This window comes from Pseudarthrobacter sp. CC12, from assembly GCF_039907755.1.
Classification (GTDB): Bacteria; Actinomycetota; Actinomycetes; order Actinomycetales; family Micrococcaceae; genus Arthrobacter; species Arthrobacter niigatensis.
In genome coordinates this window covers 1-50,014 of the sequence record NZ_JARDJH010000037.1, presented here as the reverse complement: position 1 = coordinate 50,014, position 50,014 = coordinate 1, and the positions used below count along the sequence as shown (strand labels likewise).

Sequence of the window (50,014 nt, the reverse complement as noted above, 5' to 3'; positions counted from 1 at the left end):
CATCATCCCCGGACGTCCGACGGGTGGGTACCGTTCGGGCCGTCCTAGTGGGCTCCGATCACGTTGACACAATCACCGGCCGCACGCACATACTTCAGATGTCGCGTTCCCTCGTGATGCCATGAGGCACTTCGTCACTGATCGCGACAGTGTAAAGCGTGGGTCCGTGGCGGCTGATGAGTACGCCTTGCCATCCTTCGAGCTTTGCGTGTTTCTCGGCTCGATCGACAGCCTTGTTCAAGTCCTTTTGGATCTCGCCGCGTGTCTCTCCGGAAACGTGGAAGTACCGTCCCGGCTCTATGGTCGTGATCAATGTGGTTCCGATCCTGGGTTGAAGTGAGATTTGGCCCAGAGGTCCACACCTCCAGTCGCTCAGTCGCTCAGACGGAGGTAAAGCCGCCATCAATTAAGACATTGTCCCCGGTGATCATGCCGGCGACGTCGCTGCAGAGATAGGCGATAAGGGAAGCAACTTCCTCGGGTGTTGCGAATCTGCCTGCGGGTATGGCCGCTTTGGCTTTTTCGCCCTTCTCGCCAGACCAGATTTCTTTGCCTAACGGCGTTTCGACGACTGTAGGCGACACGGCGTTCACGGTGACGCCCCGGCCTGCCCATTCAAGGGAAAGGACTCGCGTGAGACCGAGGACTCCTGCCTTGCTGGCGCAGTAGGCGGCATGACCATCAAGTCCGACGACTGCTGCCTGGGACGCAAGGTTCACGATCCGTCCGTAGCCTGCTTCGAGCATGCTTCTGCCGGCGGCTTGGGCCATGAAGAACGTAGCGCTGAGGTTGATGTCCAGTGTGGCTTGCCAGCGCTTTGCCGGCACGTCGGCTGCAGGGTCCAGGAGACCGATTCCTGCTGAATTGACGAGGATGTGCGGGGAGCCGACCTCCGAAATGACGGCAGAAATGACGTGCTGCGCGGCTTCCGGGTCCGTGAGATCGCGCACTATGCCAAGGTGGGGACCTCCGGGGAGTTGGGCCATGCGCTCGGTCACAGCTTCACCAAGGTCGACGCCGACGACGCGGGCGCCTCTATGGGCGAAGTGCTCTGCTACGGCGTGGCCTATGCCACTCGCGGCACCGGTTATGACAGCAATCTTTCCGTCGAAGTCCTGTTCCATGCGGTCTTTCGTCCTTTCTATCGGTCCATTGCTGTTCAGCGTTTGCAATCTGCGCCTGAGGTGGTTGCCAGGAGGCCATCGTTTCCCGTGTAGAGGGGTCGGAGTTTTTCCTCCAGGCGCTGATATGTTGCCGGCGGCGCGGCCATTATGAGTTTGTAACTCTCAGGGTTACCGTCGAAGCCGCCGACCTTGGCCCCGGCTTCACGCGCGATGATCGAGCCAGCGGCGTGGTCCCAAGGGTTTACGAAGGATTCGTAGTATGCGTTGATGCGGCCGCTGGCTACCAGGCATAGATCCATGGCAGCGGATCCTGAGCGGCGAACGTCGCGCACTTCGCTGACGAGCCCCGCCAGTGCTGTTGCCTGTCGGGTCCGGTTGGCCGCTGAGTACGTGAATCCGGTTGCTATGAGACTGAGGGCAAGGCTTGACGCTTCGATGGCTTTGATCTGCTCGCCGTTGAGTGTGGCGCCACCGCCGAGCGAAGCGCTGTACGTCTCCCCGAGGGAAGGAACTTCCACCGCGCCGGCCAGCAGGTTCCAGGATCTGGGGTCAGGATCGCCCTCGAATACGGCGATGCTGACCGACCATGCGGGCAGGTCGTAGAGGTAATTTACCGTGCCGTCGATGGGGTCAACGATCCAGGTCAGTCCGCTGGACCCTGGTGTGGCGCCGCCTACCTCTCCAAGGATGGCGTCATGGGGTCGGGCTTCTGCCAGCAGCTGACGTATGAGGGCTTCGGTTTCCCGGTCCGCTTCGGTCACTACGTCTTCGGGCGAGGATTTAGAACCAAGGAGTGTCACACCGTCGCGTCGACGGTTCAGCGCGAACTTTCCAGCCTCAGCGGCGATTCGTTCCGCAAGGAAGCGAAGCTCTTCGGGCTGCGGACCGTGGGTGGCTTCCGATGTGCTGCTCATTGAAGGTGTCCTTTCGAGCGGTGGCCGGCCCGTCTGGACCGGCCACCGCGTCATGGTGGAGCTGTCAGGATCATACGGTGATGAGGACCTTGACCTGTTCGGGATCGTCAGAGACCCGGAATGCCTCAGCGGCTTGTTCGATGTCGAAGGTTGCTGTTACGACTTCCTCGTGGGGGAAGGGCTTTTCACGCAGCAGTTCGATCGCAGCCAGGACGTCCTCGCGAACGAACATCAAGTTGCCCATGATGGTCAGTTCGCGGTCCTGAACGAGGTCCAGGTCTACGAGGGTGGGACCGCTGGGGACGCCGATGGTCATCAGGGATCCGCCCTTGTCTAGGACCTCGATGGCGAGGTGGACAGTGGACTCCCGGGAGACGCAGTCGAAGACCACATGGGCTTTACCCTCCAGGGCTTTAACAGCCTCCTCGGCAGCCTTCGGGGAGCTGGAGTTGAAGCTTCCGTGTGCCCCGAGACGAATCGCACGGTCCATCTTGGACTGGAGGATGTCCGCCATGACCACCCGCGCGGCTCCGGCATGCAGGGCCGCAACGGCGGTAAATAGACCGATCGGACCTGCACCGATCACCACGACCCGCTTGCCAGTGAGGTTGCCGGCCCGGCGGACGGCGTGCACCGGTGTGGACATCGGCTCGATAAGTGCCGCCCATTTGTCTTCCAGGTCATCCGGCAAGGGGATGGCCCGGTCGGCCGCGATAACGAATTTATCCGTCATACCGCCCGGGGTCTGGCAGCCGAAGACTTCCAGTTTGGAGCAGATGTTGTAGCGGCCTTCCTTGCACTGGTCACATTCACCGCACGCCAGGTTGGGTTCGATAACGACACGCTGGCCGTTCAGATCGGCATCGACACCGGATCCGACCGCTGCTATAGTGCCGACCACTTCGTGTCCGGGCCAGAACGGCAGGGACATGAAGGGGTGGCGGCCGTGGGCGGCGTGCATGTCCGAGCCGCAGATGCCAACGATGGTGCTTCGGACCAGGACTTCGCCCGGCCCGGCCTGGGGTTCGGCGACCTTTTCGACGGCGATATCGTCGAAGGAGTTGACGACGATCCGACGCAATGTTTCTTCAGTCATCTCACACCGCCGTGTATCCGCCGTCAGCGACGAGCACTGAACCGGTAATGAAGGAGGCAGCGTCGCTGGCCAGGAAGACAACCGACGGTGCGATTTCTTCCGGGAGCGCGAAGCGCTGCTGGGGGGCGTCTTCGACCCAGTACCGCTGGAAATCGGGACGGTCCACGGGAGCCATTTCGGTCTTGACGTAGCCGGGGGCGACGGCGTTGACGCGGATGTTGTGGGGTGCCCACTCGACTGCGAGGGACTTGGTCAGATGGTGCACTGCCGCCTTTGAAGCATTATAGGCAGGCTGCCACTGCGGACGGTTGACGATGAGGCCGGACATGCTGCCGATGTTCACGATGGAACCGGCGCCCTTAACCCGCATGTGGGCGCCCACGGCGATGCTTGCCTTCCAGAGCGCACGGACGTTCAGGTCGAAGACGTTAGCCCACTGCTCGTCGGTGACGTCGAAGGAGGCGTTGTGGTAGCAGGTGCCCGCGTTGTTGACGAGGATGTCAATGGAGCCAAGGCCTGTGATGGCTTCCTCGGTCATGCGGGTAACCTGTGCATCGTCGGTGATGTCGGCGGTGATGGCGACGAACTCGTGGCCGGCTTCCTTAGCCTCGGTCGCGACCTGTGCGTTGCGTTCGGCGCTGCGGCCGACGATGGCCACCTTTGCTCCGGCTTCGGCCAGGCCGAAGGCGAATGCTTTGCCCAGTCCTTGGTTTCCACCGGTGACGAGGGCGGTTTTTCCGGTCAGTGAGAACGGTGACAACGGGTTTCCTACTTTCATTTCGAGGGGTATACGACGGACTTGAGCGATGTTGGGTCCTGGTCGCTGTCGAGTGCGGCCTCGACTTCGTCCAGGCCGAATCGTCCGGTGACCAAGGAGTCCAGCTCTACCAGGCCGCTTGAGACCAGGTGGATAGCGGCCGTCCAAGTATCGGTGTAGCGGAAGATGCCGGTCACGTTGATTTCGTAGTTTTGGATGTGTTCGACGGGAAGGGTCATTTCCGGGTTACCCAGACCCACCAGGACGACGTAACCGGCGGGTCGGACCGCCTTGATGCCCGCCGTGACTGCCCGCGGCGAACCGCTGGCATCAATGAAGGCATTTACGTCGAGGCCCGCGTTTGCGACGTCGACTTCGACCGGGTCAATAACGCGGGTTGCGCCGTATGTCAGGGCACGTTCGCGCTTTTCGGCTACCAGGTCAGTGACGATGACTTCGGCTGCACCGAATGCCTTCGCGGTCTGGGCGCAGATGATGCCGATGGGGCCAGCGCCGGCGATCAGGACGCTGCTTCCGGGTACGACGTGGGCCTTGCGCATGGTCGTGATGGCCACGGACAGCGGTTCGAGCAGGGCTGCTGCCTCGTCTGTGAGGTTGTCCGGGATAGCGTGGGCGAAGGCGTCCTGGATGACCGCGTATTCGGCGAAGGCGCCGTCGATCGGCGGGGTTGCGTAGAACTCCATCTTCGGGCAGAGGTTGTAGTGCCCGGCCCGGCATTCGCGGCATTTGCCGCAGGGACGCTGCGGTTCAATGGCGACGCGCTGGCCAACGCGGGCCGGGTCAACGTCCTCGCCGACGGCGACGATGGTGCCGGAAACTTCGTGGCCGAGGACGAGCGGGGCGTCGACGACAAAGTCGCCGATCCGGCCGTGCCGGTAGTAGTGGACGTCCGAACCGCAGACGCCGACTGCGGCGATCTTGATGAGCACTTCGTCGCTGGCGTGCTCGGGGAGTTTGCGGTTTTCAATCGTGAGGTCTTTGGTGCCCACCAGGACGCTGGCGCGCATCGATTCGGGGAGAGTGTCAGTTGACATGGCTCGCCTTTCTTTTAGTCGGATATTTCGAATAGAGCGCGGCCGGAGACGATCACGTCAGCGCCTGCATCCCGGCCTTCAGCGGCAAGGGTTGCTGTTACTCCCCCGTCGATCCCGACGCTCGTGGTCGTTGCCAGGGCAGAGACTTTCCGGAGTTGTGAGCGGTCTGCTTCGTTTCGTGTCCCGGACTCGATCAACATAACCAGTGCTCCGTCCACATGGTCGAGGTGGGTGGGTCCGGCGCCCACGGGAACTTCGGTCCAGATCGACACTTTCCTTTCCCGCAGGCTTCGCAGCAGGTCCACGAAGGTTTCCATGGCCTGGGGTGAAAGGGCGAAAGTCTCGGTCCGCACCTGTGCCAGAGCGTGGATCGACGACGCAGCTGCTTTCAGAACTGCTTCGGTGATGTTGTGTTCCGGAAGGATAAGGTGGGCGTCGAATCGGGCCTCAGGAACTTCCTTGGCGATCCTGATCAGGTCCTCCGGCGTGACCCCTATAGCGTTTCCATCGTCTGCGATGATGAAGTCCACGTGTACCCGGTGCCCCTGGTCCGTGAGGAGGCGGGCTGCCTCCACGCGGAGGGACGCGGGGACGGCATAGACGCTGCCGCTGATTGTTCCCGGGGCGAACGCGCTGGCCCAGGGGGCCATCCTGACCGCAGAGGATTCGGATACGGCGGTCATGGACGGCCATCCAGTTCCGTCACATCTGCCACCCGGCAGTAAGCGTCGAACGCTTCCTGCCTTGAACCAGCGCGAGGTTCGGCCACCGGTGCTGTTGGGGGCGCCCACTCGTCACGGACTTCTCTGACCTGACGATGCGTTGCCACGGCCGCCGCCTGGACTGCCGCCCCCCTTGCCGTGGCCTCGTCCTCACTGGGCAGCAGGACAGGCCGCTCGGTGACGTCGGAGAGGAGCTGCAGGTAGGCGCTACTGCGCGCCCCGCCGCCAACGGCGAGGATCCGCCCTGAGACGTCCACTCCGGCACGTTCAAGGTGCTTTTGCCCGCGGTAGAGTCCAAACACCACTCCTTCGAAGGCAGCACGCGCTACTTCTTCGCGGGTCGTTGCGGTGGTGAGTCCGGCCAGGACGCCCTGGGCAGCAGGCCGGTTGGGTGTCCTTTCGCCGTCCAAAAAGGCCGCCAGCGATGGGCCAACAGTGTTGGCTGCGCTGAGTGCCAAGCGGGCCAACTCGTCCCGGGTTGCGCCCAGGATCCGGGTGAAGGTGTCGGTGACTTTAGCGGCATTGAGGGTGCACACCAGCGGCATGTACTCGTTGGTCATGTCGGCCACACCGTTGACGAGCCCTTCGGGGTCGTGCACGGCTTTGGGGTGGACGGTGGAGACAACGCCGGAAGTGCCGAAAGAGTAGACGACATCCCCGTGCTGTATGCCCAGGCCCAGTGCTGCGGCGTGCTGGTCACCGCCGCCGGAGCCGACAAGGATCTGTCCCTTGAGGCCCAGTTCCACGAGCGCGTCGGGGCCGACTTCACCAGCCGTTTCGTTGGGGCCGAGAACCTCGGGGAGCATGGCTTCCCAGTCCCGGTCGGCGATGTACTTCAGGAAGTCCGGTAGGTAGCGGTTTTCTGCGGAGTCGAAGTAGCCGGTTCCTGATGCCTCTGACCTGTCGGTGACGTACCGCCCTGTGAGGCGGAACGTGAGGTAATCGTGGGGAAGGAGGATGTGGCGCAGCTTCTGGAAGTTGGCTGGTTCGGTGTCTGCGAGCCAGGCCAGCTTGGAGATGGTAAAGGCCGCGGTGGGCAGCGAACCGACGGAGCGGATAAATGCGTCGTCGCCTATAATTTCCCGGAGTTTCATCAGCTGTGGCGTGGTCGTGGTGTCGTTCCACAGCTTTGCGGGGCGAATAATTTGGGCACTTTCGTCGAGGGCGACGAGTCCGTGGCATTGCCCGGCCACGGAGATCCCTACGATCTGGTCAGTCGCCGCCCCCGCCTTAGTCATGGCGGAGCGGAAAGCGGTCGTGAAGGCGCTCCACCACTCCCCCGGGTTCTGTTCGGACAGAGGGGGGAACGTTGGGGAGTGCGGGGCGGTGCCGGTTGCCTTGAGGGCGCCGCTCTCAGCGTCGCGCAGCTGTACTTTACAGGACTGCGTTGACGAATCGACTCCGGCGACCAGCAGAGGTTTGCTCATGGGGTAGTCCTACAGTTCAACTTCGGGCGGAAGGTCGGTCTGCTGACCGACGATTCCGCCGGGGTGGATGTGGACTACTTCTTCCCAGGAATGTCCGCGCAGCGCCATGAGGACGATTGCCAGGGCGTCACCCCATGCTCCGGCCACGAGCGTGGAGCCCATGGCGATCAGTCCGCCTGGGTCGGCGTCGGACGGCTCGGTCTTAACATGGGCGACGCGCTGGGCTGCTTTGGCGAAGGGTGAGTCGGGTCGCTCAGTTAGCGCGACAACGGGAATGCCGCGTTCACCGAGGCGCTGGACAAGTTCAATGAGTTCGGTGGACTGGCCGCCCTTGGACATGGCCACGACCAGGTCACCCTCAGTGATGGCACCCATACCGCCGTGGAGTGCGTCGAGGCAGGGAAGGTAGAAGGCCGGGCTTCCCGAGACGGCGAGGAGGTGAGCGAGACGCTCGGCCATGATGCCGGACGTGCCCGTTCCGGTGGTGATGATTTTGCCGGTGAGGTCCAGGATTTGATGAACGATTTCGACGAACTCGTGGTCAATCTGGCTTGCTAGTCCTTCGACCGCCTTGGCTTCCCTGCGGATCGCGGCCCGGGCGGCGTCGACGATGATATCGGCCCTGGTGCTCGAGGTGGTCATGAGTTACCTGTTCTGGGTGGTTCGGGGTGGTTCGGGCAGCGGAAGGATCCGCTGCCCGAACCGGCAAAGAAGGGGCGTGTTACTTCGTCTGGCCCGGCAGATCTTCGTAGGCGACGTTGCCGCTCTGGAGGTTGCCGTCGGTCAGCTTAGTCAGGCCAGCCAGGAAGTCCTTGCGGTTGCTGACCACGTGCTTGATGGCGGCGTCGACGTTGTCCACGGTGATAGCGGGCATGTTGTAGACGTATTCCTTCTTGTGGTCTTCCCCGCGGGCAACCTTGGCGGCAACAGCGACACCTGCGGCGAGCTGCACCGTGCCGTTCTGCAGGGACGTGCCGATGAAGTCACCGCTCTTGACAGCGTTCAGCCCGTCCTGGATGCCGTCGATGCCGACAACAGGAATGTCCTTAAGCCCTGCTTCACGGAGGGCCTGGACAGCTCCGAGACCCATGTCATCGTTCTCCGAGATGACACCACTGATCTGGCCGCCGAAGGCGGAGACCCAGTTCTTCATCTTGTTCACGGCTTCGTCACGCTTCCAGTTCGCCGTATCTTTGGCCAGCACTTTCACGTTGGGGTTCTTGGCCAGAACCTGGTCGATGCCCTTGCCGCGGTTGATCTCGCCGGAGCCGCCCAGCGGACCCTGGAGGATGACGATGTTGCCCTTGTTGCCGATCTTCTTCATCATCATGTCCGCTTCCTGGGCACCGGCAGCAACATCGTCCGGCTGCACGCTGGCGGTGATATCAGGGTTGTTCAGGGTCGCGTTGACGTCCAGTACGGGAATGTTTGCAGCCTTTGCGGCTGTGATCTGCGGCTGCAGAGTGTTGGTTTGGACTGGGACGATGATAATGGCGTCGACCTTGGCGCTGACGTACTGGTCTACCTGGCTGGCCTGGGTGCTGACGTCATTGTTGGCTGCGTTCCAAAGGATCTCAATGTTGTTGTCCTTGGCGTACTGGTCGATGCCTTCCTTGCCCTCGGTTATGAAGGAAGACATGTCGTAGACGGTCACGCCGATCTTGACGGGCTTCTTGCCGCCCGTGCTGGCCGCGCTCTGCGCGCTCGGGTCACCGGCGCCGCAGGCGGCCATGGTCAAGACCAGAGTTCCGGCTGCTGCCACTGCGGTTCCGCGGCGAATGAGCTTAGTAATCTTCATTGATTGGTTCTCCTTGATGGATAGCTTGGGTTTCAGTTGATTTTCAGTGGGTTAGGTTGGTTAGGTCCGGCGCTTGGTGGCCCAAACGTCGACGGCAACCGCTGCAACGATGAGTACGCCCTTGATGACGTTCTGCCAGTACGCGGGGACGGTGAGGATGTCCAGGCCGTTGTTCAGGGTCTGGATTAGCAGGAGGCCCAGGACAGTGCCCCACACGGTGCCGCGTCCGCCCATAAGGCTCGCCCCTCCGATGACCACTGCGGCAATGGCGTCCAGTTCGTAGCCACGGCCGAGGGTCGGGGAACCGCTGATGACGCGGGAGGCGAGCATGATGCCGGAGAGACCTGCCAGGGCGCCGCTGATGGCGTAGACGCTGAAGAGCACGCGCCCGGTCTTGACGCCGGCGATTTCAGAGGCGAGCCTGTTGCCGCCCACGGCGTAGATCCTCAGCCCGTATGTGGTGCGCCGCATCATCAGCCCGATGCCGACGATGCCCAAAATCATCAGGACCACCGGAACGGTCAGACCCAGGATCTGGGTGTTGGCGACCTGGCCGAAGGCTTGCGGAAGTCCGTTGATGGGGGCGCCGTTTCCGACGACGAAGGCGAGACCAGAGGCCAGAGTGAGCATACCCAGCGTCGCGATGAAGGGTGGGACGTTGATCAGTGAGATGACGGCACCGTTGATGCTGCCGGCGACCAGTCCCACCAGTACTGCGACCAGGACTGAAAGCCATACCTGGTCCGGGAAGGACTTGGCGAACAGGGCTCCGGACATAGCACTGAGGGCGATGACGCTGCCCACGGACAGGTCGATGCCTCCGGTGAGGATAACGAGCGTTTGTCCCAGCGCGATCAAAGCGAACGGGGCGGCCGCGACGAGGATCGTTGTGACGTTATCAAGCGTGCCGAACCGCGCGCTGCGGTAGAGGAAGAAGGCGATCACAAGGAGCATGACGAGGACCATCGCGTATCGGATTGCAATGCCTTGGAACCACTGGCGCGAGAAGCGCCGCGTGGTTGGGGTTGGGGTTGGGGCTGGAGTTGAAGTAGTGGTCGACATCGTTGTTTCCTCTTGGGATTTGCTAGGACAGTCCGCTGGCGAGCCGGAAAATCTTTTCCTGCACGTCGGATCGGTCAAGGTCTTCACGGCTAAGTTCGCCCGCTACTTCCCCGCCCCGCATGACAAGGGCGCGGTGGGACAGACTAAGCACTTCGGGCATATCGCTTGAGGCCATCAGCACGGCCATGCCCTGGGACGCGAGTTCCACGATGATGCGGTAGATCTCGCTACGGGCTCCGACGTCTACTCCTCGAGTTGGTTCGTCCAGGAGCAGGACGTCAACAGGGCCGGTCAGCCATCGGGCCAGCACGACTTTTTGCTGGTTTCCGCCGGAGAGGGTTTCCATGGGCTGGCCGAGTCCTCTACTACGCAGCTGCACCGAATCGGTCGCCTCTTGTACTGCCGCGCGGCGGGCTCCCTGCTTCAGGAAGCCAGCGGTGGCGAAGTGGGAAAGCCGCGGGAGGCTGCCGTTGTCCAGCACGTCCATGGACAGGATGGCCCCGGAGCCCTTTCGGTCTTCGGGAACGATGGCGATTTTCGCGTCGATTGCCGCCGAGGGTGAATGCTTCTTTACGGTTCGGCCCAGGACCCTGACCTCACCTTCCATTGTGCGGCGCATGCCGAAGATTGTTTCCAGCAGTTCGGTCCGCCCGGCTCCTACCAGCCCGGCCAAGCCGACGATTTCGCCGCGCCGGACTGAAACCGAGACGGGGCCGCCGGCTCCATCAACCAGCAGGTCATCAACTTCCAGAACAGTTTCCGCACCCGCTGCATTGCGGTCGGGAAACAGGTCTTCGAGCTCACGGCCGATCATGGCGGTGACAATGTCGTCATCGGTGAGATCGACCAGAGACTTGTCCAGGACGAGGCCCCCGTCGCGGAGAATAACGACGCGGTCCGCCACGGCGCGGATCTCCTCCATCTTGTGAGTAGTGAAGAGCAGCGCGACCCCGCGGTCGCGGAGGCTCCGCATCACGGTGAGGAGTCGTTCCACTTCGCGTTCTGCGATTGCGCTGGAGGGCTCGTCGAGCAGGATCGCGCGGGCGCCGGTGTTGGTGGCCTTGATGATCTCGATGATCTGTCGAATGCCGACCGGGTGGCTGCCCATTCGCGTGGCGGGGTCGATGTCCAGGCCGAACACTTCGAGGTTCTTCCGGGCCTCTTCAATCATCTTCTTGCGGTTGAGGCCAAATGGTCCGCCGATCTCGCGACCAATGAAGATGTTTTCGTAGACGCTGAGATCCATCACGGACGCCAGTTCCTGGGGGACGATGCTCACGCCCAGCTTGTGAGCGATCTGGGCGTTCCCGGACGGGAGGTCTTCGCCGCGGACAAGCACCTGCCCTGCGTCAGGACGGTACTGCCCGGAGGCGATTTTCATCAGTGTCGACTTGCCTGCGCCATTTTCCCCGGCAAGGGCAGTGATTGTTCCCGGCTGCAATGCCAGAGATACGCCCTTGAGTACTGGCACGCCGCCGAAAGCCTTTTCAATGTCCCGGCACTCCACGGTGGCTGGAGCATTAGGACCCTCGTTCGGGAACACTGTTGCACTCGTTCCCGTAGATGCGCTGGTCATATCCGTTCTTTCCGCGTTGGACGCCGTCGCCCTCCGCTAACTGACTGGTCTGACTGTAATGGAGATCTCAACATAAGTGCAATAGGACTGCTCACATGTGCAATGTAATAATAAAATTCGCCGACCGTTCGTAGCCGCCCCGTACAGCGAACGTGTCCAAGCTGCCGCGATTCGAGGCGGGGCGAATGGAGTTATCGCGACCAACGACAACAGAAATTGCTGCTCGAATGTGCGCAATCAATGCTCAAAAGTGCCTATTCTTGGTATAGTCAGCGCATGAAACAAGTCGAGGCACGCCGAGCGGGTCCGAATGAGCTAGTGACGATGGCGTACGTAGCGCGGAGGTACTACCGGGAGGATGCTACGCAGGCGGAGATCGCCACGGAAGTAGGGGTTTCTCGTTTCAAGGTTGGCCGAATACTTGAGCGGGCCAAGCAGCTGGGCATTATCAAGTTCGAAATCACCACCGACGACCAGATCGATTTCGAGCTGTCGCTGGACCTGCAGTCGCGTTTCAAGCTCCACCGCGCCCTCGTCGTGAGAGCGCCGGGAGAAACTGACGAGATCGTGCGGGATTACGTGGGCAGAGCCGCGGCTCAGCTCCTTACGGAAATTGTGGAAGAGGGCGAAACCCTTGGATTTACCTCAGGACGCACCATCCAGGCAACAGTGGAAAATTTGCAGTCTCTGGCGCGATGCGACGTCGTGGCTTTGGGCGGCGTTGCTGGGCAGAGCACCGAGCATGGCGTGGAAATTGTACGGCAGGCGCAACGCGTTGCCGGCGGGCGTGTATGGCCGATCTTTGCGCCACTCGTGGTGAGGGACTCAGTAACTGCACGTGCCCTGTTCCAAGACCCGGTCATCCGCGAAGCAGTCTTTCAGTTCTCCCGGGTCAGTAAGGGCATCGTAGCCATTGGCAACTGGGACCCCCCAAGCTCCCAGCTCTACGACGCCGCCCGAGAACTGGGCCTTGCCGAAGACCTTCTTAAATTGGGTGTCCTCGGGGATGTGGCCGCGACTCTCATCGCCGAGGACGGCAGCATTATCGACAAGATAGACGACCGGACTATAGCCATTCGAGCGGATCAACTGCGACGGATACCCGAAGTGATCGGAGTAGGCGGCGGGGTGCCCAAGGCGCGGGCGACTCAGGCGGCAATAGCCTCGGGCCTTATCAACTCGCTCGTCACTGACACCTCGATGGCTCGCCAAATGCTCAGCTAAAGCTCCGCGCCCAAGTTCCGATGTCAGAATCAGCAAGGCGTGCTCGTAGAGTGATGAGACCAGCTGGATGCACAGGTTCGCGGCGTCCTGCTCGAAGGGGATGGAGCCCACTTGGTCGACGATGATCAGTCCGTAGCGGCGCAACCTTACCAGTTCTTGGGGCAGCCTGCCGTGTTGTTGGGCCGCCTAGAGTCGGGCGGTCCGAGCAGCACTTGTTGGCATTACCGCCAACGCATTCAGAAGTGAGGGTCAGGCTTGCTCCCCAGATCCGCACTTTTCTGTTGCCCAGTTGAAGCACACCCCAACCTGACGTTGGAGCCGTCCGACATGGGAAGACTCGCCCCGTGCCCGGTGGATGGGTCTGACGCCCTGTGCCGGCAGAGCCGCAACAGGTGGCATCGCGCCGTTCGTCCCGAGTGGGTGTCATCATTTCCTGATGCTTTGGCCTGTTTCGACCGTTCTCGAGCCGATGGACGTGCTTGCGTTGGTTGCGGACTGTCAGCTTGAGATCTGAGATGATCCGCAGCACCTGTCAGTACATCGATTCTGGACATTATTCCAACGCAATGCACCGCTTGAGGCGTCAGATATGCCCTTATTTTCAGCTCGTCAGGGCGGCTGCCCAGGCAATGGCGTTCCGTTGCCGGTAGTCCAGCACATCGATGTCCTGATCGCTCTGGACAAGGGCCAAGTCGATCGATGCCAGCCGCTGCTGCAGAACTACTGGGTCAATCAGCCGGGCGTCCACCAGTGCTCGAACGAACTCGAAGTCCTTTTCGCGGTGTGCCATGAGCTTCGCAACGCAAAGGTCATGGGGGTCCAGGCAGAGCCCTGTGGCGTTGTTCGTGGCTTCGCTGCGCACTCCGACCACACGGTATTCCCAGTCGGGAGGCAGGATCGCGGTTCTTTTGCCGACCCCTTCGATGTAGAAGCCGTAGGTCGCATGGAACTCCGACCACTCCCCCACGTCGAAGCTGAGCTGATCACTCAGGGCATCGGCGTCCGCATCACGCATCGGCGCGATGTCAATCTCCGGGGACATCGTGGCCTCGGCGGGCAGCTGATCCTCAGTGTAGGAACCGAGGATCGACTGGCTGCCGATGATGATGACCTGGTCATCTTTGATGATCTGCGTCGCGGCACGGATTGCGTGCTCGAGTTCATCCCTTCGCAAGTAACTGCGCCTTCTTCATCGCAACCAGCCTGTCCTCCGGGTTTAGTGCCCCGGCAAAGGGGCTGATCTGGCGCAGGTCCCTTCCCTCCTCGTCATCGGCCAGCATCGCCTTCTCCAGCTCGTCATCAGGCAAGCGAAGAAGTTCTTCCCACCGGTCCAGCCACCGCTCAGCGACAGCCGCCCGCGGAGTGCGACGCAGACGTTCAAGATTCTCCCGCGCGAGGCCCCGCAGTCGCGACGGATTCTCCCGCAATCTCATCCCCAGCATGACATGCAGTTCAAACGGGAACCGCTCCTCACGCCGCGCTTGCGGATGCCGTCCCTTGGCTGTGCGGATCGCGTCCTGGATCACCGAAGCACTGCTTCCCAACCGCTCGGCGATTCCCCGCACCGACAGGCCCGAGGCGTGAAGACCCAGAATGCACTCCTGCCGGCCACGGGCCAGGACCAGCATCCGCTGCCGGGCCACCTCCGACTCCTCAGCCAAAGCCCTGGCCTCTGCCGATAGCCGCGTGATCACATCATCCATACATGTATGGTACCCCCATACAGTCGCTTCCAGCTTTACGGAATCTTCATTATCGGCGTTCGAAAACATGCGGGGGAGTGGCCGAAATGGGGCTGCTTCTGACGTCAGGACCAGGTCGTTTCCCCGCCCCAAATGCCGGTGTTAGAACCGGCCAGCCGCGGCCGGGTCGTTGAGAGCGAAGAGCTGAAAATCCTGGCGACATCACCTATCGCAGAATTGCAGCGTTGAGCTCAATCCGCCCCGAACTTCTTTCGCATTGTTCGGAGTCTGTCCTCGAAGGTCACCAAATTCAGGTCCAGGATCATCACGACTCCACTGACCTGTGTCCCTTCATGACCGGGCTCTTCAGACCGGTCTCCCACGGCCACCGCCACCCACCGTGTCACTAGAGTGAAGCTCGCCTCCCGATCAAACGCAGCCGAATACCCGACGGCAGCGTCCAAGCGCACATTCTTCATGCCACAATGGCCCGGTTTCGGTTCCAACAAGGCTGCGACGGGCCGCATCACCGATCACCCCCATCAGGCTTCCTTGATCACGCGGTTGGTCAGCTGGCCGAGCCCTTCGATGGTGGTGACCAGGACCTGGCCTTCCTGCAGGTAGCGCTTGGGGTCCTGGGCGTGGCCCACGCCGCCGGGGGTGCCGGTGGCGATCACGTCGCCGGGCTTCAGGGTGATGATCGTGGAGATGTAGGAGACCAGGAATTCGGGGGTGAATACCAGGTCCGAGGTTGGGGTGCTCTGCTGGACTTCGCCGTCCACGGCGGAGGTCATGAGCGGGCCGGGGGTGAATTCGTCCTTGGTGACCAGGGCCGGGCCGAACGGGGTGGACTTTTCCCAGGTCTTGCCCTGCAGCCACTGGATGGTGCGGAACTGGTAGTCGCGCATGGAGACGTCGTTGAGCACTGAGTAACCGGCGATGTGCGCAGCGGCTTCGGCTTCGGGGATGCGGCGGCCGGCCTTGCCAATGACGACGGCGAGTTCGGCTTCCCAGTCCACGGTGTCCGATTCCTGCGGCAGGGCCAGGTCGTCGTTGGGACCGATCAGGGATTCTGCGTACTTGGCGAACAGGGTGGGGTATTCGGGGACTTCCCGACCCATTTCCTTGATGTGGTTGCGGTAGTTGTGGCCCACGCAGATGATCTTGCCGGGGGACGGCACGACGGCGGCAAGGTCCGCGCCGTCCAGCGCGTGCGTCGCGCCGGACGCGGCCTGCGCGATGGTCTCCCATGCGGCGTCTTTCAGAAGCGCCCCGACGTCGGAGAACCCCTCGATTACGGTGAGGTTGTCACCGTCCTGGCGAACAGCCCTCGTTACGGTTCTGCCTCCTTGGGACAGACGGAGGGTGAGGAGTTTCATGCGTTCTTGCTTCCTTCGGTGTAGATGCGGTTAAAGTTCAGCCGTTCAAAGATGGGGGCGTCACTGAAGCGGAACAGAGCAAACTCTGCCTCTGCCTCTGCCTCTGCCTCTGCCTGCAGGGATCATGCTTCCACTAGGAGCTCGCTGGCGCCGGTGGCCTATTTACTTGGAAGTACGCGGGCCCGAGCGCGGCCAATTCCTCACAGGGACCGCTCATGCACACCCGCCGTTCGGGAGTGGCAATGCCTTGGGCGCCCAGAAGTTCCTTGGAGCGGTTCTCATTTGGCGGGCGGTGGGCGTCGGTCCGGGCAATCGTCCTAGCCGGAGCTTCGGCCCGCTGGAACTGGCCCCGGAGTTGTCGACCCACGGCCGCGATTCCATGCGCGAGCGATGTTGGGCCCTCGAAAGCAGTGGAGGATCGTGTCGCTGGCCGACTTGCGCGAGCTCCAAGTGAATAGCGGGTCACGCACAGCAATACCCGTCCAAGCCCTGGCTATATCAAGTGCACTCAGAGTCGCAAAGATTGGCCAGCAGTTCAAGAGTCCGGTACCTAAGCCACAGCACAGCAAGTAAGTATAAGGGGAGGCCGCCGAGCGGCGGTCTCCCCTTCGTTCTGTGACACGGGGCGCGACACGCCAAGTGTCGAGGACGGTTCTGCGAACCCGCTTCCACTCATCAGGGTTTCTACGCTGGCTGGGTACAAACTGCGTCAGGGAATCAGCGTCCCCGGCCTCTTCACGGTCCTAAAGCCGTCACGCCCTGTAGTTGATTTTAAGGTCAGCTACATCCTCATCGGCGAGATTGACAACGATATTGTCGGGAGTTCGAGTCGTGAGCCAGACCAGTTCCTCGGACCGGCTTGCGTTGCCTTCGATGTGAGGCACAAACGGAGGGACGTACACGAAGTCACCCGCCTCCATGTAGATAATCTCCTCGTAGCGGTGCCCGAACCGGATGAAGCCGTACCCATTGAGAACATATCCTCCAGTTTCTGCCTCACCGTGGTGGTGGGGGTCTGAAACCTCTCCTACACCGGTAAAGACCTTGCCGTACCAGAGGCCGGACACTTCAGTGTTCTCGACGCTGACCCCGGACACCCGCCGCGCGCTCTTGGTCTGCCCGGGGGCTACAGGCAGCTCATTCTTGCGCTGAACACTAATAGTTTTGAGATTCGTTGCGTTTTCCATGTTGACCTATCGTGTGTGGTTGGAAGGCGGCCAGGCGAACAGTTTCGATTACTCTTCGTTCCCTGACCTGGCCAGCCCGGTGAAAAAGAGCGTGATCAGAACGCCGGTGATGGCTCCTGTCCCGGACCAAAGTTTCGTGATGCATCAAGCGCTGCAGCAGCGGAGCGTGTCCGTGTGTATCGCATCTACCGCAAACTTGTAAGACACAGGGTATGCACGAGTGGAACTCGAAGCAAGAGATTCCTTTATGTGGAATACTGAGGCACGATGGCAGCAGTGTAATGCCGTATATTCCTTTATATGGAAAGTAGGCCCTGGCAATGAGCCAAACGCTGCAATCGGTCGCGCACGCACTCCTCGCACTGCAGGTCTTGCAAGGCAAGTCCGACATGGGCGTTACCGACATCGCAGGGGCGGTAGGAGTGGGTACCTCGACCGCTCATCGCCTGTTGACGACGCTGCAACAGTACGGGTTCGTTGAGCAATCTGAAGGGCGCCGTTACAAGCTTGGCCCAGCCATGCTCCTGAGCCCGCAGGAAGCCTCCATCGCGCACTGTATTGACATCAGCCGACTCATCATGCGATCGCTGCGAGACTTATCGCGCGAGACGGTGCACATTGCGACCCTTGTTGGACCTAATACAAAGTTCATCGCAGCAATCGAGTCGCAGTACATGATGCGGGTCACGGCACGACTGGATCGCGAAATTCCCGCGCATACCTCGGCAGCGGGAAAGGTACTTCTGGCGCAGCTTGAAAGAGAGCAGCTTCAAGAGCTCTATCCAAACGAGAATTTGCCTCAGGTGACGGCGAACACAATCGCTACAGGGAGCGAGCTGTTAGAAGCACTGGAGGAAGTCAAAGCAGCGGGCTACGGGCGCAATTACGAGGAGTCGGAGGTGGGGCTGGTTGCGATTGCCGTGCCGATCGCCCGACCAACCGGCCACGCCATTTGTTCACTCACCTTGACTGGCCCCACCGCAAGATTCAACCCCGAAGGCGCCGCAGGCATATCAGTACGGGAGCGAGAGCTTCGCAACCTCTTGGTCGAACATTGCCAACGCATCGAGCGAGAGCTTCGTTACTGACGAACCCGCCCGCTCCCGACCAAGGGCTAGGCTCGGCGGGTTCCGTTAGTGTCTGGACCGCGCCGGGGGAAGATAACTACCCCCGTTCTTTCGCAGGCCGGTTCAAGGCGATTACCTGCTGATCGACCATTGCTCCCTTAAGTTTCTCTATACGGAATTTGTCTTTAGAAATTCCGAAATGGAAACTGGAGGGGCTAGCATGCTCCGATGAACACTCTAGACAACGAGTCCACCACCGCAGCATCGAGCAGCAAAGGGTTCGTAATCATCATGCATGACCTGGAGCCGGGCTGGACCGAGGAATACCTGCGCTGGCACTCGCGCCAGCACATGCCGGAGCGTGTCTCAACGTTTGGCTTCGAGTACGGCCGCAGACTACGCGCGCTCGACGCTTCTCCTGCGCATCCTTTCCTGATCATTTATGAAGGGGAGTCCGAGCGCACCTTCGCAGCCAAGCCGTACATCGATCGTCTCAACCGGCCGACGGAATGGAGTCAACGCATGCTGCCGCGCTTCACCAACTTCATCCGTGCCGGCGGTCGCATCGCGTGGAGTGCAGGCGAGGAACGGGGACTTTTCATATGCGTCTTTACGCTGCCGGAGAAGCTCGGTTCACATGCTCTGAGGTCGCTCGAGCGGCAGCTGGGGGCTCTGGTTACCGATAACTGCCTCTCGCGGCTGTGGATCGGGTCAGCAGGCCGGGCCGTTGCAGGGCAACGCACGTCAGAAACCGAGTTGCGAGAAAGTCGGAATGGTCAGTCAGATTTTGGCACTGCCATCGTTGCCGAAGCGCATGATGTGGCATCGGCATCTTCGGCGCTCAGCGTGTTGCACGAGCTGTTGGCCAGAATTCCCGGCGCGGACATCGCGCAAGGCGGGATGTACAAATTGGACTTAGCCATTGACCACGACGAGGCGGTCGTCATCTTCGACGCCGGTTCCACAAGCCTGCGCGAGTATTCGTGAGCAGAAGGAACTACAACGGAATATTCAGCGTGAAGGCAAAAAGCGAACCGTCTTTGAAATCCGAGCCTCGCCAGGGAACGTTGCTTCGGGGAGGCAATACGAGCTCCAGCCAAGGTGTAACCCGTGTTTTCAGCTCCGCTTCGACTCGTGGAAGCGGAGCCTGAAGTCGGTTTCCCACTGATGCGCATGAAGAAAATAAGGAACTAAAACTTTCCCGCATGGAGGAATTTTTTGCCCTCGATCCCTGTGAGCGTATATTGTGAACTTCGTCACCGGAGTAGAGCGCAAAAAAGCAAGCCGGGCCTCATCGACGTAAGACTGAGCTCCCGGGGCGTGCTCCGATTTATTTGAAGGGTCCGCTGCGCGGCAGCGTACCCAGAGCACGCTGCGTTGGTGGCAGTGCGGCTGAAAGGCGAGGAAGTAGAGAATGGTTCAACGAGACGACTTCGATGGGCGGCTGTTCGTCGTTACTGGAGGATCGAAAGGCCAGGGTCGAGCCGAGGTCGAAAAACTCGCCCGGCGAGGCGCCCGGGTAATTGCAGCCGACGTGAGCGAGCCTGCCCGGTTTGATGCTGTGGACGTCGAGTCCAGGGTCGTACCCTTCAAACTCGATGTCACGTCAGATGTGCACTGGGCGCGCCTCGTCGAGTACATCCTGACGGACGAAGGCGGCACCGTTCACGGGCTCGTTAATAACGCTGGAATCAGTTGGCGACATCGGTTGCTCGACGTCGCCGTCGATGACTGGTCCCGAGTGAACGACGTTAATGTTCTCGGCGTGTTGCGGGGTATTCAAGCGCTCTCTCCTCTGATGACCGAAGGCGGGTCAATCGTGAATATCGGCTCTACCGCAGCATGGTCGGGTCACTTCCCCGCTGCCTACACAGTGAGCAAATGGGCTGTGAGGGGGCTTACTGCAGTTGCCGCCATGGAACTGGCGCCGCTCGGCATCCGGGTGAATGTGGTTCACCCAGGGCTCATTGAGACTGAACTTACGGCAAATATACCGGCGGGGTTCAGGGAGGCCACCCTGGACCAAATTCCGCTCGGCCGGCTGGGAATGCCGGGTGACGTAGCTGATGTCGTCCTTTTTCTTTTATCGGATGGTGCGCGGTTCGTCAACGGTGCAGAAATCACGGTCGACGGAGGCCAGATCTCACAGGGCGGGTCATTACCAATACTGAAAGGCGTGGAAGCAGGCGCACAAAGTGGCTAGCCTCGACCCCCAGAAGAATTCTGTCAATCAAGTAGTTCGTTAGTTTATATGCGGCCGCTGCTCGGATACATCACCTTGGGCACGGCCGACCCGCAGCGAAACAAAGGAGTTTTCGTGACAAATGCACCAACAACCAGGGACCCGAAGATCAAGATGACGCCGCAGGCGCGTCGCGCAATTGCAAGCGGCGTTTTCGGATCGGCGCTCGAGTGGATTGACTTCGCGCTCTTCGGCATCCTGTCGGCGACCGTCTTCCCCCAGGTGTTCTTCAGCGATCTAGGACCGGCATCGGCCATCTTGGCGTCATTCCTGACTTTTGGCGTGGGATTCGTGGCCCGGCCGCTGGGCGGGATAGTTTGCGGGTATTTCGGCGACAAATACGGTCGACGCAACGTGCTCTTCGTGACGCTTATTCTGATGGGCGTCAGTTCAATCGCGATCGGAGTGTTGCCCGGAACCGCATCAATCGGTATCGCAGCCCCGATTCTGCTCGTCTCGTTCCGGTTCCTGCAGGGCTTCGCGCTCGGGGGGGGAGGCTACGGGATCGCAGTTGCTCACCATGGAGCATTCGCCCGACAACAAGCGCGCCTTTTACTCAGCTCTCACGCTTGCCGGATCGCCGATCTCGCAGGTGCTCGCAAACCTGAGCCTGCTCGTTCTCGCGGCGTCGCTGAGCCCTGAAGCGTACATGAGCTGGGGTTGGCGGGTCACCTTTGGAATTGCCGTTATCCTCGTAGGAGTTGGAATTTATGTAAGGCTCAAGATCGAAGAGACCCCCATCTTCGTCGAGCAGGTCGAGATGGCCGAATCAAATTCAGGTGTGCGCGCTCGTGGGCCCGTATACATCTTGCGTAACTACGGTCTGACAATCCTGCGTCTTGGCTTTATCCACGCACCGATCTCCCTGACCTTTTACATCGTCGCCGTATTCGGTATTTCATATCTGAACAAGACAGGAAATTTCCCGACTTCAGCCACGCTGTCAATCTTCCTCATCGCCAACGCGGTCTCATTCGTCGGCATCCTAGTTGGCGGCCGCTTCGCCGATCGTTATGGGCGCCGCCAAACATATGCAGTGGGCGCGGCCATCTGTCTCGTGGCTGCCATAATCTTCTTCCCCCTCGCCGACACGCAAAACTACGCCCTGGCACTCTTTGCGACGAGTTTGGCTTGCTTCGGCGTGCAGTTCGGCAACGCGGCTCAGGGCGCTCTCTTCGGCGAAGCATTCCCGACACAGATCCGCTTCATGGGCTCGGCGATGACGCTTTCGTTCACGAACCTCGTCTTCGGATCGTTCATTCCGTTCTTCTCGGCCTGGTTGATCGGCCTCGCCGGCGGTAACACGCTGAGCGTGGTCATTTTCTGGATCATGATCTGTATTCTGTCGATAGTTCTTGCCATGCGGAGCAAAGACGGCAAAACGCTCGAAGGAACAGAACAGACCTTCTCGGGCCGTCGTTTGCAGCAAATCAAAACCCCCGACGTCGCCTCCGTCTAGAGAGCACCGGCCGCCTGTCGTCCATCTTAAGGAATGAATGGCGTGAGGTCAGGGCCACACGCCGGCGCTACAAGAAGCGCCACTCTTTTCAGGGACACCGCTTCAGGAGGGGTGGCCTGTGCATGCACAGACATCACCGCAATCGGTGCGCTGCTTGTATCAAAGTGCAGGCACAGGCCATTCCAGCCGAATCCTGGTTGCACACGACCAGTCCCATTACAAACTCAACCCAACGAGAGAAGAGAACAATGATTTCGATCATCGGCCTAGGTCCAATCGGAGCCAACGTCGGCGCCCGGCTGGTCGAGAAAGGGCATCAGGTAGTGGGCCTCGACCTAGACGCGGCCCGCGCCGCCGCCTGGAGTGCGGAGACCGGTGCAACGAGCGTAAGCGATTTCGACGACCTTCCATGGGCATCCATCGACACCGTCTTCGTCGCGGTGCGTGTGGCCAGTCAACTCGAGGCAGCTTTCACATCGATAGCCGAGAGATCAGCTGGAAGAGATCTTTCCATCTTCGTGCTGACAACCCTTACCTCACGGGATGCCATCCGTATTCTCGGCGACGCACCAACTGAGTGGCGCACCTTTGAAGCCCCACTTTCGGGTGGTCCGCAGGGTGCCAGGGCCGGGACGATGTCGCTCTTCTTGGCTGGTCCCGACTTCACGCCCGCAGAGGAGAAGATTGCAGGGGACATCGCTGGGCGTATATTTCACACCACGTCGTACGGCGACCCGGCGACGCTCAAGCTCCTGAACAACACCTTGGGCACCTACAACGCTCTCGCGACCTCGGCCATGCTGCAGCTCGCGATCGACCGGGGAGTACCCGCTTCCCAATTCCTCGACGTCGTGTCGGCATCGAGTGGACAGAGCTGGATGAGCGACAACTTCGACAACTTCACCTACGACCTGCTATTCAAAGACGTCCGGTTGCTGCTCGAAGAGGTCGACATTCTGCCGACCGTTCATATCGACCGCAGTCACGAACCCGACGAGACAATCGCCGCGATCGCCGCGTTGCGAAAGCAGCTCTGACCGGCATACGGAGAACGGGGAAGCATGGGGTTGAGCGTTTGATGGCCGCGCCACCGGTAGCCGGCCCGAGACGAACCCTCAAGGATGACGACCTGAGTGTGCACGCATTCCAAACCGCCATCGGCGGCCAAATCTTGGGGCATCGCAGCAATATAGGGAGGCCATTCAAAAGTGTCAGACCAATACCTTCGCGGGTTTAAACATGAACTAACGGATATCGGCAACGGCATACGGATACATTCATTATCAGGCGGCACTGGAAGACCGCTCTTCCTGCTCCACGGCTTTCCGCAAACCTGGTACCAGTGGAGGCATGTGATGCCGAGGCTAGCGGAACATCACACCGTTGTTGCTGTTGATCTTAAGGGCGCAGGAAATTCCGATAAGCCGCTGAACGGTTACGATAAGGTCAATATGGCTTCGGAACTCGACCGACTCCGAGAAGCAATGAACTTTGATGACGTGGACGTTATTGGACATGACATTGGAGGGATGGTTGCTTACGCATGGGCAGCGACCAAGCGATCCGCTATAAAGAAGCTCTGTGTTCTTGATATGCCCCTTCCCGGAGCGCAGTTGTGGAGTTCCATTTTTTCAAATCCAGATCTTTTTCATTTCTCCTTTCACATGAGGCGTGATATTCCTGAGATGCTCATCAGCGGGCGAGAATATCTATACTTAGAAAGCTTCATTCGAGACCGCACTTTTAACCACGGTGCTTTTACAAGCTACGACATTGATGTCTATGCGAAATCCTTTTCGCAACCAGGGGCAATGAGAGCATCATTTGAGTGGTATCGTGCCCTGCCCCAAGATGTGGCGGATAATGAAAGATTAAAAGCTAAAAAGCTGACGATACCTGTGCTAGCTCTGGGTGGCGATAAGCGATGGGGGCCTCTCATAGTCGAGATGATGTCGGAATTCTCCGCGCATGTCGTTGGTGGTTCGATTCCCGACTGCAACCACTGGATTCCCGAGGAGCAGCCCGATGCTTTTGTCGACAGGATCGAAATATTCCTTGAAGATGCGAAGTAGCTTAGTCGCGCCCGAGTTAATGCCAAGCGAAAACAGGGCAGCCACCGTTTTTGATGTCGGGGCGGGTTCGAGGCTCTTCGTAATTGATGGTGAAGCGGGGTTCCGTGAAAGCTGAAGGGCCCGTGGCCCTGCTGTGGTGATTGTTCTCTACGCATTCATCAAGAGTCAGGAGCTACGAGCCTTGATCGAGCCTACTTCCCCCGCGCCCCGATCCTGACACGCCATATTCAACCTGCCCGACCACCGAGTCACCGACACCGAGGTCCTCGCCTTCGGGCGGCGACGGATCCGCGTCGAGGCCACCGCCGTGGCCGGCTGCCCATCGTGCGGCGTGGTCAACGCCCGCGTTCGTTCACGCCGGCCACAACGGCTGCGTGACATCCCTGTCGCCGGGCCTGTCGAACTGGTCTGGGCCAAGCGGAGATTCTTCTGCGATGAGTACTTGTGCCCATGCCAGATATTCACCGAGGAAACAGCCCAGGTCCCGCGCCGGGCACGCTCCACCCGCGGCTCCGTGACGCCTTGGTTTCGGCCGCGACCGGATCCGGAAGGGCCGCGGCGGAGGCTGCGTTATCGTTCGGGGTCTCGTGGTGGCTGGTCCAGCGGGCTCTGGATTCCGTGGCGCCGACGCTGCCCGATGTTGATGCCCTTGCGCCGCGGATGCTTGGCATCGATGAACATCGTTACCGGTCCGTGCGGTTGTTCCGTGAGCCGCCCACCAAGGCCTGGAAAGGCTACGAAACCCGGATGACCACCGTCGTCGATCTCGACAGCGGACAAGTCCTAGGGATCGTCGACGGCCGACAGTGAGGGCGTCGGGGACTGGCTGTTCGCCCGGCCGCCTGAGCGTGCAGGTCGTTGCCATCGACCCGTCAGCAGCGTTCTGCAAGGCCTGCGGATGTGGCCGCCATGCACCGCTGTCTCAGTCGACGCGTTCCAGCTGGTCAAGCTCGGCAACGACATGCTCACCGACGGCCCGGCAACGACTCACCCAGCAGGTTCACGGCAGGCGGTGGGCTACGTTAATCCGGTCTATGCTAATCGGCGACTGCTCCGTCGCGCCGGGACACGCTCTTGGACCGGGCAAGGAACAGGATCAGCACCGTGTTCACGACCGACGCCAGGGAAGCTGCGGGCGGCATGGCTGGTGAGCTTCTTCCCGTCCGAACGGCACCAAACCCTGCAAAGTCCGGCGACGTATACCCCCTTTTCCGCCCCACGGCCGGAGCAAAGCGTCCCTCAGGATCAGTCTTTGATAAGGGGAAGTTTGTGTTTAGTAGTAAACGGGTCCTGGAGTACCGCCACCAACTACGATTGCGTCGCCGGTGATGGAGACGCTCCTGGGCGAAGCGAGAAAGGCAACAACATCCGCCACTTCAGTTGCGTCGACAACGCGACGGATGGATGTTTTTGCAGCTGCAGCATCTTCAAGCGCCTCGGGTGTTCGGCCCGACTGGGTTGCCTCACACATCATGCGCTGTTTCCAACCCTCCGTCTTGGTGATGCCTGGGTGCACGACCGTTACGTTGATACCCGACGGCCCAAGCTCGTCGGCAAGATTCTTGGTTAACGCTGCCACGCCGACATTCCGGACGGTCTGCGTGACGGACCAAGCGTTGCGTGCCCCTAACCCGCTGACGTTAATAATTCTTCCCCAACCCCGTTCAACCATGCCCGGGGCGACCGCCCGGGCGGTGCGGAGATAGCCAACCACTTTTGTGTCGAATTCGCCTTTAAGTAGGTCGTCCGAAGTCTCAAGTGCGCTTACGTTTTTGTCCGGAGTCCATGGAGCGGCAGCAGTGTTCACCAGAATGTCGACACCGCCGAGAGTTTTTGTTATCTGGGTGATCAATTTTCGGACCGACGCGTCGTCAGTGGTGTCCACCAACATTCCCTTTACTTCGACATTGAGGTCAAATGCGATCTCCTCAGCGGTGGACATTGCTCTCGTGCTCCGGGAGGCCACAACGATGCGTGCACCTTCTCGGGCCAGCGTTGTTGCGATCGCCCGACCAATGCCCGCACTACCTCCCACAATCAAAGCCGTCCGGCCTGTTAGCTGTAGATCCATGAACCCTCCCTGTTGTTTTCATTCTTTTCCCGTAGCTATGACATGGCTTAGCGCCATATCTCCTGCGAAAACCGGCCGTTTGGTCGGTAATTCGGCTAGTCTCCCAGAACCGCAAAGCGAGCTATTTATGCATTTCAGGCTCAGTTGACCGGGAAGACACCCTCAGACTCTTCAGTGAAAGTCTGTATTGCAACTCGGTTCTGAATGATTGGCCGAACGTAGAGCCGGTTCAGTTCCGCATGCGCCGGGTGGTTCGCATAGATCTGATACGCATCTAAGTCGTCGAGATCACTGATCACAACAAAGTCGTAGTTTCCTCCAAACTCGCCCCCAAGTCCCTCTGAACCGGATCCGACGTTGGACCCAAAATAGAATGATCGGAGACCGGGGATCTCCGAAGGCAAAGATCGCAATTCCCGTTTGTACTCAGCGATCGCGGTCGTTTTAGCGTCTGAACGGAACTTCAACATAACTACGTGGCGAAGCATGTCTCTCCTTCTTTAGGTTTAGTGTTTAAGGGGGTGCTGCGCATCAGTACGTGGCTCGACCGCCCGACAGATCATAGACAAATCCTGTTGTGAACCCGGCCTCATCGGAGGCAATGTATTCGATCAGTGACGCAACTTCAGACGGTTTGCCGAATCGTCCCATAGGCATCAAGCTCAACTGCACCTCACGACGTTCTGTTGTCATGCCAGCAAGCAGAGGCGTTTCTATGCTTGCGGGAGCAATCGCGTTGACTGTCAAGCCGTTTCCCGCATGCTCTTTCGCCAGGGCTTTAACCAAGCCAATGACGCCGGCCTTGCTCGCGCTATAGGCAGACATTCCAGGGTTGCCCTCTTTACCGGCGATGGATGCCACGAAGACGAGCCTGCTGTTTGGCTGCTTTAGAAGTTCGGGCACGGTCGACTTTGCCACGAGGAAGGCGCCGCGGAGATTGACTGAGACCACGCGGTCAAAGTCATCGATCGAGAGGTCAACTAGCGGTGAGACCGGGCCGAGGATGCCGGCGCACATCACGACAACGTCGAGGCCGCCGAGCACTGCGGTAGCCTGTGCGATGGCACGCGTCACAGATGCCTCGTCGCGTACGTCAATCTCGATCTGGTCGGCAGAGTCGCCCCACCCGGGCAAAGGCAGATCGGCCCGAACCACATCCGCACCCAGCTCTACCAACCGTGCTGAGGTGGCTTCTCCCATGCCTGTTCGTCCGCCCACGACCAGAATCCGTCGTTCGTTCCACTGTGTCACTATTGTTCCTTTCGCTCGAGGCCACCCTGGTGCAGTAATTCACGCTCTATTGGGCCAAGTTGCGTAACGGTGGGAACAACGCTCTGCAAATTGTTCTGCCCGCCGACCCACAGCCAGCCATTCGCAGGTCCGCATCATCGCTTTCCCTGCAGTGAGCTTCAACGGTATACGCATACAGGAAATTTGAGCAAGCTTTCCCTCTATGCGGAATGCCTCGGAATTTAGTTTTGATGACGTGCTCGTTAGGTAGGAATAGTTCGTACATCGGGAAATCAACCGTCCGGAGCCTTTCTTGGTTCGAGGTGTTCGGCGTCCCGGTGTTTTGCATGTCGCACATGTAGAAAGGGCCGCGGGGGCCAGAAGCACGTACATGTGATGGTCTGCGTGGTCTTTGAACCAGACGCTGATGCCGGTGGATCCGTCGAGTCGTAGGTGTTCCCAGGCGCGCCAGAGCGCTTCCACACGGGAGACAGCCTCGGGGTGGAAATACCATTCGATGCACCATTTGGCTGCGCGCCCGTCAACATCGCGGACATAGGTAGGGAGCAGCTGCTCGTGCAGGAACTCTTCGGCAGAGCCGTAGACCAGCTCCGGGAGCTTCTGCTGTTCCCCGCCTGAGCGCCAGTATCCTCGACGTCCGAGCTGGGAGCTTCACGGCCTTATGCGTACCCGGGCCGGGCTCGGAAAGTCCAAAGAAGCGGGCGGCGCCGGCCGGGAGTTCGCCTTGTTAGGGCACACCCAAACCTGACGTCAGATTGTCGCAAGAATTACGTCAGAATAAAGCCCCAAGGCAGCTTTCCTGACACGTCCAGTTGAATGTCTTGGACCTCAACTGGACACATGTGTGAAAGGGGCCTGTCGGAGTCGGAAAGCGCCCAGAGGCAACGACTCCGTAGCCGCTTACGGTGGTCGCTCGAAGTGCAAGGAAAACAAAAAAATTCAATATGCAGGACTGTGACCAGTATGCTGTACGCATGACTTCCATCAAGACCGTGGCCATCGCCGTCCCGCTTGAAGCAGAGCTTGTGGACCACATCCGTGCCGTCGACCCCTCCGTCACCGTCCTTTACGAGCCTGACCTCCTGCCCCCGGAGCGCTTCCCGGCCGACCACGCCGGCGATCCGGCCTTCCAACGGACGGATGAACAGGAAGAGCGCTATTGGGCGATGCTCAACAGTGCAGAGGTCCTGTATGGCTTCCCCAACGAGAGCCCTGCCGGGCTGGCACGCGTTGCCAGCGAAAATCCCAGGCTGGAGTGGGTCCACGCGATGGCGGCCGGGGCGGGCGGAGCCGTCAAGGCATCGGGCCTGAGCCAGGATCTCCTGCAGAAGTTCAAGATCACCACCTCCGCCGGAGTCCACGCCCTGCCTCTGGCCGAGTTCGCAGCGATGGGAATCCTCAACGGTTTCAAGCGCAGCGCCGAACTTGCCCAGGACCAGGCCGCGAAGGCCTGGCCCAGCCTCCGGGTTCCCACCCGACTGGTCAATGGATCCAACCTGGTCGTCAGCGGCCTCGGGGAAATCGGACTGGAAACGGCACGGATCGCAAGGGCCCTGGGAATGAAGGTCAGCGGCAGCAAACGAAGCGTGGAACCCATCGACGGCATCGACGAAGTGACAGACAACGAAGGCCTCCCCGCCCTCCTGGCCACGGCAGACGCCGTCGTCAACACCCTGCCCGGCACCGCCTACACGGAAAAGCTGTTCAACCGCGGGATGTTCGCCGCAATGAAGCCCGGGACCACCTTCGTCAACGTGGGCCGCGGGACCGTGGTGGACGAGGATGCGCTGCTGGAGGCCCTGGACAACGGCCAGGTGGGCTACGCGTGCCTGGACGTCTTCGCCGTGGAGCCGCTGCCGCAGGAGAGCCCCCTGTGGCAGCACCCCAAGGTCATGGTCTCGCCGCACACCTCAGCCCTCAGCGCGGCCGAGAACCGACTCATCACGGAACGGTTCTGCAGCAACCTCCGGACGTTCCTCGACGGTGGAGACCTCCCCCACCTCGTGGACACGGTCCACTTCTACTAGGACGGGGCAGGGAAGTGCGCATCGCAAGGCTACAGACAGCAGCTGGTCCGCAATACGCCGTTGAGGGCGACGGCGGCTGGGACCACATCGTCGACCCGTTTGAGGAAAGCCTCCGCTACACCGGCGGTGCCACCACCCACAACGAGGCAATATTCCTCGCCCCGGTGAGGCCCGCCGTCGTCCTGGGCATTGGCCATAACCGCACTTTGAATGACCATCCCCTGCCCATCCAGGCGTGGCACAAGTCCGTCCACACCATCGCCGGCCCGGGCGACGCCATCACCGCGGTCCGTGGACAAGGCACGGTCAATGCCGAGGGTGAACTCGCCGTCGTGATGGGCAGGACCGCCGCCAACCTGACCGCGGACAACGCCCTGGAGCACGTCTTCGGCTACACCTGCGTCAACGATGTCACCAACGTGGACCAAAACGCGGTGGACGAGCGGAACTTCCAGGGCAAGGCCGGCGTCAACTACACACCCATGGGCCCCTGGATAGAAACCCGACTCCCGGATCCCGAAAGGGTGGCCATCGACGTCTACGTCAATGGGGCAGCAAAGGCCACGTCCGGGACCTTCAACCTCCCCTCTTCGGTGGTGGATTGCCTCATCTATGTCACTTCATGGCTGACCCTGGAACCCGGCGACGTAGTGATGACCGGGGCGCCCGCCACAGTGGTTCCCGTCCAGCCCGGGGACCGGGTGGACATCAGGGTGGAGGGCATCGGCACCCTCAGCAGCCTCGTGGCCTGACGGCAGCAGCGTGCCAACGCGGCACTTATGATGGATTGCGTTCAGTTGACTGAACGCAACCGCACTCTGCCTTGGCGACCGAAGGAGAATCATGGCCGATTCCCACATCCCCGCGTCCTCCGACAAGTCGGGAGCCACCTCGCCGGCGCCGGCGGTTACCCGGGCAGCAGCGGTCCTGGACGCCCTCGCCGCCTCTGCCACCGGCCGTCTCACCTTGAGCGACCTCTCCCGCGAAGTGGGAATTCCCAAGTCCTCCACCTCCAACCTCCTGCTGGCACTGGAGGAGGCCCGCCTGATCAGCCGGCAGGGCTCGGAGTTCACCCTGGGCCGCAAGCTGGTGGAACTGGGCGCCGCTTACCTGGGCCGGATGGACGAGGTGCAGGAGTTTTACCGTTACTGCGAGCAGGCATCCGTCCTTTCCCGCGAAACGGTGCGGATCGCCATGCTGGACGGTACCAACGTCATCTACCTGGCCCGGTATGAGGGCCACCCCGCCGTGCGGCTCACGTCCAACATCGGCGACAAGATGCCGGTGTCCCTGTGCGCCGTGGGCAAGGCCCTGATCGCGCGGCTGCGCGACCATGACCTGGAGGAAATGTTCCCGGACAGCGCCGAGCTTCCCGTCCTCACGCCCAAATCCCTGCGCACCGGCGCGGAGCTCAAGGCACAGCTGAAGGAGATCCGCGAGCAGGGCTTCGCCTTCGAGGATGAGGAATCCACCACCGGCGTGGTGTGCCTCGCCGTTTCCGTCCCCACCCGCGGCGCCCACGGCCCCAGCCTGGGCCTGTCCGTGACGGCCCTCAAGGCCACTTACACGCCGGAGCAGGGCTCCCAGATGGTCAAGGAACTGCAGGAACTGGCCCACTCCCTGGGCAATCCGATGGGCTAGGGTCCGCGCCGCCCACGGTGTCGTCCGAAAAAACAAAACAAAACTGTTGCTCGTTGTTCAGCTTGCTGTATTGTGTTCAGCATAGTGATCGACACAACAGGTGTTGCCGCTATCCCACCAGGCCAACGGGGGCCTGGAGTGCATTAGAGGGAGTTCTCGTGACAACTCGTACTAACTCACCGCAGGCCACTACGGACGGCGCCGTCGTCGATCCGGACCAGCTGCGAAGGGCAACACTTGCCAGCTCCGTTGGGTCCGCCCTGGAGTACTACGACTTCTACATCTACGGCCTGGCCTCGGCCCTGATCTTCGGCCCGCTGTTCTTCGCCCCGCTCGGCGAGAGCGGAGCCGTCATCGCCTCCTTCGCCACCTACGGCGTCGGTTTCGCAGCACGGCCCTTCGGCGGGGTTGTCTTCGGCCACATCGGAGACCGCTTCGGCCGCAAGATGGTGCTGATCCTGACCATTGGCCTGATGGGCCTGTCCAGCTGCGCCATCGGCCTCCTGCCCACCTTCGACCAGGCGGGGATGCTGGGAGCGGTGCTGCTGGTGACGCTGCGCATCCTGCAGGGCCTGGGCGCCGGCGCCGAGCAGGCAGGCGCCACCACCCTCATCTCAGAGGTGGCCCCGCGCCGTCGTCGTGGATTCTTTGCCTCGCTGCCGTTCGTAGGCATCCAGCTGGGAACCCTCCTGGGCGCCGGAACCTTTGCCCTGATGGCACTGGCGGACAAGCAGGTCCTGCAGGGCTGGCTGTGGCGCGTTCCGTTCCTGGCCAGCATCATCCTGATCGTGATTGCCGTCTTCATCCGACTCCGCCTCAAGGAGACCCCGGTCTTCCAGGAACTGGAGAAGCACAAGGCCGTGGTCAAGAACCCGGTGGGCCAGATCTGGAAGCACTCGAAGAAGAACGTGCTGGTGGGCATCGGCCTCCGCATGGGCGAAAACGGCAACTCGTCCATCTACTCCGCGCTGCTGGTGTCCTTCATCAGCATGCCGGCCGGCGTCTTCCCCGGCGACAAATTCATCGGCCCCACCGGCCTGCTGATTGCCGCCGGCTTCGCAGCGGTCCTGGTTGTTGCCTTCGGCGCCCTGTCCGACCGTTTTGGCCGGGTTCCCGTGTACCGCTACGGCGCGCTGTTCCAGGCCGTCATCGCCCTGCCGGCCTTCTACCTGGTGACGCTCGGCAATGTGGCCCTGGTCTGGGTGGTCATGGTGGTGGGCATCGCCCTGGGCGTGCAGTCCATGCTTGGCCCGCAGTGCGCCCTGCTCCCCGAACTCTTCGGATCGCAGCACCGCTTCACCGGCGTCGCCCTCAGCCGTGAACTTTCCGCAGTACTCGCCGGTGGCTTCGCCCCAATGATCGGCGTGGCCCTGCTGGCCGCCACCAACCACTCGTGGCTCGTACCCGCCCTGTACTCGCTGGTCCTGGCGGCAATCTCGTTCGCCACCACGTTCTTCACCCCGGAAACCAACGGCCGCGACCTGGTCCTCGTGGAGGACGCCAGGTGACCATCGGCAACGCCGCCCCCGCGGACCCCGCGCCCAAACGCGCGGGATTCGTCGGGCTGGGGCTGATGGGAGCGCCAATGGCCGCCAACCTGCTCAAGGCAGGGTGGCAGGTCACGGGATGGAACCGCTCAGCCACCGCGGTCCGCGACCTGGAGGCGCTGGGCGGAAACGGCGCCAGCGACGTTGCGGACCTTCGGGACGATCCCGTCATCATCTTCATGCTCCCCGATCTCCCCTTCATCGAGGACGCTGCGGCGGGGCTCCTGGAAGCGTGGCGGGCCGTGCCGCCCGCACCGGGAACACTCGTAGTGGTGATGAGCAGCGTGTCCCCGGTCGCGGTGCGGGCCTTCGGGCTCACTGTGGCCGGCGCGAGCGGCGGGAACGCCTCGGTGCTCGACCCCCCGGTCAGCGGCGGAACGGACGGAGCTCAACGGGGAACCCTGGCCATCATGGCCGGCGGATCTCCCGAGGACTTCAGCCGCGCCCTACCGGCTTTGGAAGCAATGGGGACATCCGTCCGCCGGCTGGGTGACCTGGGTGCCGGCTCGCTGGCCAAGGCATGCAACCAGCTGATCGTGGGAACCACGACGGCGGCACTCGCCGAAGCTGCCGAGCTTGCCGAACGCTCCGGGCTGGACGTCAGCGCCCTCTTCGAAGTCCTGGCCGGCGGCCTCGCTGCCAGCAGGGTGCTGGAGCTGGTGGGCCCCCGGCTCGTGGCAAAGGATTACACGCCGACGGGGTCGGCGAAGTTCATGCACAAGGACCTGTCCTTCGTGCTGGAAAGCGCCGCCACCGCCCGGACCGCCACGCCCATGGCCTCCGCCGGCGTCGACCTGTACGCGGAACTGGTGGCGCAGGGGTTGGGCGACCAGGACCTGGCCGTGGTCCGGCAGGCGATCGCCAACCTGGGTGCCGCCTCCGGGGACCCCGGGCAGTAAGTCCTCTGCTATATTCTGGTGCTTTCAGGCCCGGCGCAGGGTAGCCGGGCCACGGAACGTCGAACGGCCCTTTATTGAAACCAAGCAGCAGGCACACAGACTCCGCGCAGGGTAACGTCCAGCACACCGATTTCCTCAACTGCCCCACCGGATTCGTTGAGTACTACTTCGCGGACGGCGTCTTCCGCTGGTCGGACGGGCTGTACCGCATCTACGGGTACGAACGGGGCGAGGTGGTCCCGACCATGGAGATGGTTCTTCCCCACGTCGAGCCCGAAGACCGGCCAAGGGTCCAGGCCTACTGGGACCATGTGTCCACCCAGGGCGGACCGTCATCCATCTACCTGTCCATCCGGGACCGAAAGGACCACCAGCACAAGCTGCTCTACTCCGCCGACTACATCATGGACGGGGACACCCCGATCGGCGTCTGGGGCGTGGTGGTGGACCTCACGACGTCAATCCACACGGACCGGCACCAGCTCGCCACCGAGGCGGTGGCGAGGTCGGCGCTCAACCGGGCGGTCATCGAACAGGCCAAGGGCGTCCTGATGGGCCGCACCGGAGTCACCGCCGACCAGGCCTACGAACTCATCAACCAACTGAGCCAGGATACGAACCGCAAGGTCTACGCAGTTGCCCAGGACATCGTGGACCGGGCCACCGTCCGCGCCGGAGATCCGGAGAACCAGGGCCAACCCCTGCTTTAACTGCCGCCTAGAGCGCCAAGCGCGGGCCGTCCGACAGGACAGGTCCCGAACCGACCGCGGGGAGCGCATCGTTGAAGGCCTCGACGACGGCCATTTGGCCGGTGGAGTCGGGAACGCCCGGGTACTGGAGATGGGCCGCCTCCACCGGCTCAGCCGGGGTTTCCACCGACCGCATCCGGACCAGCGCCACCGCGGAGATCAGGAACCAGGCCACGTTGGTGACCACGGACGGCCACGCGCTGTGCAGCGTGCCGTTGATGATGAAGGCCACAGAGCCGAACAGGTTGGCGGTCTGGAAGCCTTTGCCAGCCTTCAGCCACCCCATGGATACGGCGAGGTACGCACTGAGGATCGCAACAGCGCCTGCCCAGCCGGCGAGTTCCCACAGCAGATTCATGGCGTCCTTTCAAGGGTTCCCGAGCAGTATTCGGGCAGGGTTCAGGAGGGGTAGAACGGGTTTGGTTTTGCCGGGGCCTGGTTACTCGAGCCCTGTTCGGGCGAGGACCTCATGCTGGCCGGCGGCATAATCATATCCCGCGTCCGGACACCGCTTTTACCCGCGAAACGTGATTCTCCCCACGTCTGGACAAGGCCCGCGCGGCGTAGCACGATCAAGCTGTGACCAACAGTTCCGGCTCCGATCCCTACCTGCGCGAACTCACCGAGCTGAGGCGCGTCAAGGACCGGATGGACCGCGAATATGCGCAGCCGCTGGACGTCGAATCCCTCGCCAAAGATGTCCATATGTCGGCAGGCCACTTCAGCCGCCGCTTCAAGCTGGCCTACGGTGAATCCCCGTACAGCTACCTCATGACCCGCCGGATCGAACGGGCCATGGCGCTGCTCCGCAAAGGCGACCTCAGCGTCACCGAGGTGTGCTTCGCCGTCGGCTGTTCCTCGCTGGGCACGTTCAGCACCCGCTTCAGCGAACTGGTGGGCATGCCGCCGAGCGTCTACAAACAGGAGGCAGCGGAATCGACGGCGGGGATCCCGGCCTGCGTGGCGAAACAGGTCACCAGACCGGTCAGGAATCGAGAAGCGCCGGCCCCTGAGCCGTCACTAGCATGACTGACATGGACATCAACATCTCTTCCACCTTCCTTCCCGCCACCGATCCGGACGCTTCCCTCGCCTTCTACCGGGACGCGCTCGGCTTCGAAATCCGCAACGACGTGGGCCGCGGCACCATGCGTTGGATCACCGTAGGCCCTGCCGGCCAGAAGGACGTCTCCATCGTCCTGCACCCACCGGCAGTGGACCCGGGCATCACCGAGGACGAGCGCCGCACCATCACCGAGATGATGGCCAAAGGCACCTACGCCACCATCGTCCTGTCCTCCCCCAACGTGGACGCCGCGTTCGCCAAGGTGGAGGCAACCGGCGCGGACGTCGTCCAGGAACCCATTGACCAGCCCTACGGCATCCGGGACTGCGCCTTCCGCGACCCCGCCGGCAACACGGTGCGCATCAACCAGCAGCCTTAGGCATATAAACAAGCACGTATATAACGGACGACGCCGGAACGGGCTGCCAGCGCAGCTCCGCTTCGGCGCCGCTCCAGGACGAAGGGGGACACCTTGAGCACGGAAGCAGACATGGATACCAGGCAGGGCGCGCATGTTGCCGACAGCCACGACCTGATCCGGGTCCAGGGCGCACGGGAGAACAACCTGAAGGACGTGAGCCTGGAACTGCCCAAGCGCCGGTTGACCGCGTTCACGGGTGTTTCCGGGTCCGGCAAGAGCTCGCTGGTGTTCGCCACCATCGCCGCCGAATCACAGCGGATGATCAACGAAACCTACAGCGCCTTTGTCCAGGGGTTCATGCCCAGCCTGGCCCGGCCGGACGTGGACCGGCTGGAAGGCCTGACCACTGCCATCATCGTGGACCAGGAGCGGATGGGTGCCAACCCGCGCTCCACCGTGGGCACGGCCACCGACGCCAACGCCATGCTGCGGATCCTGTTCAGCCGCCTGGGGAAGCCCTATGTCGGGCCCCCCACGGCCTTCTCCTTCAACGTGCCCACCCGCAAGGCCAGCGGCATCATGAGCACCGAGAAGGGCGGCCGGGTGGAAAAGAACGTGGTGCGCCAGGTGACCTACCTGGGCGGCATGTGCCCGCGCTGCGAAGGCATGGGCAACATCAGCGACATCGACCGGACCGCCCTCTACGACGAGACAAAGTCCCTTTCCGAAGGCGCGCTCACCGTTCCCGGCTACTCCATGGACGGCTGGTACGGCCGCCTGTTCGAGGGCATGGGCCTGCCCATGGACAAACCGATCGCCAAGTTCACTGCGAAGCAGCTGGACACGATGCTGTACGCCGAGCCCACCAAGATCAAGGTGGAAGGCGTGAACCTGACGTTCGAAGGGGTCATCCCCAAGATCCAGAAGTCCATGCTCTCCAAGGACGTGGAGGCCATGCAGCCGCACGTGAAGCGGTTCGTTGAGCGCGCCGTCACGTTCGCCACCTGCCCGGACTGCGGCGGCACCCGCCTTACCCCTGAGGTGCTCAACTCCAGGATCAACGGCAAGAACATCGCCGAGCTGTGCACCATGCAGATCAGCGACCTGGCGCAGTGGATCCGCGGGCTGGACGAGCCCTCCGTGCGGCCGCTGCTCATCGGGCTGCGGGACCTGCTGGATTCCTTCGCCGAGATCGGTCTGGGCTACCTCTCCCTGGACCGTCCCGCCGGCACACTCTCCGGTGGCGAGGCGCAGCGGACCAAGATGATCCGGCACCTGGGCTCCTCCCTCACGGACGTCACCTACGTTTTCGATGAGCCCAGCATCGGCCTGCACCCGCACGACATCGAGCGGATGAACACGCTCCTGCTGCAGCTGCGGGACAAAGGCAACACGGTCCTGGTGGTGGAGCACAAACCGGAGATGATCGCCATCGCCGACCACGTCGTCGACCTCGGTCCCAAGGCCGGCACAGGCGGCGGTGAGATCGTGTACGAGGGCGACGTGGACGGGCTGCGTTCCAGCGGCACCATCACCGGGCGCCACCTGGACGACCGTGCCCGCCTGAAGGACTCCGTCCGGAAGGCTGCCGGCGCGCTTGAGGTCCGCGGCGCCGCAACCAACAACCTGCAGGACGTCGACGTCGATGTGCCGCTCGGCGTTCTCTGCGTGGTGACAGGCGTGGCCGGCTCCGGAAAGAGCTCGCTGATCCACGGCTCGCTGGCGAAGCGCGAGGGCGTGATCGTCATCGACCAAGGGGCCATCAAGGGCTCACGGCGCAGCAACCCGGCCACCTACACCGGGCTGCTGGAGCCCATCCGGAAGGCGTTCGCCAAGGCCAACGGCGTCAAACCGGCGCTCTTCAGCTCAAACTCCGAGGGCGCCTGCCCCACCTGCAACGGCGCCGGCGTGATCTTCACCGAGCTCGGCGTCATGGCCACCGTGGAATCCACCTGTGAGGACTGCGAAGGCCGCCGCTTCCAGCCCGCCGTCCTCGAATACACCCTGGGCGGACAGAACATTGCGGACGTCCTGGACATGTCCGTGGAGGCGGCGCTGGCGTATTTTGCCGAGGGCGAGGCTAAGACACCCGCCGCGCACAAGGTCCTGGAACGCCTGGCGGACGTGGGCCTGGGCTACATTTCACTGGGCCAGCCGCTGACCACCCTGTCCGGCGGCGAGCGCCAGCGGCTCAAGCTGGCCACCCAGATGGCGGAGTCCGGGGACGTCTACATCCTGGATGAGCCCACGGTGGGGCTGCACCTGGCGGACGTTGAACAGCTGCTGGGGCTGCTGGACCGGCTGGTCGACTCCGGAAAGTCCGTTATCGTCATCGAGCACCACCAGGCTGTGATGGCGCACGGCGACTGGATCATCGACATCGGCCCGGGAGCAGGGCACGACGGCGGCAGGATTGTCTTCGAGGGCACCCCGGCTGACCTGGTGGCCGGGCGGGCCACGCTCACCGGCCAGCACCTGGCGGCGTACGTGGGGGCGTGAAGCCGCTGGAAACCCTGCTTTAGCGTCCGCCCGGCAGCTGACCCAGGAAGCTGACGGTGGCGGTGCCAATCTGCTGTTGTGCGGCGCCGCGGCCGATGCCGGGCTCGCCGTCGCCCGGTTGCGCGCCGTAGTCACCGAAGAAAGCGTGCACTCCGCCCTGTACGGCGATGAACTCAGTATCCTCCGGCAGGAGTTCCCTGGAGGCCTGGATCTTCTGCGGCGTGCTGAGGCCATCCTTGGTCCCGGAGACGGAAAGGACTGCCAGTCCGGTCCGTCCCCGCAGTGATTCCACGGGATAGGAGGCGTACAGGACCAGCCCCGAGATATCTGTGTTGTGGAGGGCGAACGATGAGGCCGCCACCCCGCCCAGGGAGTGGCCGCCCACCGCCCATCTGGTGATGTCCGGGTTGTCCTGGATGGCGCTGCGGGCCTGGTTGCCGTCCAGGAGGCTGAGCCCGAGCGGCTCCTTCAGGATGACCACGCGGTACCCGGCGGCCACCACGGGGCCCAGGATGTCCTGGTAGGCCCTGGCGTCCACCCGCGCGCCCGGGTAGAAGACCAGCCCCCGGGTGGTCCTGGCTCCGTTGGGCGACATGGTGATGGCGGTGCTGGTTTCGGTGACGGTGAGGTCCGACGCCGGCCCGGCCTCCGCGGTCGGTCCCGGCTGGTAGGCGAAGGGGGTGAGCCAGGCGAGCCCGGCGGCGAGCGCCAGGACGGCCAGCCTGCCGGCCCACGCCCCGATGGCGCGGACACGGGACCGTGGCCGCGGGACATCGCGGCGTCGCCAGGTCAGGACTGCCCAGGCGGCACCGGCGGCAACCGCGCACAGCAGGATGCCCGGCAGCAGCGGGTGGCCGACCGGCACAGCTGGATTCCCGGCCAGCATCCACAGCGCCACACCGATCAAGCCGGCAGCACATGCCACGGATGCCCAGAAAAGGGCAGTCCGTTTCCTGGGCAGCGCGCTGGCCTGGCCGGCAGGTGGGGTCTCCATGGTTCCTGATCCTTCCATCCGGCGGCAGGATTTCAATGCCGGCCTGGCCTACGCTGGCCGTATGCCCGAAATGTTCCGGTACGACGTCGAGATCCTGCACCTGCTGGTCTCCCCTGCGCACGCGTATTTTGGCCGTGCCCGTGACGGCGCCGCCGACGTTCCTACTTCTGATGCTTTGCAGGCTGAGGTGGTGGCCGGCAAGGGCATCGTGGGCGACCGCTTTTTCGGCAAGGCCGCACACATGGATGCTGCGGTGACCCTGTTCGCCGTCGAATCCCTCGAAGCCATCGCCGCCGCGCTGGGCGCGGCGCCGTTCGATCCCCTGCTGACCCGCAGGAATGTGGTGCTGCGCGGAGCCCAGCTCGCCCCACTGCTGGGGCAGGACTTCGTACTGGAATCCGGCGGCTCCTCGGTGACCCTGCACGGCGGCCGGCACGCCCAGCCCTGCGCGTGGATGAACGAGATGCTCGCCCCCGGCGCGCATCCGGCCATGCGCGGCAGGGGCGGCATCCGCTGCCGCGCGGTGTCCGGCGGCTTCCTGCACCGGGGTCCTGCCGTGCTGGTCAGCCCGGTGCCGCTGGACACTGCCCGGGCGGGCGAGGCGAGCGTCCTGCGGCCGTCGCGGCTGCCGTAGCCCTCGCGGGGCACAGGGAGCCCCCGCCCTGGTGGGGCGCCCCGGCAGGACGTAGGACGGACGACGGCGTCACGCACGGCACGCTTTCGCCCCACCATAGGTGGGGAAGCCCCGGAAACCCGGGGTACCGCCGTCGTGTGCTGTCTGAAAGCGTGCCCCGCGTGACGCGGGTGCAGCCTCAGCTCACATGACGGCGGTGGCGTTGGCCGGGGAGCCGGTGCCGCCGGTGATGTTCAGCGGCTTGATGCTGATGAATGCATCCCACGTGCCCGTGCACCGCATGTGCCGGGCCAGGGGGCCGAGCCGCCACAGCTCCCCGAGGGGCATGCCGAGCTTGGCCAGGAGCTGCTGGTGCATCATGCCGTGGTCGTTGAAGGCGGACTCCCGGTAGGGGCTGTCCGGGACGGCGGGGAGGCATTCGACGGCGAAGGTGTCGGCGGCGATGACGGCAAACCGGCTGTCCCAGGCCCAGGCGACGAACTCCTGCGACTGCGCCACGCCTGTTGCCTTCCGGCTCTCACGGAGGCGCTGTTTCTCTTCCGGGTCCAGCGCGAGGAACCATTCGCACCACCCGGTGTGGAGCAGGAGGATGTCGCCGGGGCGGGTGGTCAGGGACTGGGACTCCATGGCCGCCTGGAGCAGGTCCAGGCCCAGGGGTTCCCCGCCTGCATGGTCGATGGGCTCCCCCACGCTGTTCCGGAAGCCGTCGAGGTCCACCAGGACTCCCCGCCCGGCGATGGGGTGTTCAGCCCATTCCTGGATGCCAAGGTCCGGCGTGCCCTCGGTGATCCGGTGGTCCGGGACGCCGTCGTAGAAGCCAACATCATCGGCACGGCGGTGCCGGAGCCCGTCAATCTGCGTCGACCCCTGGAGGTAATACCCGTCCAGGTAGTCATCCCGGTGGGCAGGGTGGGAGGAGTAGATGGTGTGCCGGGGCGCGCTGCGTTTGAGCGACATCCCCGGGTCAAAGGCATCTGCGGGATAGTCCAGCCCGAACACGGTCCCGGACCGGATGCTGTTCCTGGCCTCAAGGAGGGCAGCCGGCGTGATGAAGGACGGCGTGCCCCTGCCCGGTTCCGGGAACAGCCCCCACGATGTACCCGCCAGGTTGCCCTCCCTCGCCAGGAGCTCCGCGAAGGTGGGAAATGTTCCGGGTACGGTCATCGCGTGGTGGCTTCCTGCTGTTGCGTGGCGTGTTTCCGGGGGCGCTGGTAGCTGAGCAGGAACCCGGCCACGGCGCACACCGATGCGGCAATGCACACGGGCGGTTTGACGTAGGTGTTGAAGAACTCGAGCCAGGCGTTCTGCCCGGCCACGAGGCCCGCGGCCTGCCCGGCAACGAACAGGACGCCGCCTACGAGGAGGACACCAAGGGTGAGGGTGAAGACGGTTTGGATGAACCTTCGGGGTGTGTTCATGGTGGTTCCTTAGATGGGCAGGATGCCGAGGATGATCAGCACGCCGATGACCAGCAGGGGCAGCGCATAGTGCGTGAGCAGGCGGGCGAAGGTCTTGATTGGATTGACGTCCGCGATGCCGCAGGCCACATAGAGCGGTGCACCACCGGGCGGGACCGCGGCCTCGCAGGAGGAGAAAATAAGGACGGCGACGGCGGCAGTGGTGGCGGGCACCCCGGCAGCCACGAGGGCGGCAACGCCCACCGTTCCCACGGCGGCCATCGTGGCGGTGGCGGAAAGCGGGGCCGCGACCGCGATGACGATCAGCCCGATCAGGATGGCGAGCAGCCAGAGGGGAAGGTTCAGCCCGTTCAGCAGGGCGGTCATTTGCTTGGGCAGGCCGGTGGCGGCGAGCGCGTTGGCGCCGGCGAAAGCGAAGAGCACCGTGACGCCGACGATGCCGAACCGCGGGGCCGAGCCCTGCAGCAAGGTTCCCCAGTCCCGGCCGGTGCGGGGCAGCTGCTTCCTGCCCAGCAGCGCACCAGTGATGAGGAGCACCACCGGGATCCAGACGATCACGCTGACAGACTTGCTGACATCGCCGCCGGTCCAGTCGGAGAGGGCCGAGGTGAGGAACCCGGAGGTGATGGCCAGCGGGATGGCGACGACGACGAACAGCAGGAGCGTGGCCCAGCCCTGGCCGAACGCGGCCCGGACGGACAGGCGGTGGGCGGCGTCGAGAGGTGCCATCCCGCTTTTCCTGATGAGCATCCAGGTGACGATGAGCCGGTGGAGGAAACACCACAGGCCGCCGAACAGCAGGGGAAGGACGAGGGCGTTGATGTTCAGCAGGGGCCCCACCGTGGCCGAGCCGACCAGGACGAACATGGAGGCGCTGAACGGGAAGGTGATGCCCATCCCGGCGTTCCCGGCCACGAGGGTTGCGGCAGCCGGCTTGTCGAGCTTAGATTTTTCCATCCAGGGGATGGTCACGGAGCCTACCGTTGCGGCGATGGCGGCCTGGTTGTGGACCACTCCGCCCAGGCCTGCCGAGGCCACGGTGGAGACCCAGGCCGGACCGCCCTTGACCCCGCCGATGAGCGAGTTCAGCAGGTCGATCAGCCGGTCCAGGACGCCGCCCTTGTCCAGCAGGTAGCCCATGAAGACGAAGGCCATGGTGGCGTAGACGATCTCGTCGGTCGCTGCCGAAGAGAGTGCCGACCAACCCACCTGTGCCGCGGCGGCCCCGGTAAACGGCAGGACCACCAGGAAGCCCAGGATCATGGCCTCCCCCACGCTGCGCTTGATTGCTGTCGTCCAGAGCAGGATGACGGCAAGGTAGGCGCCCAGTGCCCAGATGCCAATCATGCTGCTGCTCCTGTCGGCGGAATGCCGGTTGATGTTGAAATCACGTTTTTCCCGTTCCTGATTGTGCCCTGCTGTGCGGTCAGCGCAAGGCCGGTTCCGTGGCCTGCGCCATCCGGGCGAGGGCGGCGGCGGAGGCGGTGGTCATCTCGGCCGGGACGCCGAGGTCCGAAAGATAGCTGGCGGTGTCCTGCATCTCCTTGGAGCGGCGGACGGCGTGTTTGGCGGTTCCGGTGAGGAACCTGTCAATGACAGCCTGGCCATCCCCCGCCAGCTGGGTCGCGATCTGGCCGCGGATCCAATCCTCCAGGCCGGCCGCCTGGCCGGCCGTGACCGCTTCGACCACGACGGACGCCATGCCCTTCATGAGCACGCTGCGAAGCAGTTTGTGGGCCATCGCTGCACCTGGCTCGCCGTCAGCGATTTCCACCTGCACGCCGAGGGGTCGCAACAGGCCCGCAACGGCCTGGGCGCCTGGACCGCTCACCATGAGCGGGGTCTTTTCCCCCAGCGCGGAGACGGGTCCAAGGATGGCGACGTCGGCAAAGTGGGCTTTGCCGGGCAGCTGTCCGAGTTCCTGCATGACGCCAGGGGAGGATGATGTGAAGTCGGCGTAGACGCTGCCGTCGCCAAGGACCGGCAGGCATTCCTGTGCCACGCTGCGAGCGGCGGCGGCTCCGGTCATCACCAGGACGATCTCAGCCCCGGTACATGCTTCGGCCGCGGTGGCCCTCCGGGTGACGCCCTCCGGCGTGGTGGGGGCCACGGGGTCGAACCCGGTGACCTGGTGGCCCGCAGCTGCGAGCGCTGCGGCGTAGGTGGCTCCGGCTTCGCCGAGGCCAATGACGGTGCACGCTGTCATGGTTTGCTCTGTTCCTTCTGATGACGTTCTGGTGGCGGGGCGGTTCAGTTGCGGGCGGCGACGATTGCCTGGCGTCGGCCGGTCTCGTCCGCGAACACTGCTTCGGCGGCTTCGGCGACGGCGGCGGCCTGGTCCCGGGGGATGACCACCACGCCGTCGGAGTCACCGACGATGACATCGCCGGGCAGGACGGGGACGCCGCCGAAGGCGACGGCGGTTCCCAGCCTGAAGGGGCCGTCCTTGTAGGGACCGGCGGGCGAAGTAGCCCGGGCGAAGACGGGCATGCCGATCTCGCCCAGCGCCTCGGCGTCGCGCGCTGCTCCGTCCAGCGCGAAGCCCGCTACGCCGAGGTTGATGGCGCGCTCCCCGATCAGTTCGCCAAGGAGGGCGCGGGATTGATCGGCACCGCCGGCGACCACAATGACGTCACCTGGACGGGCCAGCTGCAGGGCGGCGTGGATGCCCTTGTTGTCGCCGGGACGGGTCCACACGGTGAACGCCGGTCCGGCAAGCTTCGCACCGGGCCAGACGGCCTGGATGGCGGAGTCCGCCACGCCGAGCCGGTCCATGGCGTCGCCGATGTTGGCGGCGGGCAGCTTGGCGAGCCGGTCCACGATGCCCTGGTCGGGGCGGGCAAAGTCGGCGCTGGTGTCGATGGCTGGAGTTGTCATGGTGGGGTTCCTTAGGGGGTGTGGATCAGTCTTTTTTCTGGACCAGGGGAAGGACCTTCTTGAAGTCGTCCTCCTGGCCTGCCCAGAATTTCTGGTAGTCGGTGCCGTTGAGGTAGCTGGTCTGCAGGCCCAGGTCCTTCATCTTCTGCACCACGGCGGGGTCTTCGATGGCCTTCTCGATGGCGGCTTCGAGCTTTTTGGCCACGTCAGCCGGGAGTCCGGCGGGAGCGGAGTATCCGCGGGCAGTCCCCGCGGTCAGGTCGTAGCCGGACTCCTTGAACGTGGGGATCTCCGGCAGTGAGGGGGCGCGGTCCCCGGACATGACGCCCAGCACGCGTGCCTTGCCCTGCTTGCTGAGGTCGTTTACGTCGCTGACGTTGGCCACCAGGACGTCAACATGCTTGCCCAGGAACGCGGTGGTGGCCTGCGAGGCGCCCTCGGAGAAGTGGACCGGCGCGAACTCCGAGCCGGTGCTTTCCTGGATCTGGGCCAGGGCGAAGTGTTCGCCGGTCTGGATGCCGGTGGTGCTGGCGGTGAGTGACTTCGGTTTGGCCTTGACCGCGTCCAGCAGCTCTTTCAGGGTCTGGTACGGGCTGTCCGGCTGGACGGCGATGACGGTGGGGTCGATCACCTGCCGGCCCAGCGGCTGGAAACTGTCCCTGGTGTACTTCGCGCCGCGGGCCGGGTCCAGGGGTGAGACCACCACCGAGGGTGATCCGGTGGCACCGATGGTGTAGCCGTCCGGCTTGGCACCGGTCAGGGCTGTATAGCCGATCTGGCCGCCGGCACCGGGCTTGTTGATGACCTCGACGTTGGTGCCGAGTTCCTTTTCGAGGACCGGCTGGATGAGCCGGGCGGCGGTGTCCACGGCGCCGCCCGACGAGAAGGCCACGATCAGGTCGATGGACTTGCCTTTCTTGGGGAAGTCGCCGGCGGCCGCACCGGAATTGCTGGCTCCGGCGTTGGCGCCGCAGCCGGTGAGGGCGAGCAGGGACGCGGCTGCGACTGCTGCGAAGATCTTCTTGCGTGACATGGTTCTTCTCCTTTGAAGGGGTGCGGGTGTAGGGGGTTACGGGGTTGGGAGTCAGGCCTCCGGGTCCTCCATGAGGGCCTTCGGCTTGCGGAGTTTGAGCAGCGGACTGCAGATGATGAGCAGGCCGATGCCGATCAGGACGGCGGAGATGGGACGGCTGGTGAAGACGGTGAAGTCGCCCTGGGAGATTTCCAGCGATTCGCGCAGGGAGCGTTCCATCAGCGGCCCGAGCACCAGGGTGAGCACCATCGGAGCCAGGGGGACGTCGAGGTTCCGCAGTGCCAGGCCAAGGAGGCCGAAGCCGATCATGACGTAGACATCAAAGACGCTGAAGTTGATGGTGTAGGCCCCGATGACCATGAACACGAGGATGACTGCCGTCAGGATCGGGGTGGGCACGCGGAGGATGGACGTCCAGAGCCCCACGAGCGGGACGTTCAGCAGCAGGAGGAGGACGTTGCCGATGAAGAGGCTGGCGATGATGGCCCAGGCGATCTCCGAGTGCTCCGTGAACAGGCTGGGTCCGGGGGTGAGGCCCTGCTGCAGGAATGCGCCCATCAGCACGGCGATGGTGGGCGAGGCGGGAATGCCAAGGGTGAACAGCGGGATGAGGGCAGCATTGGCGTGGGCGTTGTTGGCGGTCTCCGGACCGGCGACGCCTTCGACGGCCCCCTTGCCGAGCTCGTGGCGGAACCGGGAGAACCTTTTCTCCGTGGCGTAGGAAAGGAGCGAGGACACGGACCCGGTCATGCCGGGAATGAGGCCCAGGCCGAAGCCGACGCCGGTGCCGCGGGCCATGGCGGGTGCACTGCGGCGCCATTCCGTCCGTGACGGGAACAGCTGCCGGAAACCGGGGGCATGCACCACCGGGGTGGGCTCGTTCCGGCGGAAGGAGAGGATTTCGGAGAGCCCGAAGACGCCGACGATGACGGCAACGAAGCTGACCCCGTCCATCAGGTTGTCGATCCCGAAGGTGAAGCGCGGTGCTCCGGCCACGGGATCGATGCCCACCATGGAGATCAGCAGGCCCAGGGCGCCGGAGATCAGTGCCTTGACCATGGACTTTCCGGCCAGGGCGACCAGCAGCGAGATGCCCACCACCATGAGCGCGAAGAATTCGGGCGGCCCCACCAGCAGGCCCATCTCACCAAGCGGCTTGGCGGCGGCCACCAGGCCGACGGTCGCAATGGTGCCGCCAATGAAGGAACCGACGGCGGCCAGCGTCAGTGCCGCTCCGGCCCTCCCCATTTTTGTCATGGCATAGCCGTCGATGGTGGTGATGGCCGAGGAGGCTTCGCCGGGGGTGTTCAGCAGGACGCTGGTGATGGTGCCGCCGTACTGGGTGCCGTAGAAGATGGCACACAGCATGATGATGGACCCTGCGGGGTCCAGGTTGAGCGTCAGCGGAATCAGCAGGGCCACGCCCGCGACGGGTCCGACGCCGGGCAGGACGCCGATGATGGTGCCGAGCAGGCAGCCGAGGAAGGCAAACAGCAGGTTCTGCCAGGTCATGGCGGTGGCAAAGCCGCCAAGCAGTTCATTGAGGGTTTCCATGCCTAGAGTCCGATCAGGTTCAGCGGAGTAAATGCCGAGACGGGAAGGGCCACGTTGAGGCCGTAGTTGAAGGCGTAAAAGGCGCCGACGCTCCCCGCCAGGGCGATGATCAGTGAGGGCACCCATGCCCGGCGTCCGCGGATTTTCAGGTGGTAGAGCAGGAACGCGAACATGCTCAGCTGGAAGCCCAACAGGTCCATGACCGCTGCCAGGATGACCAGGCTGGCCACGACGGAGATGACCACCCCCTTATCCACGCCCTCGCCCTTGGCGCTGGGCCGGCGGAGTTCCTGGAGGAGCCAGACTGCCGACATCGCCACCAGGAGAGCCCCCATCGCAAAGGGGAACAGGCCGGCACCCGGCCCGAGGGACGTCCACAGGCCAAGGCTCACCGAGCTGACCAGGACATAGATGCCGACGGCGGCGAAGGCGCCGATCCCCGCCAGCACACCGGGGGCAACCCGAATGGTGCTCCCTGCTTTCGTCGTGACTGACTCCGTTGTCATGAGTTTCCTTTTCACTGCGCGTCATTGTGTTTCACAGAATGAAACTATATTGCGTACTGAGAAATAGTGACAGGAGACACAGGGACTGTCAAGCGCAAAGAACTTACATAGAATGAAAGAATGGCGACGACGACTTCCACCACGGCCGGCACGGCAGAAGAGGGCCCCAAGTCCTCGAACATGCGCTCCCTTTCGAGGGCCATGGAGGTCTTTGCCGAGTTGCAGCGGGCCGAGCGGCCGCAGCGGCTCAGTGACCTGGCCCGGAACTGCGGCATGAGCCTGCCCACCACGCTGCGGATCCTGCGGGTGCTGCAGGATTTCGGCATGGTGAGCCAGAAGGACAAGTCCTACCGGATCGGCCCGGCCGTACTCCCGGCGGCAAAGAGCTTTCTGGAGAACGATCCCCTGGCGGTCGCGGGCCGCCCGGTTCTGCAGCAACTCGCGACCCAGACGGGAATGTCTGTTTCCCTGCACACCCGGCTCGGGTTTGAGCGGATTCTGGTGGCAAGGGTCCAAGGTGAAGCGCCCATGCAGTATGACCTGCCGCTGGGTAAGCGCCTCCCGCTGACGCGCGGCGCGGCGGGAAAGATCCTGATCGCGGGTGCCACCGACGCTGAGCTCAAACAGGTGGTAGCGGCCGCAATTGCCTCCGGTCACGAGGAGCAGGGATTCACGATAGAGGAACTGAAGTCGCGGCTGCCCGAGCCCGGCTGTGACTACGCCTATTCAGCGAATGAGCGCGTGCTTGGCGTGCTCTCCGTAGGGGTGGCATTGACGAACAGAGCCGGCCGCGCCAACGAATCAATGGCGTTGAACTGCCCTGCGGAAGCGACGACAGAGGAGAAAATCAAAGCCAACGTTCCGGAACTGCGCCGTGCCGCCAGCCGGCTCTCCGAGCTGCTCGAGGGCTCCGTTTACTGAGCCCCTGACCGCCTACCCCAACAACAAGGCGGACGACGGCGTCACGCACGGCACGCTTTCGGCCCACACGGGGCGGGAGAGCCCCGGAAACCCGGGGACCCGCCGTCGTGCGCTGCCTGAAAGCCTGCCCGGCGTGACGCGAGGACCGCTAATCCAGCTGCACCCCGCGGAGCAGCAGGAGCGTCCCGCCCACCACGACGGCCGACGCCAGGAACACGCCGCCCGCGCCCAGCCCGGCGGCAACGACGCCGATGGCACTGGGCAGGACCACCTGCCCCACCCGGTTGCCGGCGAGCCGCAGGGCCAGTGCCCGCCCCCGCTGCCCAGTCGGCGCCTGCGCCGAAAGCCACGACATGGTCAGCGGCTGGCCGATGCCCAGGCCCAGCCCCAGCACGGCCATCACACCAAAGAGCAGCCACGCCGGCATGGGAACGGCTGCGGCTGCCAGCGCCGCGGTGGACAAGGCCAGGCTCACCACCAGCAGCCGCATCCGGCCAATCCTCCGGGACACCGTGCCCAGCAGGAGCCGCGACACCATGGAGAAGACGGCGCGGACGGTCAGCATCGCACCCACCGTTGCAGCGGTGAGTCCGCGATCGTCGCCGAGGGCCGGCAGGTAGACCATGGTCAGGTCCACCACGGCCAGGACGGTGGCGCTGGTGGCGAGGGCACGGGCCACGCCGGGAGCTTTCAGGAGGGACACCGCATTGCCGCCGGGTACAGGGCCGCTGGCCTTCTTCCTCCCGGCACTGACGTGGGCCGGGACAACAAAGGTGGTGGCGAACAGCACCACGCCCATGGCGACCGAAAGGAGGAAGATCGCCCGGGTGTCCGGCCGGATGGAAGCGCCGCCCACCAGGGAAATCGCCAGCGGCCCCAGGGCCTGCCCCAGGGATGCGGCGAACGTCAGGTATCCGAACGCGGAGTCCATGCGGGTCGAGGCCGCATTATTGGCCACCACCGCCTGCTGCCCCACGATACATGCCAGCTGCCCGGCGCCCAGCAGCGCTGTTCCGATAACCAGCGCCACGATCGAGGATCCCCAGAGCAGCAGGAAGACAGAGCAGGAAAGGACGACGGCGGACCCGGTCGCCATGAGCCGGCGCTCACCCAGTCGGTCCACCAGGCCGCCCGTGGGCACGGCGAGCAGCAGCGGAAAGACGGCGTAGCTGGCGGCCAGCAGTCCCAGGGCGAACCCGGGGACATCGAGCTCAAGCGCACGGTAGGTGGCTGCCGGGCGGACCAGGAAGGTGACGGCCTGGATCAGCGCCGAATGGACCAGCAGGGCGGTGGACGTGCGCCGCCCCAGTTCGCCGATCATGCGCCGGCGCCGGTGGCGCCGGAGATGGCCCGCACCGCAGCGTCCCGGGCGCCCATCACGTGCTCGAACGCGATGGCGGCGGCCTTCTCCGGATCGCCACTGGCCACTGCATCCACCAGGATCCGGTGCTGGGCGAGGGCCTGGTCCCGGCGCTCCTGCGTGCTGTTGGTGAAGTGCCGGTACCGTTCCATGTGGCTCGAGATCTGGCCGTGGAAGCGGCGGGCCCAGGAGTTGCCGGCGATCGCGGCGATTTTGGCGTGCAGCGCCATGCCCTGCCGCATGGCGTCGTCGGCGAACGTCACCATGGCTGCGTTGCGTTCCAGGATGCCCTTGAGGTCTTCGACGTCGCCCGGCGTTGCTTTCAGGCAGGCGTTGCGTGCCATCAGTGATTCCATTGCCGCGCGGACCTCGTACAGTTCCGAGATGGCGCCTTCGTCCAGCGCCGGCACCAGCACCCCGCCGGTGGGCTGCTGCTCCAGGAGGCCCTCGGAGATGAGGCGCCGGATGGCCTCGCGCAGCGGCGTTCGGCTCACCTGCAGCGCCGACGCCATCGCCGGTTCGTAGATGCGTTCCCCGGGTTTCAGCTCAAGGCTCAGGATGCGGCGTTTCAGCTCGGCGTAGACAAGATGGGCCCCTGTGTTCCGGGTGGGTGACTCTGGCATCGTTTAGACCTCCAGCAGCCATCATACTTGTATACATCTATACACATGATCTCCCCGGCTAGCTGTATTGACCACAGACGTTAGTGACGCCCGGCGTGGTTTGGTGACATGAAGAAGACCTCCGGGTGGAGTGGGGCTTG

50 protein-coding genes and 2 pseudogenes are annotated in these 50,014 nt (G+C 63.2%); 20 read left to right on the top strand and 32 right to left on the bottom strand.

What is annotated here, in order from left to right; all coding sequences use genetic code 11:
• Positions 1 to 380: 380 nt before the first annotated feature.
• The 11 genes from PV772_RS19475 to PV772_RS19425 form a co-directional block, all read right to left on the bottom strand.
• A complete protein-coding gene (locus PV772_RS19475; RefSeq protein WP_347887253.1) occupies positions 381 to 1,124 on the bottom strand; it encodes a GolD/DthD family dehydrogenase in 744 nt (247 codons plus the stop codon).
• A gap of 35 nt (positions 1,125 to 1,159) precedes the next feature.
• Positions 1,160 to 2,038 (bottom strand): inositol monophosphatase family protein, encoded by an 879-nt coding sequence (locus PV772_RS19470; RefSeq protein ID WP_347887252.1) that lies wholly within the window; start codon positions 2,036 to 2,038, stop codon positions 1,160 to 1,162.
• 70 nt (positions 2,039 to 2,108) lie between these two features.
• Positions 2,109 to 3,134 carry an alcohol dehydrogenase catalytic domain-containing protein gene (locus PV772_RS19465; protein ID WP_347887251.1) on the bottom strand — a complete coding sequence of 342 codons (1,026 nt, stop codon included), beginning with the start codon at positions 3,132 to 3,134 and terminating at the stop codon, positions 2,109 to 2,111.
• A gap of 1 nt (position 3,135) precedes the next feature.
• On the bottom strand, positions 3,136 to 3,912 hold the full coding sequence (locus tag PV772_RS19460) for a glucose 1-dehydrogenase (protein ID WP_347887250.1): 777 nt from the start codon (positions 3,910 to 3,912) through the stop codon (positions 3,136 to 3,138).
• Positions 3,909 to 4,946, bottom strand: a complete 1,038-nt coding sequence (locus PV772_RS19455) for an NAD(P)-dependent alcohol dehydrogenase (protein WP_347887249.1) — start codon at positions 4,944 to 4,946, stop codon at positions 3,909 to 3,911. The genes PV772_RS19460 and PV772_RS19455 overlap by 4 nt, the downstream gene beginning before the upstream one ends.
• Positions 4,947 to 4,960: 14 nt before the next feature.
• Entirely contained in the window at positions 4,961 to 5,629 is a 669-nt protein-coding gene (locus PV772_RS19450; RefSeq protein ID WP_347887248.1) for a hypothetical protein, read from the bottom strand.
• Positions 5,626 to 7,095 carry a xylulokinase gene (xylB, locus tag PV772_RS19445; protein WP_347887247.1) on the bottom strand — a complete coding sequence of 490 codons (1,470 nt, stop codon included), beginning with the start codon at positions 7,093 to 7,095 and terminating at the stop codon, positions 5,626 to 5,628. The genes PV772_RS19450 and xylB overlap by 4 nt, the downstream gene beginning before the upstream one ends.
• A 9-nt stretch (positions 7,096 to 7,104) precedes the next feature.
• Complete coding sequence (locus PV772_RS19440; protein ID WP_347887246.1) at positions 7,105 to 7,737, bottom strand: SIS domain-containing protein; 633 nt, start codon at positions 7,735 to 7,737, stop codon at positions 7,105 to 7,107.
• 79 nt (positions 7,738 to 7,816) lie between these two features.
• Positions 7,817 to 8,893, bottom strand: coding sequence for a substrate-binding domain-containing protein (locus tag PV772_RS19435; protein ID WP_347887245.1), 1,077 nt, complete (start codon positions 8,891 to 8,893; stop codon positions 7,817 to 7,819).
• 60 nt (positions 8,894 to 8,953) lie between these two features.
• The gene (locus tag PV772_RS19430; protein WP_347887244.1) at positions 8,954 to 9,955 is read right to left on the bottom strand and encodes an ABC transporter permease; all 1,002 of its coding nucleotides are present in this window, start codon (positions 9,953 to 9,955) and stop codon (positions 8,954 to 8,956) included.
• A gap of 22 nt (positions 9,956 to 9,977) precedes the next feature.
• Positions 9,978 to 11,531, bottom strand: a complete 1,554-nt coding sequence (locus PV772_RS19425; RefSeq protein ID WP_347887243.1) for a sugar ABC transporter ATP-binding protein — start codon at positions 11,529 to 11,531, stop codon at positions 9,978 to 9,980.
• 276 nt (positions 11,532 to 11,807) lie between these two features.
• Between PV772_RS19425 and PV772_RS19420 the strand changes: the two genes are divergently transcribed.
• A complete protein-coding gene (locus PV772_RS19420) occupies positions 11,808 to 12,755 on the top strand; it encodes a sugar-binding domain-containing protein (protein ID WP_347887242.1) in 948 nt (315 codons plus the stop codon).
• A gap of 21 nt (positions 12,756 to 12,776) precedes the next feature.
• Here PV772_RS19420 and PV772_RS19415 read toward each other — a convergent pair.
• From PV772_RS19415 to PV772_RS19395, 5 genes and pseudogenes are all read right to left on the bottom strand, one after another.
• A pseudogene (locus tag PV772_RS19415) lies at positions 12,777 to 12,926 on the bottom strand (ATP-binding protein); the annotation flags it as partial.
• Between the two features lie 430 nt (positions 12,927 to 13,356).
• Positions 13,357 to 13,929, bottom strand: coding sequence for a DUF6036 family nucleotidyltransferase (locus PV772_RS19410; RefSeq protein ID WP_347887241.1), 573 nt, complete (start codon positions 13,927 to 13,929; stop codon positions 13,357 to 13,359).
• Entirely contained in the window at positions 13,916 to 14,458 is a 543-nt protein-coding gene (locus PV772_RS19405; protein ID WP_347887240.1) for a hypothetical protein, read from the bottom strand. The genes PV772_RS19410 and PV772_RS19405 overlap by 14 nt, the downstream gene beginning before the upstream one ends.
• Before the next feature lie 521 nt (positions 14,459 to 14,979).
• Positions 14,980 to 15,816, bottom strand: coding sequence for a fumarylacetoacetate hydrolase family protein (locus PV772_RS19400; protein WP_347887239.1), 837 nt, complete (start codon positions 15,814 to 15,816; stop codon positions 14,980 to 14,982).
• A gap of 752 nt (positions 15,817 to 16,568) precedes the next feature.
• Positions 16,569 to 17,003: a cupin domain-containing protein gene (locus tag PV772_RS19395; RefSeq protein ID WP_347887238.1), complete on the bottom strand. Its 435-nt coding sequence runs from the start codon at positions 17,001 to 17,003 to the stop codon at positions 16,569 to 16,571.
• A 320-nt stretch (positions 17,004 to 17,323) separates the two neighbouring features.
• Here PV772_RS19395 and PV772_RS19390 point away from each other — a divergent pair, with 320 nt between their 5' ends.
• The 8 genes and pseudogenes from PV772_RS19390 (at position 17,324) to PV772_RS19355 (ending at position 24,653) form a co-directional block, all read left to right on the top strand.
• Complete coding sequence (locus PV772_RS19390) at positions 17,324 to 18,091, top strand: IclR family transcriptional regulator (protein WP_347887237.1); 768 nt, start codon at positions 17,324 to 17,326, stop codon at positions 18,089 to 18,091.
• 207 nt (positions 18,092 to 18,298) lie between these two features.
• Positions 18,299 to 19,057 carry a hypothetical protein gene (locus tag PV772_RS19385; RefSeq protein WP_347887236.1) on the top strand — a complete coding sequence of 253 codons (759 nt, stop codon included), beginning with the start codon at positions 18,299 to 18,301 and terminating at the stop codon, positions 19,055 to 19,057.
• Positions 19,058 to 19,484: 427 nt separating this feature from the next.
• Positions 19,485 to 20,273, top strand: a complete 789-nt coding sequence (locus tag PV772_RS19380) for an SDR family oxidoreductase (RefSeq protein WP_347887235.1) — start codon at positions 19,485 to 19,487, stop codon at positions 20,271 to 20,273.
• Between the two features lie 48 nt (positions 20,274 to 20,321).
• A pseudogene (locus PV772_RS19375) lies at positions 20,322 to 20,810 on the top strand (MFS transporter); the annotation flags it as partial.
• Positions 20,811 to 20,832: 22 nt separating this feature from the next.
• The gene (locus tag PV772_RS19370; RefSeq protein ID WP_347887257.1) at positions 20,833 to 21,771 is read left to right on the top strand and encodes an MFS transporter; all 939 of its coding nucleotides are present in this window, start codon (positions 20,833 to 20,835) and stop codon (positions 21,769 to 21,771) included.
• A 248-nt stretch (positions 21,772 to 22,019) separates the two neighbouring features.
• Complete coding sequence (locus PV772_RS19365; protein ID WP_347887234.1) at positions 22,020 to 22,808, top strand: NAD(P)-binding domain-containing protein; 789 nt, start codon at positions 22,020 to 22,022, stop codon at positions 22,806 to 22,808.
• A gap of 171 nt (positions 22,809 to 22,979) precedes the next feature.
• Complete coding sequence (locus PV772_RS19360) at positions 22,980 to 23,843, top strand: alpha/beta hydrolase (protein ID WP_347887233.1); 864 nt, start codon at positions 22,980 to 22,982, stop codon at positions 23,841 to 23,843.
• Between the two features lie 450 nt (positions 23,844 to 24,293).
• Positions 24,294 to 24,653 carry a hypothetical protein gene (locus PV772_RS19355; RefSeq protein WP_347887232.1) on the top strand — a complete coding sequence of 120 codons (360 nt, stop codon included), beginning with the start codon at positions 24,294 to 24,296 and terminating at the stop codon, positions 24,651 to 24,653.
• Between the two features lie 463 nt (positions 24,654 to 25,116).
• Here PV772_RS19355 and PV772_RS19350 read toward each other — a convergent pair whose 3' ends face one another.
• The 4 genes from PV772_RS19350 to PV772_RS19335 all read right to left on the bottom strand — a co-directional run bounded on the left by PV772_RS19350 (position 25,117) and on the right by PV772_RS19335 (position 27,714).
• Positions 25,117 to 25,914, bottom strand: coding sequence for an SDR family oxidoreductase (locus tag PV772_RS19350; protein WP_347887231.1), 798 nt, complete (start codon positions 25,912 to 25,914; stop codon positions 25,117 to 25,119).
• A 140-nt stretch (positions 25,915 to 26,054) separates the two neighbouring features.
• Entirely contained in the window at positions 26,055 to 26,402 is a 348-nt protein-coding gene (locus PV772_RS19345) for a Dabb family protein (protein ID WP_347887230.1), read from the bottom strand.
• A 43-nt stretch (positions 26,403 to 26,445) separates the two neighbouring features.
• Positions 26,446 to 27,165, bottom strand: coding sequence for an SDR family NAD(P)-dependent oxidoreductase (locus tag PV772_RS19340; RefSeq protein ID WP_347887229.1), 720 nt, complete (start codon positions 27,163 to 27,165; stop codon positions 26,446 to 26,448).
• Positions 27,166 to 27,204: 39 nt separating this feature from the next.
• The gene (locus tag PV772_RS19335) at positions 27,205 to 27,714 is read right to left on the bottom strand and encodes a DUF4913 domain-containing protein (protein WP_347887256.1); all 510 of its coding nucleotides are present in this window, start codon (positions 27,712 to 27,714) and stop codon (positions 27,205 to 27,207) included.
• Between the two features lie 425 nt (positions 27,715 to 28,139).
• Between PV772_RS19335 and PV772_RS19330 the strand changes: the two genes are divergently transcribed.
• From PV772_RS19330 to PV772_RS19305, 6 genes are all read left to right on the top strand, one after another.
• Positions 28,140 to 29,192, top strand: a complete 1,053-nt coding sequence (locus PV772_RS19330; protein WP_347887228.1) for a D-2-hydroxyacid dehydrogenase — start codon at positions 28,140 to 28,142, stop codon at positions 29,190 to 29,192.
• A 14-nt stretch (positions 29,193 to 29,206) separates the two neighbouring features.
• Positions 29,207 to 29,944, top strand: coding sequence for a fumarylacetoacetate hydrolase family protein (locus tag PV772_RS19325; protein ID WP_347887227.1), 738 nt, complete (start codon positions 29,207 to 29,209; stop codon positions 29,942 to 29,944).
• Positions 29,945 to 30,035: 91 nt separating this feature from the next.
• Positions 30,036 to 30,833: an IclR family transcriptional regulator gene (locus PV772_RS19320; protein ID WP_347887226.1), complete on the top strand. Its 798-nt coding sequence runs from the start codon at positions 30,036 to 30,038 to the stop codon at positions 30,831 to 30,833.
• A gap of 158 nt (positions 30,834 to 30,991) precedes the next feature.
• Positions 30,992 to 32,341, top strand: coding sequence for an MFS transporter (locus PV772_RS19315; RefSeq protein ID WP_347887225.1), 1,350 nt, complete (start codon positions 30,992 to 30,994; stop codon positions 32,339 to 32,341).
• Entirely contained in the window at positions 32,338 to 33,279 is a 942-nt protein-coding gene (locus PV772_RS19310) for an NAD(P)-dependent oxidoreductase (protein WP_347887224.1), read from the top strand. The genes PV772_RS19315 and PV772_RS19310 overlap by 4 nt, the downstream gene beginning before the upstream one ends.
• A 74-nt stretch (positions 33,280 to 33,353) precedes the next feature.
• Positions 33,354 to 33,989, top strand: coding sequence for a PAS and ANTAR domain-containing protein (locus PV772_RS19305; protein WP_307362342.1), 636 nt, complete (start codon positions 33,354 to 33,356; stop codon positions 33,987 to 33,989).
• A gap of 7 nt (positions 33,990 to 33,996) precedes the next feature.
• Here the strand turns inward: PV772_RS19305 and PV772_RS19300 are convergent, their stop codons facing one another.
• Positions 33,997 to 34,386 carry a hypothetical protein gene (locus PV772_RS19300; protein WP_307362345.1) on the bottom strand — a complete coding sequence of 130 codons (390 nt, stop codon included), beginning with the start codon at positions 34,384 to 34,386 and terminating at the stop codon, positions 33,997 to 33,999.
• Positions 34,387 to 34,607: 221 nt separating this feature from the next.
• Between PV772_RS19300 and PV772_RS19295 the strand changes: the two genes are divergently transcribed.
• The 3 genes from PV772_RS19295 (at position 34,608) to PV772_RS19285 (ending at position 37,954) form a co-directional block, all read left to right on the top strand.
• Entirely contained in the window at positions 34,608 to 35,057 is a 450-nt protein-coding gene (locus tag PV772_RS19295) for a helix-turn-helix transcriptional regulator (protein WP_141182911.1), read from the top strand.
• Positions 35,054 to 35,473: a VOC family protein gene (locus tag PV772_RS19290; protein WP_141158731.1), complete on the top strand. Its 420-nt coding sequence runs from the start codon at positions 35,054 to 35,056 to the stop codon at positions 35,471 to 35,473. Before PV772_RS19295 ends, PV772_RS19290 begins: the two co-directional genes overlap by 4 nt.
• 111 nt (positions 35,474 to 35,584) lie before the next feature.
• Positions 35,585 to 37,954 carry an excinuclease ABC subunit UvrA gene (locus PV772_RS19285; RefSeq protein WP_347887255.1) on the top strand — a complete coding sequence of 790 codons (2,370 nt, stop codon included), beginning with the start codon at positions 35,585 to 35,587 and terminating at the stop codon, positions 37,952 to 37,954.
• Between the two features lie 19 nt (positions 37,955 to 37,973).
• Here PV772_RS19285 and PV772_RS19280 read toward each other — a convergent pair whose 3' ends face one another.
• Positions 37,974 to 38,948, bottom strand: a complete 975-nt coding sequence (locus PV772_RS19280; RefSeq protein ID WP_347887223.1) for an alpha/beta hydrolase — start codon at positions 38,946 to 38,948, stop codon at positions 37,974 to 37,976.
• Between the two features lie 61 nt (positions 38,949 to 39,009).
• On the opposite strand from PV772_RS19280, the gene PV772_RS19275 reads away from it, so the two are divergent.
• Positions 39,010 to 39,582, top strand: coding sequence for an MOSC domain-containing protein (locus tag PV772_RS19275; RefSeq protein ID WP_347887254.1), 573 nt, complete (start codon positions 39,010 to 39,012; stop codon positions 39,580 to 39,582).
• A 183-nt stretch (positions 39,583 to 39,765) separates the two neighbouring features.
• Here PV772_RS19275 and PV772_RS19270 read toward each other — a convergent pair whose 3' ends face one another.
• The 8 genes from PV772_RS19270 to PV772_RS19235 form a co-directional block, all read right to left on the bottom strand.
• Positions 39,766 to 40,746 carry a cyclase family protein gene (locus PV772_RS19270; protein WP_347887222.1) on the bottom strand — a complete coding sequence of 327 codons (981 nt, stop codon included), beginning with the start codon at positions 40,744 to 40,746 and terminating at the stop codon, positions 39,766 to 39,768.
• Entirely contained in the window at positions 40,743 to 41,000 is a 258-nt protein-coding gene (locus PV772_RS19265) for a hypothetical protein (protein ID WP_307362355.1), read from the bottom strand. The genes PV772_RS19270 and PV772_RS19265 overlap by 4 nt, the downstream gene beginning before the upstream one ends.
• Before the next feature lie 9 nt (positions 41,001 to 41,009).
• Positions 41,010 to 42,347, bottom strand: a complete 1,338-nt coding sequence (locus PV772_RS19260; RefSeq protein ID WP_347887221.1) for a TRAP transporter large permease subunit — start codon at positions 42,345 to 42,347, stop codon at positions 41,010 to 41,012.
• 79 nt (positions 42,348 to 42,426) lie between these two features.
• Positions 42,427 to 43,206, bottom strand: a complete 780-nt coding sequence (locus PV772_RS19255) for a DUF1932 domain-containing protein (RefSeq protein ID WP_347887220.1) — start codon at positions 43,204 to 43,206, stop codon at positions 42,427 to 42,429.
• Positions 43,207 to 43,250: 44 nt separating this feature from the next.
• Entirely contained in the window at positions 43,251 to 43,877 is a 627-nt protein-coding gene (locus tag PV772_RS19250; protein WP_347887219.1) for a methyltransferase, read from the bottom strand.
• A 25-nt stretch (positions 43,878 to 43,902) separates the two neighbouring features.
• Entirely contained in the window at positions 43,903 to 44,910 is a 1,008-nt protein-coding gene (locus tag PV772_RS19245) for a tripartite tricarboxylate transporter substrate binding protein (RefSeq protein WP_141158738.1), read from the bottom strand.
• A 51-nt stretch (positions 44,911 to 44,961) separates the two neighbouring features.
• A complete protein-coding gene (locus tag PV772_RS19240; protein WP_307362365.1) occupies positions 44,962 to 46,464 on the bottom strand; it encodes a tripartite tricarboxylate transporter permease in 1,503 nt (500 codons plus the stop codon).
• Positions 46,465 to 46,466: 2 nt separating this feature from the next.
• The gene (locus PV772_RS19235) at positions 46,467 to 46,970 is read right to left on the bottom strand and encodes a tripartite tricarboxylate transporter TctB family protein (protein ID WP_141158740.1); all 504 of its coding nucleotides are present in this window, start codon (positions 46,968 to 46,970) and stop codon (positions 46,467 to 46,469) included.
• A gap of 120 nt (positions 46,971 to 47,090) precedes the next feature.
• Here PV772_RS19235 and PV772_RS19230 point away from each other — a divergent pair, with 120 nt between their 5' ends.
• On the top strand, positions 47,091 to 47,891 hold the full coding sequence (locus PV772_RS19230) for an IclR family transcriptional regulator (RefSeq protein ID WP_141158741.1): 801 nt from the start codon (positions 47,091 to 47,093) through the stop codon (positions 47,889 to 47,891).
• A 148-nt stretch (positions 47,892 to 48,039) separates the two neighbouring features.
• Here the strand turns inward: PV772_RS19230 and PV772_RS19225 are convergent, their stop codons facing one another.
• Both PV772_RS19225 and PV772_RS19220 read right to left on the bottom strand, forming a co-directional pair.
• Positions 48,040 to 49,212 (bottom strand): MFS transporter, encoded by a 1,173-nt coding sequence (locus PV772_RS19225; RefSeq protein WP_347887218.1) that lies wholly within the window; start codon positions 49,210 to 49,212, stop codon positions 48,040 to 48,042.
• Entirely contained in the window at positions 49,209 to 49,874 is a 666-nt protein-coding gene (locus PV772_RS19220; protein ID WP_307362371.1) for a GntR family transcriptional regulator, read from the bottom strand. The genes PV772_RS19225 and PV772_RS19220 overlap by 4 nt, the downstream gene beginning before the upstream one ends.
• Positions 49,875 to 50,014: the final 140 nt, after the last annotated feature.

Excerpts from the sequence above, each read along its gene's own strand:
- PV772_RS19460 (WP_347887250.1), bottom strand. The coding sequence starts at position 3,912 with ATGAAAGTAGGAAACCCGTTGTCACCGTTCTCACTGACCGGAAAAACC.
- PV772_RS19385 (WP_347887236.1), top strand. The coding sequence starts at position 18,299 with ATGAACACTCTAGACAACGAGTCCACCACCGCAGCATCGAGCAGCAAA.
- PV772_RS19265 (WP_307362355.1), bottom strand. The coding sequence starts at position 41,000 with ATGAACACACCCCGAAGGTTCATCCAAACCGTCTTCACCCTCACCCTT.
- PV772_RS19225 (WP_347887218.1), bottom strand. The coding sequence starts at position 49,212 with ATGATCGGCGAACTGGGGCGGCGCACGTCCACCGCCCTGCTGGTCCAT.
- PV772_RS19345 (WP_347887230.1), bottom strand. The coding sequence starts at position 26,402 with ATGCTTCGCCACGTAGTTATGTTGAAGTTCCGTTCAGACGCTAAAACG.
- PV772_RS19250 (WP_347887219.1), bottom strand. The coding sequence starts at position 43,877 with ATGACAACTCCAGCCATCGACACCAGCGCCGACTTTGCCCGCCCCGAC.
- PV772_RS19330 (WP_347887228.1), top strand. The coding sequence starts at position 28,140 with ATGACTTCCATCAAGACCGTGGCCATCGCCGTCCCGCTTGAAGCAGAG.
- PV772_RS19390 (WP_347887237.1), top strand. The coding sequence starts at position 17,324 with ATGAGCCAAACGCTGCAATCGGTCGCGCACGCACTCCTCGCACTGCAG.
- PV772_RS19400 (WP_347887239.1), bottom strand. The coding sequence starts at position 15,816 with ATGAAACTCCTCACCCTCCGTCTGTCCCAAGGAGGCAGAACCGTAACG.
- PV772_RS19440 (WP_347887246.1), bottom strand. The coding sequence starts at position 7,737 with ATGACCACCTCGAGCACCAGGGCCGATATCATCGTCGACGCCGCCCGG.
- PV772_RS19380 (WP_347887235.1), top strand. The coding sequence starts at position 19,485 with ATGGTTCAACGAGACGACTTCGATGGGCGGCTGTTCGTCGTTACTGGA.
- PV772_RS19255 (WP_347887220.1), bottom strand. The coding sequence starts at position 43,206 with ATGACAGCGTGCACCGTCATTGGCCTCGGCGAAGCCGGAGCCACCTAC.
- xylB (WP_347887247.1), bottom strand. The coding sequence starts at position 7,095 with ATGAGCAAACCTCTGCTGGTCGCCGGAGTCGATTCGTCAACGCAGTCC.
- PV772_RS19320 (WP_347887226.1), top strand. The coding sequence starts at position 30,036 with ATGGCCGATTCCCACATCCCCGCGTCCTCCGACAAGTCGGGAGCCACC.
- PV772_RS19450 (WP_347887248.1), bottom strand. The coding sequence starts at position 5,629 with ATGACCGCCGTATCCGAATCCTCTGCGGTCAGGATGGCCCCCTGGGCC.
- PV772_RS19420 (WP_347887242.1), top strand. The coding sequence starts at position 11,808 with ATGAAACAAGTCGAGGCACGCCGAGCGGGTCCGAATGAGCTAGTGACG.
- PV772_RS19470 (WP_347887252.1), bottom strand. The coding sequence starts at position 2,038 with ATGAGCAGCACATCGGAAGCCACCCACGGTCCGCAGCCCGAAGAGCTT.
- PV772_RS19425 (WP_347887243.1), bottom strand. The coding sequence starts at position 11,531 with ATGACCAGCGCATCTACGGGAACGAGTGCAACAGTGTTCCCGAACGAG.
- PV772_RS19350 (WP_347887231.1), bottom strand. The coding sequence starts at position 25,914 with ATGGATCTACAGCTAACAGGCCGGACGGCTTTGATTGTGGGAGGTAGT.
- PV772_RS19365 (WP_347887234.1), top strand. The coding sequence starts at position 22,020 with ATGATTTCGATCATCGGCCTAGGTCCAATCGGAGCCAACGTCGGCGCC.
- PV772_RS19245 (WP_141158738.1), bottom strand. The coding sequence starts at position 44,910 with ATGTCACGCAAGAAGATCTTCGCAGCAGTCGCAGCCGCGTCCCTGCTC.
- PV772_RS19230 (WP_141158741.1), top strand. The coding sequence starts at position 47,091 with ATGGCGACGACGACTTCCACCACGGCCGGCACGGCAGAAGAGGGCCCC.
- PV772_RS19370 (WP_347887257.1), top strand. The coding sequence starts at position 20,833 with ATGGAGCATTCGCCCGACAACAAGCGCGCCTTTTACTCAGCTCTCACG.
- PV772_RS19465 (WP_347887251.1), bottom strand. The coding sequence starts at position 3,134 with ATGACTGAAGAAACATTGCGTCGGATCGTCGTCAACTCCTTCGACGAT.
- PV772_RS19240 (WP_307362365.1), bottom strand. The coding sequence starts at position 46,464 with ATGGAAACCCTCAATGAACTGCTTGGCGGCTTTGCCACCGCCATGACC.
- PV772_RS19300 (WP_307362345.1), bottom strand. The coding sequence starts at position 34,386 with ATGAATCTGCTGTGGGAACTCGCCGGCTGGGCAGGCGCTGTTGCGATC.
- PV772_RS19280 (WP_347887223.1), bottom strand. The coding sequence starts at position 38,948 with ATGGAGACCCCACCTGCCGGCCAGGCCAGCGCGCTGCCCAGGAAACGG.
- PV772_RS19435 (WP_347887245.1), bottom strand. The coding sequence starts at position 8,893 with ATGAAGATTACTAAGCTCATTCGCCGCGGAACCGCAGTGGCAGCAGCC.
- PV772_RS19260 (WP_347887221.1), bottom strand. The coding sequence starts at position 42,347 with ATGATTGGCATCTGGGCACTGGGCGCCTACCTTGCCGTCATCCTGCTC.
- PV772_RS19285 (WP_347887255.1), top strand. The coding sequence starts at position 35,585 with ATGGATACCAGGCAGGGCGCGCATGTTGCCGACAGCCACGACCTGATC.
- PV772_RS19395 (WP_347887238.1), bottom strand. The coding sequence starts at position 17,003 with ATGGAAAACGCAACGAATCTCAAAACTATTAGTGTTCAGCGCAAGAAT.
- PV772_RS19235 (WP_141158740.1), bottom strand. The coding sequence starts at position 46,970 with ATGACAACGGAGTCAGTCACGACGAAAGCAGGGAGCACCATTCGGGTT.
- PV772_RS19430 (WP_347887244.1), bottom strand. The coding sequence starts at position 9,955 with ATGTCGACCACTACTTCAACTCCAGCCCCAACCCCAACCCCAACCACG.
- PV772_RS19270 (WP_347887222.1), bottom strand. The coding sequence starts at position 40,746 with ATGACCGTACCCGGAACATTTCCCACCTTCGCGGAGCTCCTGGCGAGG.
- PV772_RS19275 (WP_347887254.1), top strand. The coding sequence starts at position 39,010 with ATGCCCGAAATGTTCCGGTACGACGTCGAGATCCTGCACCTGCTGGTC.
- PV772_RS19405 (WP_347887240.1), bottom strand. The coding sequence starts at position 14,458 with ATGGATGATGTGATCACGCGGCTATCGGCAGAGGCCAGGGCTTTGGCT.
- PV772_RS19355 (WP_347887232.1), top strand. The coding sequence starts at position 24,294 with ATGCCAGATATTCACCGAGGAAACAGCCCAGGTCCCGCGCCGGGCACG.
- PV772_RS19455 (WP_347887249.1), bottom strand. The coding sequence starts at position 4,946 with ATGTCAACTGACACTCTCCCCGAATCGATGCGCGCCAGCGTCCTGGTG.
- PV772_RS19220 (WP_307362371.1), bottom strand. The coding sequence starts at position 49,874 with ATGCCAGAGTCACCCACCCGGAACACAGGGGCCCATCTTGTCTACGCC.
- PV772_RS19475 (WP_347887253.1), bottom strand. The coding sequence starts at position 1,124 with ATGGAACAGGACTTCGACGGAAAGATTGCTGTCATAACCGGTGCCGCG.
- PV772_RS19290 (WP_141158731.1), top strand. The coding sequence starts at position 35,054 with ATGACTGACATGGACATCAACATCTCTTCCACCTTCCTTCCCGCCACC.